The sequence below is a fragment of the Actinorhabdospora filicis genome (assembly GCF_030269765.1).
GTDB classification, from domain to species: Bacteria; Actinomycetota; Actinomycetes; order Mycobacteriales; family Micromonosporaceae; genus Actinorhabdospora; species Actinorhabdospora filicis.
Map to the genome: position 1 here is coordinate 313110 of NZ_BSTX01000004.1, position 55777 is coordinate 368886.

Consider the following 55777-nt stretch of genomic DNA (forward strand, 5'->3'; position numbering starts at 1 on the left):
ATCCTGGTCGACCACGAGCCCCACCCCGCGGTGTGGGTCTCGGCCGCCGTGCACATCGCCGTCGGAGCCGTGATCGCCGCGGCACTGCTGTGAGCGGGGTGGACGAGGCTGCGCCGCCCTCCACGGAGGAAGGGTCGCCGATCGCCGTTGGCAGGCTCGCCCGGGTGGCGCTCCTGCTGGTGGTGTTCATCTGCGCGGCCTGCGGCCTCGTCTACGAACTCGCTCTCGTAGCCCTCGGCAGTTACCTGATCGGGAACACCGCCGCGCAGGCGTCCATCGTCCTGGGGGTCATGGTCTTCGCCATGGGGATCGGGGCGCTGGCCGCCAAACCCCTTCAGCGCCGGGCGGCGGCTTCTTTCGCGGTGATCGAGTTGATCCTCGCGCTGACCGGCGGGCTGTCGGTCCTCGGGCTTTACGCGGCTTTCGCGTGGCTGCACCTGTACACCGTGGCGATGGTCGGGGTGGCGTTGGTCGTCGGGGGGCTCATCGGGGCGGAGATTCCGCTGCTGATGGTGCTGCTCCAGCGGATACGCAAGCAGGACGCGGGGTCGGCGGTGGCGGACCTCTTCGCCGCCGACTACGTGGGGGCGCTGCTCGGTGGGCTTGCTTTTCCGTTCTTGTTGCTGCCGGTGTTCGGGCAGATCAAGGGGGCTCTGGTCGTTGGGGCGGTGAATGCCGTCGCTGGGACGATCCTGGTGTTCACGCTGTTTCGGCGGGATCTTTCGCGGAAGGTCCGGGCGGGGTTGGGGGCGGCTTCGGCTGGTGTCGCTTTGGTCTTGGTGCTCGCGTTCGTTTTCGCCAACACGTTCGAGGCTACGGCGCGGCAGGCGCTGTACCGGGATCCGGTTGTTTACGCGCAGCAGACGCAGTATCAGGACATTGTGATCACCGAGGACTTTTCTTGGACGGGGACGGCGGATTTTCGGCTGTTCTTGAACGGCGATCTCCAGTTCTCCTCCGTGGACGAGTACCGGTATCACGAGACGCTGGTTCACCCGGTTTTGGCGGGGGCGCGTGCCAACGTGCTCGTCTTGGGTGGCGGCGATGGGTTGGCGGTCCGGGAGATCCTCAAGTACCCAGACGTCCAGACTGTGACGCTGGTGGAGCTGGATCCGGCGATGACCGATCTTGCTCGGACTGATCCTCGGATTTCTACTTTGAACGGCCACGCCCTTGACGACCCACGGGTGACGGTGGTCAACGCCGACGCCTTCGCGTGGCTGCGCGAGCAGAGCGCGTCGTGGGACGCGATCGTCGTGGACATGCCCGACCCGGATGAGACGGCGACCGCGAAGCTCTACTCGCAGGAGTTCTACGGGCTCGTCGGGTCGGTGCTGGCGCCGGGTGGGCGTCTTGTGGTTCAGGCGGGGTCGCCTTATTTCGCGCCGAACGCGTATTGGTGTATTGGGGCGACGATGAAGGCTGCGGGGTTGGCGGTTACGCCTTATCACGTGGATGTGCCGGCGTTCGGGGACTGGGGGTACTTCCTGGCGGTGCGGGGGTCGGCGCCTCCGGCGCTGACTTTGGATCCGCCGCCGGGGTTGAGGTATGTGGACCAGGGGTTGCTGGATGCTGCGCGGGGCTTTCCGCGGGATCGGCCGCCGTTGGAGATGCCGGTTTCGACTTTGATGGATCCGGTGATTTTGGAGTATTCGCAGGGGGAGTGGCGGGATTACTGAGGGGGGTCGGCCGTACCCCTCCGGCCCCTCGTGCGGCTCTCTCTTGGGTGGTCCTTCCGTCCCCACGGTGGTCGTTCGGCGTGCTGCCTGCGGATCTTCCGTCGTTCGGCCTTGGCGACGGTGAACGAGGAACCTGGGGGTGTCAAGACGGTAGAGCGTGTCTTGACACCCCCAGAACCCTCGTTCCAATGACCCGTCAGGCCGCACGCCAGAAGATCCAGCTCTCTTCGGGAAAGGTTGGGCCTGGTTTTCGGGCCAGGTCTTGTTGTCGGCTGCGGGTTAGGTCAAGTGCCCTACCCTGCTGCGCATCGCACCCGGGTTGTGACATCGTCCCCGGTTCTCGTCTCGGGCGGGCTTCACCCATCGCTGCCTGCCCGGCCCGGCTCTTGCCTTCGTCTTGCTCTTGCCTTCGTCTTCCGCTTTTCTTTCAGGCGTCTGCTTCTAGGCGCTTGAACTGGTCGTCGGTCAGGTCGATGTTTTGGGCTTCGATGTTGTCCTTCAGGTGTTTCACGTCGCGGGTGCCGGGGATGGGGATGATCGCCGGGGAGCGCTTCAATAGCCAGGCCAGGGCTACCTGTGCTCGTGTGACGTTCAGTTCTTTTGCGATGTCGGCGATCGGTCCTTCTTCTCTGGTTGCGGCGCCGGCGGCTATGGGGAAGAAGGGGATGAAGGCGATTCCGTGCTTCTCCGCGTAGTCGACGACGTCTTCGTGGTCGCGGTGGGAGAGGTTGTACCAGTTCTGGACTGTGGCGATGGGGGTGATGGCTCTTGCCTTTTCGAGTTCTTCCACGCCTACTTCGGACAGTCCGATGTGGGCCGCCTTGCCTTCATCAACCAGTTGTTTCAGCGCGCCGATCTGGTCTTCCAGGGGGACTGTGGGGTCTACGCGGTGGAGTTGGAGGAGGTCCAGGCGTTCGACCTTCAGGCGGCGCAGTGACAGTTCTGCCTGCTGTCGCAGGTATTCGGGGCGGCCCAGTGGGATCCATTCGGCGGGGGAGGGTCTTGCCACGCCGACTTTGGTGGCCAGGACGAGTCCTTCGCGGTAGGGGTGGAGGGCGTCGGCGATGAAGGTTTCGCTGTCGCCCAGGGCGTAGGAGTCGGCGGTGTCGATGAGGTTGACGCCTAGGTCCACCGCGGTGCGCAGGACGGTGGTGGCGTTTTCGGTGTCCGTTGGGGCGGTCCAGATGGGGGCCGCTGCGGGGTTGTGGCCGGGGGCGTCGGTGAGGCGCATGGTGCCGAGGCCGATGCGGTTGACGGGGAGGTGGGAGCCGATGAGGAAGTTCGTTGTCGTCGTTGCCATGGGGGAAGCGTAAGATCTCACATGGATGTGAGATTCAAGCCCGAGTGAGGGAGCGCACATGAAGATCGGCGATCTCGTCGAGGCGACCGGGGTGAGTCATCGACTTCTTCGGTACTACGAGGAGCAGGGGTTGCTCACGCCTGAGCGGTCACCGGGTGGGCATCGGGAGTACTGCGAGGCTTCGGTGCGGACCGTGCGGCGGATTCGGGCGCTGCTGGCGGCGGGGTTGCCGACGGCGGTCATTCGCGATGTGCTGCCGTGTGTGACGGGGGAGTTCGATCTGGACGCCTGCACGCTCGACACGTTGCGGGAGCATTTGTCGGGCATCGACCAGCGGTTGTCTGAGTTGACCGAGATGCGGGTGGCGGTTTCGCAAATTATTGACGGCATCGGTATCGACGGCGTGCGGCCGGTGTTCGCCTCCGTGTGAGTCCGCCCTTGCCGCGTTGTGAGCTCTGTCCTGCGGGTACGGTGACGCCGTGAGTGAGCTGCCGCGGCCGGGGCGTCCGGTGATCATGGGCGTCCTGAACGTCACGCCCGACTCGTTCTCCGACGGCGGGCGGTATGCCACGACGGGGGACGCCGTCGCGCATGCGATGCGGATGGCCGCTGAGGGCGCCGACCTCATCGACGTGGGTGGGGAGTCCACGCGGCCGGGGGCGGGGCGGGTGGACGCCGAGACCGAGATCAAGCGGGTCGTGCCCGTCATCGCCGAGCTGGCGGCGGCGGGCTTGTCGCTGACGGTGGACACCACGCGGGCGGCGGTCGCGGAGGCGGCGGTGGCGGCGGGTGCGCTCGGTGTCAACGATGTGTCGGGTGGGCTGGCCGATCCGGACATGGCGCGGGTGGTGCGGGACGCGGGATGCCCGTGGATCCTGATGCACTGGCGGGGGCATTCGGCCGACATGCAGGAACTCGCGCACTACGACGATGTGGTCACCGAGGTCCGTGACGAGTTGTCGCGGCGGGTCGACGAGGCGCTGGCGGCGGGTGTGGACGCGTCGCGGATCGCCATCGACCCGGGCCTCGGCTTCGCCAAGACCGCCGCGCACAACTGGGCGCTGTCGGCGCGGCTGGACGTGCTGGTCGAGCTGGGTTTCCCGGTGCTGTTCGGCTCCTCGCGCAAGTCCTACCTGGGCCGGTTGCTGGCCGTGGACGGGCATCCGCGGCCGGTCGACGGGCGGGAGGCCGCGACCCTGGCCACGACCGTGCTGGCCGTGGCCTCGGGGGCGTGGGGTGTGCGCGTCCACAATGTCGCCGACAACGCTGACGCGGTGCGTGTGTGGTCGGCGACGGTGGCTCAGCGGTAGGTCGGGACGTACAGGTCCTTGTGGGTGGTGTCGGTCTGGTAGTCGGCCGGTACCGGGTCGGGGCGGCCGAGGAGTTCCACCAGCCACGACACGACCAGGCCCACGATCAGCCCGCCGCCGATGACGACCGACAGGTCCGTGCGCCACTCGTGGGCGACGGTCAGCAGGTACACGCCGAACAGCAGGCCGGTGGCCAGGATCGTGCCGACGAAACCGCCGCGGCGGCCCAGCGCGCTCGTGCCGCCCAGCAGCGCCGCCGCCAGGCCCAGGCCCGCGTAACCCAGGACCGTCAGGCGCGTGCCGCCGCCCGTGGAGGCCCCGGCGGGCAGCGACAGGGCCAGCAGGACGCCCGCGGCGCCCGCGAGGGTGGCCGCGCCGACCGTCCCGAACAGGGTCAGGGTGACCGCGCCGCGGGTGCGCTTGGCGCCGGGCACGTGATCGCGGCAGGCGCCCAGGATCCGGCGGGTGCCGGGCAGCGCGCCCACCACGCCGCCGACCAGCGACAGCGCCAGGGCGACACCGACCACGATGATCGCGCGTCCGCCCAGGTCGAGGCCGAAGTCGGGGACCGCCGCCGGGACCTTCACCAGCGTCACCGCCGCGTACAGGCCGAAACCGACCGCGAGTCCCGCCGCCCAGCCGGGGGCCTTCAGCAGCAGGATCAGCAGCGCCAGAACCAGGCCCGCGCCGATCGCGACGCCGATCGCGATCGCCGCCGCCACCGGCGTCCCGAAGCTCTTGTGGAGCTTGGTGAACAGCGCCAGGCCCGCCCACGCGAAGGCGAACAGGCCCAGGTTCACCGCCCGCACCCGCAGCGTCAGCGCGCTCGCGGTGGCCACCAGCAGCGTCGCGCCGAACGCGAGCAGGATCTGCTGGAGCGACTCACCCCGGAACAGCGACCCGTCGGCCCGGTACGCCCAGAACATCGCGCCACCTGCCGCCAGCAGCAGCACGACCTCTAGGACGACGTGCACGAACAGCCGGTCGTTCGTCTCGGCGCGCTCGCCGACCTCGTCGTAGACGTGCCCGAGCCGCTCACCTAGGTCCGGATTGGGTTCACTCTGCCGATCAAAACCGTAGCTTTGGTCGACCGTGGGCGGCTCCGACTCGCGTGCCGGGGAGAACGGATCGGCGTAATCGGCGCCGTAACCGGCCGGGTCGCCGTGATAGTCGCCGGGCTGGGCGGTCGCCGGAGGGGTGGCATCGGGCGGACCGTACCCGTCGGGGTACCTGCGGCCTCCGTCGTCGTAAGCCATGTCGGCTCTCTCCCAAAAGAATGCGGTGCACGTCTCGGGGGTAAGACGTGGACGAACCGCACGGTACTAGTGGGGGCGTGGCGCGCGACACCCTTTGAAGGGCGGAGAGACCTTAAAAACCGCCTAATGATCGGGGAGTGAGGACGCCGGTGACCTCAGTGATCGGCCGCCGGGGCCCCGTGCGAGTCGTCGTCCTCGTCATCGTCGGGGTTCTTCGGGATGCGGCAGGCCCGCTCCAGCCACAAGGCCGCCGCGACCAGCGCGAGGGCGCCCGCGAAGCTCACCGCGGTGGGGACGAGGTCGTCGGCGGCGGCCTGGAGGCGGCCGCGCTGGGCGATCACGTACACCAGGAACGCCGCGTAGTACCCGGCGAACAGGGCACCGCCCAGGGAGCAGGCCTTGGCGAAGGCGGCGTAGCGGGCCACCGAGAGGGCCTCCACGGGACGCGTGCCGGGGCGTCGCTCGATGCGGGCGCGGGTCGTCTGGGCGGTGATCGCGCAGGCGGCGGCCACGATCAGCAGGGACACGCCGGCGAACCAGGGGGTGCCGGGCATGTCGCCGTAGAAGCGGGTGACCAGCAGGAGCCCGATGGCGGCCGCCGCGAGGGCCGCCACGAAGAGCGTGGCCGGCTTCGTCGGCGGGAGGGTCGGCTTCTTCGGCGCGGACGGCGGCATCGGTGTCACCTATCGCAGGCTCTGGCCCGTCGGGTTGACCTCGCGGGCGTCGGCGGCCAGGGTCGGCCCGGTCAGGAGGCCGCCGATCCGGCCGTGGCCGGGGAGGACCGCCTCCGGTTGGATCGAGGACCAGGGTACGAGCACGAAGGCCCGCAGGTGCGCGCGCGGGTGCGGGAGCGTCAGGCGCTCGTCGTCCGACACGATCGGCGCGCCCGCGTCGTCCCAGGCGGCGATGATGTCGACGTCCAGGACGCGGGGACCGAAACGCCGCCCGGGATCACGGACGCGCCCGGCGGCGTTCTCGATGGCCTGCGCGGCGTCCAGCCACTCCTCGGGCGTGCGCTCACCCGAGGCGAGGACCACGGCGTTGAGGTAGGGCGGCTGGTCCGGGTCGCCCCACGGGGGCGTCGCGAAGACCTCCGAGACCTCCTCGACGGCCTCGCCGAGGGACGCCACCGCGGTCTTGAACGCGGCCAGCGGGTCGCCCAGGTTCCCGCCCAGGCACAGCAGGACGCGCGTCACCGCTCGCGCCTGATCGACACCGCCACGTCGCCGAAGGTCAGCTCGATGGGCGCCTGCGGCTTGTGGACGGTCACCTCGGCCGCCGCGACCCGCGCGTCGGCCAGGCAGGCGTCGGCGAGGCGCTGCGCGAGGGTTTCCAGGAGGTTCACCGGCTCGCCGCCGACGATCGCGGCCAGCTTCCCGGCCAGCTCTCCGTAATGGACGGTGTCGGCGACGTCGTCGGAGGACGCGGCCGGGCGCGTGTCGAGCTCCAAGACCACGTCCACGACGAAGTCCTGGCCCTCGCGGCGCTCGAAGTCGTAGACGCCGTGCGTGCCGCGCACGGTCAGGCCGGTGAGGTGGATGCGGTCGGTCACCCACGTACGGTATCCGGCCTCAGGCGGTCAGGTCGGTCACTCTCTCGTCGGCCACGTCGGCGGCCTCGCGCAGCCGCGCGAACTCCGCGGCGATCCCGTCGAGGGTGTAATGCGCGTTCAGGCCGGACGGGTTCGGCAGCAGCCACGCGCGGGCCGGGCCGATGCCCGCCTCCTGCGGGCCGACGGCGGCCTTGGGACGCCGGAACGCCGTCCGGTAGGCGCCCACGCCCAGCACCGCGATCCAGCGTGGACGCCGCTCCTCGGCCAGCGCGGCCAGGCGCTCGCCGCCCTCGCGGATCTCGGCCTTGGACAGCTCGTCGGCCTTCGCCGAGGGCCGCGCGACCACGTTGGTGATGCCCAGGCCGTACGTCAGGAGCTCGCCCTGCTCGGCCGGGAGCAGCAGGCGGGGCGTGAACCCCGCCTTGAACAACCCCGGCCAGAACCTGTTACCCGGGCGCGCGAAGTGGTGGCCGGTCGCCTCCGACATCAGGCCCGGGTTGATCCCGCAGAACAGCACGTCCAGGCCGTCGGCGATGACGTCCTCAATCACCGGTGGTCGCCGCCGTGTAGATGTCGTCGGCGCTCATCGCACCCAGCTCGCCCTCGCCGTCGGTGACCACCACGTGCCCGGTCCCGCCCTCCAGCAGCGCCGCCAGCGCGTCGTACAGCGTCGCCGACACCGGCAGGCGCGGCGACCCGCCGTCCACCTCGCCCACCGCCCGCAGCCCCTGCCGCGGAATCGGCGTCACCGACAGGCGCTTCACGCCCCGGTCGGCGCCCACGAACTCGGCCACGAACGCGCTCGCCGGACGCGCCAGCAGCTCCGCCGGGGGCGCGAACTGCTCCAGCTTGCCGCCCTCCGACAGCACCGCGATGTGATCGCCCAGGCGCACCGCCTCGTCCACGTCGTGCGTGACCAGCAGGATCGTCTTGCGGACCGTCTCCTGGAGCCGCAGGAACTCCTGCTGGAGCCGCCCGCGCACGATCGGGTCCACCGCCGAGAACGGCTCGTCCATCAGCAGGACCACCGGGTCGGCCGCCAGCGCGCGCGCCACGCCCACCCGCTGCCGCTGCCCGCCCGACAGCTGATGCGGGTACCGCTTGCCGTGCAGGCCCGCGTCGAGCCCCACCAGGTCCAGCAGCTCCTCCACCCGCGCCGAGACGCGCTTACGGTCCCAGCCCAGCAGCTTCGGGACCGTCGCCACGTTCTGCGCCACCGTCTGATGCGGGAACAGGCCCACGTGCTGGATCACGTAGCCGATCTTGCGGCGCAGAGCCACCACGTCGGACTTCGTGACGTCCTGCCCGTCGAGGGAGATCACGCCCGCCGTGGGCGCGATCAGCCGGTTGACCATCCGCAGCACCGTCGACTTGCCCGAACCCGACGGTCCGACCAGGACGGTCAGCGAGCCGGCGGGGACCACCAGGTCCAAACTCGCCACCGCGACACTGCCGCCGGGATATTCCTTGCGCACACCGGCCAGCTCGATCTCCGCTGCGGCGGTAGCGTCCATGTCATGTCCTTCCCAGTCGCGGGGCACGCGCTCGCCGCGAACTCCGACCCGTGGTTCACGTGGTCCTACGTTCGCAACAACGCCGACGCACTAGGCGCGGCGTTCACCGAGCATGTCACGCTCACGGCCCTCACCATGCTGTTCGCGGCCCTCCTGGCGGTACCCCTGGGGGTACTCGCCTACAAGGCCCGCTGGCTGACGGCACCCATCCTCGCATTGTCGGGCGTTCTGTACACGGTGCCTTCCCTGGCCCTGTTCGCGCTACTGGCGCCCTTCCTCGGGCTCACCATGACCACCGTCCTCGTCGGCCTGGTCATGTACGCGCTGCTCATCATCGTGCGCGGCACCCTCACGGGCCTGCGGCAGGTCCCCGAGGAGGTCCGCGACGCCGCGCGCGGCATGGGCTACGGCGGGATGCGCATGCTCACCCGCATCGAACTGCCCCTGGCCATGCCGAGCATCCTCACCGGCCTGCGCATCGCGGCGGTGTCCACGGTGGCGCTGGTGACGGTCGGCGCGGTCCTCGGCAAGGGCGGCCTCGGCGGGCTGATCCTGTCGGGCTTCCGGAACAACCTGTACAAACCGCAGATCCTCACCGCCACGGTGTTGTGCGTCGCACTCGCGCTGGTGTGTGACGTCCTTCTCGCCTGGGCCGGACGCCTTCTGACGCCGTGGACGAAGGGGGCGCGGGCATGAGCGACACCCTCGAACAAGCCTTGAACTGGATCAACGACCCCCTCAACTGGACCAACCCCAACGGCGTCATCGACCGGCTGATCGAGCACCTGTGGCTGTCGGCGCTGGCCGTCCTCCTCGGCTGCCTGATCGCCTGGCCGCTGGGCGTGTGGATGGGCCACAGGGGACGCGGCGGCGGCCTCACCGTCATGGTGTCGAACGTGTCGCGGGCGATCCCGACGCTGGCGCTGCTGAGCCTGCTCCCGCTCACCGCCCTCGGCTTCGGCGCGCCCTCGGTCGTCCCGGCCCTGGCGGTCTTCGCGATCCCGCCGCTGCTGGCCACCGCCTACACCGGCGTGCGCGAATGCGACCCGGCGGCACGGGACGCCGCGCGCGGCATGGGCCTGTCCGGCGCGCAGGTGCTGTGGCGGGTCGAGCTGCCGCTGGCCGTCCCGCAGATGGCCGCGGGTTTCCGGACGGCGTCGGTGCAGGTCGTGGCGACGGCGACGCTGGCGGCGCTGGTCAACGGGGGCGGCCTCGGCGTCATCATTTCGCAGGGTTTCGGGCTGGGCATGTCCGTCGGCGGCGGGCAGATCCTCGCCGGGGGCGTGCTGGTGGCCGGACTCGCGCTGCTCATCGAGGGACTACTCGCCGTGCTTGAGAAGCTGCTCACACCGCGCGCGCTTAACAATCGCGCCTGATTCCGTCACACAATTTATGTAGGGTCTCGGGCATGTCCAAGAAATCCCTCATCGCCGTCCCGGCCATCGGGCTGCTCGCGCTGGCGCTGGCCGCCTGCGGCAAGGCCGGCCAGTCCGGGACCAACGCGCCCGAGGACGTGGCGGGCGCCGGTTGCGCGCCCGTGGCCGGTACCTCTCTCGTCCTGCTGACCGACGACAAGGGCCTGCAGAACGCCGACAACATCATCGCCGCGGTCAACGCCAAGGCCTCCAGCGCGCCCCTGCTCGCCGCGGTCGACAAGGTCGCCGCCGCGCTCGACACCCCCAAGCTCACCGCGCTGAACAAGGCGGTCGACGTCGACCGCAAGACCCCGGCGCAGGCCGCCAAGGAGTTCGCCGAGGCGAACAAGCTCACCGAGGGCCTGTCCGGCGGGTCCGGCGACATCACCGTCGGCTTCGCGACCTTCTCGGAGTCGAACACCATCGCCGAGCTGTACAAGATCGCCCTCGAAGGCGCCGGGTTCAAGGCCAAGACCCAGGACGTCGGCAACCGCGAGCTGTACGCCCCCGCGTTGGAGAAGGGCGACGTCCAGATCGTCCCCGAGTACGCCGCGACCCTCGCCGAGTTCCTCAACGGCAAGGTCAACGGCGCCGGCGCCAAGCCGGTCGCCTCCAGCGACGTGAACGCCACCGTCACCGCCCTCAAGGGCCTGGCGGAGAAGCAGGGCCTGACCGTCGGCGCCGCCTCGGCCGCCGCCGACACCAACGCCTTCGCGGTGACCAAGGAGTTCTCCGAGAAGAACGGCGTGAAGTCGCTGTCCGACTTCGCCGCCAAGTGCTCCGGCAAGGCCTCGGTGCTCGGCGGACCGCCGGAGTGCCCGCAGCGTCCCTTCTGCCAGCTGGGCCTGAAGGACAAGTACGGCATCGAGTTCGGGCAGTTCTCCACCCTGGACATCGGGCCGCTGAGCCAGCAGGCGCTCAAGGCGGGCCAGACCTCGCTGGGCGCGGTGCTGTCCACCGACGGTGGATTGGCCGCCTAGTTCCTCATCGCGAAGGCCCCGGTACGCCGGGGCCTTCGGCGTACCCGGCGGTCTCCACGGCGACCTCGGTGAACGCGCGGACCTTCGCGGTGGCCGCCTCCGTCGCCCACACCGGGCCCCACTCCAGCGGGGGAGCGTCCTCGATGGGGACGTACACGACGTCCGGGCGGGGATAGAAGTCGGCGGCGTGCGCGCCCGCCGGGAACACGCCCAGGCCCGCGCCGACCAGGGTCAGCACCTCCTGGAAGCTGTCGGCGCCCGGGCCCTCGGGCACGTCGGCCTCGTAGGGCAGCGGCGCGCAGCACGCGGTGATCACCGGGTTGCGGGTGAGCTCGCGGGCGTGCACGGAGGAGCGCCGGGCCAGCGGATGCCGGTCGGCGACGGCCAGCACGCGCGGCTCGCTGATCAGGACCGGGCCGGCGGTCATGTCGGGCGCGGCCACCGGGTGATGGCCGAGCAGGACGTCCAGCGCGCCCGTGCGCAGGCCCTCCAGCGCCTCGGCCAGGCGGACCTCGTGCGCGCGGACCACGCCCCCGTGGCGGGACGCGTACAGCGCCGCCGCGCGCTGCGCCAGGCGTCCCACGTGCGCCGACAGGTAGCCCACGTGCACCTCGCCGCCGGTGCCGCGGCCCGCCGCGACCGCCGCGTCCACGGCCGCGTCCATCGCCGCGACGGCCGGGCGGAGGTCCCGCGCCAGGCTCGCGCCGATCGGGGTCAGCCGCACCGGCCGCGAGGCGCGGTGGAACAGCGGGACGCCCACCCGCCGCTCCAGCTGCCGCACGAGCTGGCTGACCCGGGCGGTGGACAGGCGCAGGCGGGCCGCCGTCCGGCCGAAGTGCAGCTCCTCGGCCAAGGTCAGGAAGGTCTCGGTCTCTTGCCGCTCAAGCACATCGTTAAGTGTCGCTTAACTTGTGTGCGGCACTTCGCCGTGGTGGGCGGGGTGTGATCCGGCGAGGCTTGAGGCATGACTCCTGAAGAGCTGACCGACCGGACCGAGATCGCCGACGCCCTGTACCGCTTCGCCTATGGCCAGGACCTCAAGGACTACGCGCTCTTCGCGACCTCCTTCGCGCCCGACGCGGTGGTCGACTTCGACCCCGTCTCGCAGCGCTGGGGCGCGGCCTCGCCGCTCATGGAGGGCCGCGAGGTCATCGTGTCGGCCATCTCCGGCCTGTTCGCCGGGCGCGTGGACACCTCCCACACCATCACCAACGTGCGCGCCACCGTCGACGGCGACACCGCCACCGCGACGGCGCTGGTGGAGGCGCAGCACCTCCTGTCCGCCGACCACTCGGTGCACGCGCTGCTGAAGAACATCTATGACGTGACGCTGGTCCGCGACGGCTCGCGCTGGGTGATCTCCCACCTGCGGCTGTCGAACCTCTGGTACACAGGGGATCCCCGGGCGATTTTCGGGTGATTCCCCCGATGTGGACGGTCGGTGTCCGGGCGATGCTGACCGCGACCCACATGGAGGTTTCATGCGAAAGAGCCTCATCGCGGCCGTGGCGATGGCGGGCGTCCTGCTCGCCGCCGCGCCCGCGTCCGCATCCGCGTCACCCCACCTGTCCCTCCCGGCGCCGACCGGGCCGTTCGCCGTCGGCGTCCACGACGAGCACCTCGTGGACGCCGCCCGGCCCGATCCGTGGCACCCGGAGCAGAGCCGGGAGCTGATGGTCAGCGTCCGCTACCCCACCCTCGCCTCGCACGGGCGGACGCGGCAGTACGCCACGGCCGCCGAGTCCACGCTCGCGCTGACCGCCTACGAGGTCCCGGGGCCCAAGGACGTCCTGACGACCGTGCCGACCAGGTCCCTTGTGGACGCTCCTATCGTCGCGCCGTGGCGGCTGCCCACGGTGCTGCTGTCGCCGGGCTACGGGGCCGGGCGCTGGTCCCTGACGTCCCTCGCCGAGGACCTCGCCTCGCGCGGGTACCTGGTGGTCACCATCGACCACAACTACGAGGCCTTCGGGATCACGTTCCCCGACGGGCACACCACCGACTGCGACTCCTGCCTGGGCGATGACGGGCCGAAAGTGGTGCGCGGGCGGGGCGCCGACGCGTCCTTCGTGCTCGACTCGCTGCTGCCGCGCTGGCCGATCGACCCGGCCCGGATCGCGATGGCCGGGCACTCCATCGGCGGCGCCGCCGCTGCCTACGCCATGGCCCTCGATCCGCGGATCAAGGCCGGGATCAACATGGACGGCTCCTTCCAGATCCCGCCCACAGTGGACCGCGCGTTCCTCATGCTCGGCACCACCGGCGGGCACCCGCGCGGCGCGGGCACCGACTGGGACACCGCCTGGAACGGGCTGGGCGGCTGGCGGCGCTGGCTGACCGTGGACGGCGCCGCGCACATGTCCTTCGGCGACACCGCCGTCCTCGCCGGGCAACTGGGCCTGCCCGATCCCGAGCAGACCATCACCGGCGAGCGCGCCGTCGCGCTCACCCGGGGGCTCGTCGGGGCGTTCCTGGACCGGCACCTGCGCGGGCTGCCCGGTTTCGTCCTCGACCATCCGCCGGCGGGCGTGACCCGCTGGGGCTAAAGGCATCTGGTCAGCCGCGCGATGCCGGTGGGGATGGCCTCCACCGGTATCGCGCCGAAGCCGAGCACGAGTCCATGGTGGACGCCGCCATAGCGCGACAGCGGATGTGCGCGCACGCTGGCGCGCGCGGCGGCGTCCACCGCCTCGTGGTCGTCGCCGTCGACGCGCACGGCCACGTGCAGGCCCGCCGCGCCCGGCATGGGCGTGAAGCCGCGCTCGACGAGGGTGCTCGTGAGCGCGTCGTAGCGCGCCCGGTAGATCTTGGTGGCCTTGCGGACGTGCCGGGCGAGCAGGCCCTCGTCGATGAACGCGGCGAGCGCGGCCTGCGTCCACCAGTCGCCGTGCCAGTCGGCGAGCCGTTTGGCGCAGGCGAGGGCGGGCATGAGCGCGGGTGGCGCGACGAGGAATCCGAGGCGCAGCAAGGGGGACAGCACCTTGGAGAAGGAGCCGACGTAGATGACGCGTCCACTGTGGTCGATGGAGTGCAGCGGGTCGAGGGGCCGCTGCTCGTAGCGGAACTCGGAGTCGTAGTCGTCCTCGACGATGACGGCGTCGTGCTTCGCGGCCCAGGTGAGGAGTTCCTCGCGGCGCCGCAGTGACATGGGGCGTCCCAGCGGGAACTGGTGGGAGGGCGTGACGTAGACCAGCTTCGCCCGGTCCGGGAGGTCTTTTGTGGACAGCCCCTCGTCGTCGACGGGGACCCGCGCGACCTTCGCGCCCAGCGATTCGAACAGCTCCCGCGCGGGCGGGTAGCCGGGGTCCTCGACGGCGACCACCTCGCCGGGGCGGGTCAGCGCCCGCGCGGCCAGGTCCAGGGCCTGCTGCGCGCCCTGGGTGACCAGGACCCCGGCGGGCGTGGCGCGCATCGCGCGGGCGAGGCCGACGTGCCGCGCGATGGCGTCCCGCAGCCCCGGATGCCCTTCGGGCGCGCGGTATCCCGGTGTGTCCACTTTGGTCAGCCGCACCTCGCGGGACAGCAGCCGCCGCCACGCGTCGTAGGGGAACAGCGCGGGATCCGGTACGCCGACGAGGAAGTCGAAGCGGAAGCGCCGCACGTCGGGCTCACCGTCGCTGCGCGCGTCCTCGCGCGGCCTGGCCGGTGCCGAGCGCGGCGTCGTCCGGCCCGCCACGAACGTCCCCGCGCCGACCCGCGCGCTCAGCCAGCCCTCGGCGGCGAGCCGCTCGTAGGCGACGGTGACGGTGTTGCGGCCGATGCCGAGGTCGGCGGCCAGCTCCCGCGAGGCCGGGAGCCGCTCGCCCTCGCGCAACCGGCCGTCCAGGACCGCCTGCTTGAGCGCCCGGTACAGCCGCGCGGCCAGGTCGCCGGGACCGGTCAGCGAGAGCTCCATTGGCTCCTCCAGATGCATGAGAATTGGCCCTTACGGCAAGCCAATCACGGTCGTAAGTTCATCACATGACCGAGATCGACATGTGGTTCGACCCCAAGTGCCCCTGGGCCTGGAACGCCTCCCGCTGGCTGCTGGAGAGCGAGACCGTCCGCGACGTCCACGTGAACTTCCACGTGATGAGCCTGCACATCCTGAACGAGAAACGCGACGTGGACGAGTGGTACCGCGGCTGGCTCGGCGACACCCTCGGCCCCGCCCGCCTGGCCATCGCGGTGGAGAAGAAGTACGGCAACCCCGCCCTGCGCGACTTCTACACCGAGATCGGCACCCGCATCCACCGCGGCAAGGAGACCATCGGCCCCGAGCTCTACGCCGACGTCCTCGCCGACCTCGGCCACGACCCCGCCCTCGCCCTGGCCGCCGACTCCGACGAGCACGACACCGCCCTGCTGGCCAGCCACCACGCCGGGCTCGACCTCGTCGGCGAGGACCTCGGCACACCCACCATCCACCTCCCCGGCCCCGACGGCGAGCCGGTGGCGTTCTTCGGGCCGGTGATCACCCCGATCCCCAAGGGCGAGGAGGCCGGGGTCGTGCTGGACGGGGTCATGGCGCTGGCGCGGTCGAAGGGGTTCTACGAGCTGAAGCGCGGGAACCGGCCGCGGCCGGACACGGCGTGAGGTGATCTTGACGGTGCGGGCGAGGAGTTGGACCATGATCGGGCCCGCCTTCTCGCCCGTGAGGTGTCCATGCCCGCAGTGCCCGATGACGTTCGTGTGCCCACGAGCCGTGCCCGAGCCGTGTTCCGTGAGACCGGCCGGGTCATGCGGAAGATGGGCTGGCAGTGCCCGATCGTGGCAGCCCCCAGCGCGATCGTCAGCGGCGTGCGACTCGGGCTGGTGGCGGGTGTGCTCGCCGCGCTCGGGGGTGCGCTCGGTTGGCTGACCACTTGCGTGCTCGCGGGGTTCGCCACCGCTCGTCGAGCGGAACGGGGAGTCGGCCGGTGACGCGCCTGCGGGCGGGGGTGGCGAGTGTGAAAGACCTGCTCGCGGGCTTCTGGTGGATGATCGCCGGCGCGACGGGCGGGGGTTTCTTCTACGGCCTGTACGTGGGCGAGTACCGGCTCGTGTCCGGCCTGGTGGGCGCGGCGGCGGTGGGGGCCGGGGTGGCGGCGTTGTTCGTGGCGGCGGGTTTCGCAGCCGGGCTGCGGGAGCCGGGTTCGGCCCGCGTCGATGCGGGCGAGAGGCCGTGATGTCGCCGGTGAGGGCCGGGCTCGCGGGAGCGCGGGCCACCATCCGCCACCTCTGGTGGCTCCCTCCGTTGGCCGTGGTCACGGTCACCGCGGCGGCGATCTCGGTCGTCATGGACGGCTTCGCGCTTCAGCTGCTGATCGGCGTCTCGGCCGGTGTGCTCGGCTACCTCTGGCTCGCCGTCGCGGGGTTCATCGGCGGCCTGCGCAACCCCTCACCACCCGAAACTCCGACATGTGCCCCATCCCACCCCCGCGAGGGTGCTAACTAGAGCTACCGTTTCACTCGTGCCACGCGATCCGAAGATCACCCGTAACGCCGCCAGCCGTCTCGGTCCTGCTCGCAGGGACGAGGACGTGCGGGCCGTGCGGCGGGACAAGCTGGACGTCGTCGTGATCGGCGGGGGCGTCACGGGGGCAGGGGCGGCGCTGGACGCGGCGAGCCGGGGGCTCTCGGTCGCGCTGGTCGAGGCGCGGGACCTGGCGGCGGGGACGTCCTCGCGCAGCAGCAAGCTCATTCACGGGGGCTTGCGGTACCTGGAGCAGTTCGAGTTCGGGCTGGTGCACGAGGCGCTGACCGAGCGGGGGCTTCTGTACACGCGGCTGGCGCCTCATCTGGTGCGGCCGGTGCCGTTCCTGGTGCCGCTCGAAGCGCCGGTGTGGCAGCGGGCGTACTACGGGGCCGGTGTCGCGCTGTACGACACCCTCGCCACGGCCTTCGGGCATGGGCGGGGGATGCCGTGGCATCGGCACCTGAGCAAGCGGGCGGTGCGGCGTCTCTTCCCCTCGCTGAAGCAGGACGGCATGCACGGCGCCATCCGGTACTTCGACGGGCAGGTGGACGACGCGCGGTTCGTCCTGAGCCTCGCGCGGACGGCCGCGGGGTACGGCGCGCACGTGCTCACGTCCACGCGGGTCGTGGACCTCATCCGCGACGCGCGCGAGGTGGTGGGCGTGCGGGTCAAGGACATGGAGTCCGGTGAGGAGTACGAGATCCACGCGCGGACCGTCATCGCGGCCACGGGTGTGTGGAGCGACGACGTCAGCCAGATGTTCACCGACCGGCCGGGGCTGCGGGTGCGGGCCAGCAAGGGCATTCACCTGCTCGTGCCGCGCAGCGCGATCAACGGGGACGCGGGGCTGATCCTGCGCACCGAGAAGTCGGTGCTGTTCGTCATCCCGTGGGGCGGGCACTGGATCATCGGGACCACCGACACCGACTGGACGCTCGACCGGGCGCATCCGGCCGCCTCGGCCGCCGACATCGAGTACCTGCTGGACCACGTGAACGCCGTCCTCGACCGGCCGCTGAGGCCCTCCGACATCGAGGGCGTGTACGCGGGGCTGCGGCCGCTGCTGTCCGGCGAGGACGACCAGACGTCCAAACTGTCGCGCGAGCACGCCGTCGTGGAGCCGATGCTGGGCCTGATGCTGGTCGCCGGCGGCAAGTTCACCACCTACCGGGTGATGGCCTCCGACGTGGTCGACCTGGCCTCGAAGCGGCTCGGGGAGGTGCGGCCCTCGCGGACGCAGGACGTGCTGCTCGCGGGCGCCGACGGCTTCCACGCGGCGTGGGCCGACCGCTCCGGCATCGCCCGCAGGCACGGGACGACCGTCGGCGTGGTCGAGCACCTGCTGGAACGCTACGGGTCGCTGGCGCTGGAGGTCCTCGCGCTCATCGAGGAGCGGCCGGACCTGGGCGCGCAGCTCATCGGCGCGCCCGAGTACCTGGCCGCCGAGGTCGTGTACGCCGCCCGCGCCGAGGCCGCGCTGCACATCGACGACGTCCTCGCCCGCCGCACGCGCATCTCCATCGAGACACCGCACCGGGGGACCGAGACCGTCGAGCAGGTCGCCGCGCTCATGGGCGGCGAACTCGGCTGGGACGACGCGACGCGGCAGCGCGAGATCGGGCACTACCTCGCCCGCGTCGCCGCCGAACGCGACTCCCAGACCCAGCCCGACGACACCACCGCCGACGCGGCCAGGCTCGGCGCGCTGGACGTGCGGATCGCGCACCCGTAGCCCTGCGGGCGGGGCCGCCGTGGATGCGGCGGGCGGGTTTGTGGCGGGGGTTGGGTGAGGGTTTCGGCTTAGCCCGCCATGAACACCGTGGCCGGAGCCTGTGGCGGGGTTGAGGTGAGTGCTCCGGCTGAGCCCGCCGCCGGCGCCGTGCGTGACGCCCACCGCGAGGACCGCCGCGCCACCCCGCGCGCACCCACCCCGTCGCCACCCCGCCCCCACCCCGCCATGATCGCTGAGGCAGCGGGTGGTCACGGCGAGCTACCCTCCACACAAGACAGTGGGGAGGGGCCATGCCCATGCCGCTCGACGCCGCCGCTCGCGCGCAGGGACTGCACCGGGTCGTCGAAGTGCGCGCCGGGGGACGGACGTCCACGGGCTACGCCGTCACTCCCGACCTGGTCCTGACCGCCGCGCACGCCCTGCCCGACGAGGGCGGCGGGGTGCGCGTGCGCACCGTCGACGGCCGGGCCGCCGACGCCGAGATCGTCTGGGAGGGCCCGGCGGGGGTGGACGCCGCGCTGCTGCGCGTCGCCGACGCGCCCTGGGCGGAGGACCCGGCGGTGCGCTACACGCGCTGGGGCTCGCCCGGCGGGGACGACGTCCCGGTCGTCGCGCGGGGTTTTCCGCGCGCGGCGAAGATCGGCGACGTCCGCGACGTGGAGACCATGCGCGGCACCGTCGACTACGGCACCGGCGTGCGGCACGGCCGCTACGGGGTGAACGTGCGCACGCCCCGGCTGGACACCTCCGACGAGCCGTTATGGCGCGGCATGTCCGGCGCGGCCCTGCTGGCCGAGCCGGGCGGGCAGGTCCTCGGCGTCACCGTCTACGACCAGTCGGCCTTCCAAGGCACGCGGCTGCTGGTGGTGCCCGCCGCCGTGCTGGTCCGCGATCCGGAGTTCGCCGAGCTCACCGGCGCCGGGCGCGATCACGACGAGACGGTCGTGCGGCGCGACGTGCCCACCGTCGACCGGCTGCTCGTCCCGCCCGTCGAGCCGCTGCCCGAACGCGCCTCCGACTGGCAGCTGCTGCTGTCGAAGTACGCCGTGGTGCCCTTCTGCGGCCGCGACGAGGTCCTCGACGAGCTGCGCGCCTGGTGCGCCGGGCCCGCGCGCTTCGACGTCGCCGTCATCACCGGCGACGGCGGCGCCGGCAAGACCCGCCTCGCCGGGCACCTGTGCGGCGAGATGACCGCCGCGGGCTGGGACGCCGGGATCCTCGCCGAATCGGCCCTCCAGGACGCCTACGGCGCCGCGCCCTACCCCGAGATCACCCGGCCCGTCCTGCTCGTCGTGGACTACCCCGAGCCGCTCGCCGCGGGCGTCGCCGCCCTCATCCGCGCCATGATGACCCGCCGCCACGGCGCGCCCGTGCGGCTCCTGCTCGTCGCGCGCGCCAACGCCGCCGCCGACGGCCTGCGCGACGCGCCCTGGTGGACCGAGGTCACCGGGCTCGCCGAGGGCTACGCCGCCGAACCGCCCGTGGTCGCGCTGAACGTGCACCACCTCACCGACGCCGAACGCGCCGAGCACTGGACCGCCGCCGTCACCGCCTTCGGCGGCGTGGACGCCGAACCCGTCCCGCTCACCGGCGAGGAGTTCGCCCACCCCCTGCGCGTGCACATCGCCGCGCTGCTCGCCTCGCGCGGGGAGAGCGTCGAACGCGGCGTGCTGCGCCAGTTCCTGGCCCGCGAGACCAGGGTGTGGACGCGGTCCCTCCCGGCGGGCTTCGACCCCGTCCTCGCCCGCCAGGCCGTCGCCCTCGTCGCCCTCACCACCCCCGAACGCGACGGCCTGCGCGAATGCCTCGCGCTGCTGCCCGACGCCGATCCGGCCGCCCGCCGGGTCCTGGCGCGCTGGCTGCCGACGGTGTTCCCCGGCGACGGCGACCGCCTCGTCTTCGGGCCCGACCGGCTCACCGAGGAACTCCTCGGCTCCACCGAGGACCTGCCGCTGCTGGTGGCCGGCATGTACGAGCGGAACGGGACGGGCGTCCTGGACGCCTTCGACGCGCTCATCCTGGCCGCCGACCGTCCCAACGTCCGCCGCGCCCTCGGCGGGATGCTCTCCGGGCACCTGCCCGAGCTGGCCGAGGCCGCCCTCGCCGGGAACGGGCCGGAGGCCTCCGCGCTGGAGACGGTCCTGCGGCTGCTGGCCGATGAGACCGAGATCCGCGTCGACGGCCTGCGCTACGACACCGGCCCGTTCTGGGCGCACTGGAGCCTGCGCGGGGCCCTCGCCATGCTCGTGGCGATCCGGATGCGCCACTACAAGGAGCCGGGCCTGCTGGGCACGCTCACCGACCTGGCCGCCTACCAGCTGGCCTTCTCGCGCACCGCCGAGGCCTTCGACACCACCGCCGAGGCCGTCGGGCTGCTGGCGGAACAGCCCGAGGTCACCGAGGCGCAGGCGCGGCTGTACTCGGCGATGGCCGTCATCGACACCACCAACGGGTTCGGCGACAACGCCGTCCTCCAGATCGACCGGGCCGTGGAGCTGCACGGGGCGGCCCTCGAACACGTCACCGGCGACGAGCTGGCGCGCCTGCTCAGCCACGCCGACGGCGACCTCGTCAACAGCGCGATCATCCACGCCAACGCCGGCGACTACGCCGGTGCCGCCCGGGCCCTCTCGCAGGCCGTCGGAGGCGAGGACCCCTACGGGCTCACCGCCGCCCTCGTCGCCGTCACCGAGCTGGCGCCCACCGGCGACCCCGCCGGGTTCGGGCACCACTCCTGCTTCTTCCACGTCGGCCACAGCGGGCGGCTCGACTACCGCTCCGACGTCACCGCGTGGGGCGTGCGGCTGGCCGCGCACGTCCCCGACTCCGCCGAGCCCGGCTGGGCCGCAGCCATGCACCGCCTGGCGGTGGCCGTGCACGCCGCCTCCGGCGCGGCCGACGCGGTCCGGGTCGCCGAACGCGTCGCGACCTCCTCGCCGGAGGCCGCCGAGTTCCTGATCCGCGTCCTCGTCGAGGCCCAGGACCACGCCGGCGTCGTCGCCGTCATCGACCGGCTGCGCGCCTTCACCGGCGACCTCCCCGAACGCCGCGCGTACTTCCTGGCCTCCGAAGGCATCGCCGACTACTACGTCGGCCAGTACGCCGAGGCCGTGGAGGTCCTCACCCGCGCCGCCGAGGCCCACCGCGCGCTCGGGCCGAGCATGAGCATGGTGGAGACCCTGCGGCACCTCGCCTGGGCCCTGCACGCCTGCGACGACCACACCGCCGAGCTGCGGGTGGCCGAGGAGCTCACCGGCGTCCTGCGCGGACTCGCCGAGCGGCACCCGCACCTGCGCGCCGACCTGCTGAACGCGCTGCGCAACCTCGCCGAGCTGCGCGGCCTGCTGGACATGGAGATCGCCGACGTCCTCGACGAGGCGCTGCTGATGCGCTCGCGCCTGGGCGAGTCCTTCGGCGAGGACGCCTTCGACCTGGACCTCCTCAGCGCCGGGTACCACGCCTTCCGCGACCCCCTGGCGTCCCTGGCGCTCACCGAGGACGTCGCCGCGCGCGCCCGGGCGCGCATGAACGCCGTCTACCCGCCCGAACCCGCGCGCGTCGCCGAGTACCTGACCGCCCTCCAGTCGCAGCTCGTCGCCAAACTCACCACCGGCCGTGCCCGGGACGCCGTCGCGCTGGTCGTCCAGGGCTTCGAACTCGTCGAACGCCACCTCGACGACCACCCCAGCCGCGCGCACCTGGCGGTCTCGCTGAAGTCGCAGTACGGGCGCGCGCTGACCATGCTCGGCGAACGCGAGCGGGCGGTGGAGGTGCTGGAGAAGGCCGCCGCCGAACTGGAGGAGGCGCCGCCGGCCTTCTGGACCGACACCAACATCGTCGCCGTCCACTCCACCCTCGGGCTGGTCTACGGGCAGATCGGCGAGCACGCCCGGGCCGTGGAGTGCCTGGACCGGGCGGTGGCGTCGCTGCGGGCGCTGCCGGAGTCGGCCTCGCGGTCCCTCAAGCTCGGCGAGTGCCTCCAGCTCCAGGCGAGCCTGGCGGCCATGACCGGCCGCCGCGACGACACCGAGGCGATGCTGGACGAGGCCGACGCGCTGCTGATGGGCCTGGGCGGCATCGCCGGGGTCCTGCTCGGGTTCAGCCTCCAGACCCGGGCGTGGCTGCGGTTCGTCGACGACGATCTGGACGGCGCGATCGAGGCGATCTTCGCGTCCCTGCGGCTGACCGAGCCCTACGCCGATGACGGGCCCGAACCCGGTATCCACGCCAGCATCCAGGAGTACGGCGCCTACCTGCTGGCCATCGCCGGGCGCGAGGAGGAGGCGGCCGCGCTGGCCGTCACCGGCACCGACAAGATCGAGAGCCTGCTGGAGCGGGGGGTGGCGCTGTCCCCGCGCCTGTACGGGCGGCACGTGATGGGCTGCCTCGTGCGGGTCCTGGCCGCCGCCGATGACGCCGACGCCGAGGCGGTCGCGCACTGGAGCGAACGCGCCTTCCACGCCCTGCGCTGCGGCCCCCGAGCCGACCTGCCGCCGCTGCTGGACCTGATCCTGGGCGCCTTCGGCGAGCAGCTGCCCGAGGACGCCGAGGCCCCGCTGGAGCGGCTGCTGGTGGAGGAGGCGCGGATCCTGCTGGCGGAGGCCGGTGACATCCTGCCCGCCGACGTCGTGGAGCTCTTCCGGCTGATGACCGAGGGCGGCGATCCCGACGAGGTCGCCGCCGCATTCGACCGGCACCTCGACATCGCCGAGGACCGGACCTTCTAGAGGGCGGTCTCCTCGACCACCAGCGCCAGGATGTCCTCGAAGGCCTGGTTGGGGGCCCTGCCGCAGTCATCGGTCGAGGTGACAGTGTCGCCCACGGTGATGCCGAACATGAACATGTCGGCGCAGTTGCCGTTCTCGCCGGTCTTGCCGGGCGGGGCGGTCAGCCCGTCCGACTTGGCCAGCGTCTGCAATTGCTGGAGCTTGGCGGTGGCGAGTTTGCCCGTCTCGGTCTTGCCGGCGCGGGAGTCGGTGAAGGTCCACGAGCCGTCCTCGGCGATGACGACCTTCTGCTCCAGCCCGGCGAAACCACCGGTCTTGGTGACGATGATCTGCAACGCGTACCCCGGTTTCACCCTGCTCCCGTCATCGGGAGACGCCGACGAGGCGGGCGGCTGGGCCGTGGCCGGAGCGGACGGGGTGGAGGAGGGCCCGCCCGCGCCGGTGTCGGCACCGGGCGAGGCGCAGGCCGCGAGCGCGGCGGTGAGGGCCGCGGCCACGGCGAGGCATCGTAGAACCCGCATGGCCTTAGGACGCGCGCGGCGGGCGGGCGGTTCCCACCGTCCGGACCCCAGGTGGACGGCCGTGGGTGGGGCGGGGTGGTGTCCAGGGCATGGAGCCACCCGGGGCCCGGCGTGGGGTGGTTCCCACCGTCCGGACCCCAGGTGGACGGCCGTGGGTGGGGCCGGGCAGCATCCAGGGCATGGATCACCGTGCCATCGACGACAGCACCACCGAGGACCGCACCATCGAGGACCGCACCATCGACGGCGCCGCCCTCCTCGCCGAGCTCGCCGCCGCGCTGCCCCAGGGCGCCGTCGTCACCGACCCCGACATCCTCGCCGCGCACGTCCGCGACCACGCCGACCTGTGCGAGGCGGGCGCGCCGCTGGCGCTGGTCCGGCCCCGCGACACCGCCCAGGTCGCCGCCGTCATGCGCGCCGCCCACGCCCACGGCGTCCCCGTGGTGCCGCAGGGCGCGCGCACCGGGCTCGCGGGCGCGGCCAACGCCGTCGACGGGTGCCTCCTGCTGTCCCTGGCGGGCATGAACGCGATCCTGGAGCTGGACCCCGTCAACCGGCTCGCCGTCGTCCAGCCCGGCGTGATCAACGCCGACGTCTCGCGCGCGGCCCAGGAGCACGGCCTGCGGTACGTGCCCGACCCCGGCTCGTGGGAGTCGTCCACCATCGGCGGCAACGTCGCCACCAACGCCGGTGGCATGCGCTGCGTCAAATACGGCGTGACCAGCGAGTACGTGCTGGCCCTTGAGGTCGTGCTCGCCGACGGGCGGGTCATGCGCTGCGGACGCCGCACCGCCAAGGGCGTGGCCGGATACGACCTGGTCCGGCTGTTCACCGGCTCGGAGGGCACCCTCGGCGTCATCACCGAGATCACCCTCAAGCTCTCCCCGATCCCGGCGGGCGCGCTGACCCTGGTCGCGGCGTTCCCCTCGACGACCGCCGCGGGCGAGGCCGTCACCGCGATCACCGCCGCCGGGCTCGTGCCCAGCCTGCTGGAGCTCATCGACAACGTGCACCTGCGCGCCATCGAGGACCTCGCCCCGCAGGGCCTGCCGGTGGACGCCGCCGCGCTGCTGCTGGCCGGTTCCGACTCCGGCGAGCTGGACGGGATCGCCGCGATCTGCGAGTCCAGCGGCGCCACCGAGGTCTTCGCGGCCACCGACGCCACCGAGGCCGACATGCTCATGACCTCCCGGCGGCTGGCCTACACCGCGATGGAGAAGCTGGGCGCGGTCATCGTCGACGACATCGCCGTCCCGCGCTCCCGGCTGGCCGAGGCCCTCGACGGGGTCGCCGCGATCGCGGCGAAGCACGAGGTGCTGATCGGCGTCATCGCCCACGCCGGGGACGGCAACCTGCACCCGAACATCGTCGTCGACCGCGAGGATCCGTCCAGTGTGGAGCGCGGCCGGGCGGCCTTCGACGAGATCATGGCGATGTGCCTGGAGATGGGCGGGACGTCCACCGGCGAGCACGGCGTCGGGCTCCTCAAGAGAGAGTGGCTGGCCCGCGAGGTCGACGAGGTCAACATGTCCGTCCAGCGCGCGCTGAAGGACGCCCTGGATCCCACCGGCGTCCTCAATCCCGGCAAGGTCCTCTGAGGAGGGAGTCCTCTAGGGACGGTCCCGCTAAAGGGTTCGTGGGCCGTCGCACGCGCCGGATACCTTGCGGGCATGGAATCACTCGTCATCCACCGCACCCTCCGCGTGCCCCGGCCCGAGGGCGAGCCGGGCGAGGGCGTGGTCGCGGCCGCGCGGCTGGACGCCGTCCTGCTCCGCAGCGGCTTCACCATGTCCGGCGACCTGCTGCGTCACCTGGCCGGGCTGCGCCCGCGGGACGTGGACGCGCTGGGCACGCGGCTGCTGCCGGTGGTGGCCGCCCTCATCGGCGCCGAGCATGCGCACAACCCGTACTTCCCGCGCTTCCCCGCCGACGTGCCCGAGACGATCGAGTTCTGGGTGGACTGCCTGCGCGACGCCCTGAAGTACCCGGTGCAGCGGGAGCTGATCGTGTCCCGGTTGCTCGACGAGGGCCGGGTCAACCTGCTCGACCTGCCCAAGTACGGGACCTACCAGCACACCTACGAGGAGATGCTGGAAGCCCACGACGAGTTCACCGCCACCGGCAAGGAGCGGCTCACCGTCCTGCACCTGGGCGCCTCCCTCGACGAGGAGCTGTCCACTCTGTACGGACAGCTCGCCGGTTCCGCCGTCCCGCTGGGGCCCGAGGACTGGGACACGCTGGCCGCGCTGGCCGCCGTCCGGCTCGACACCGAGGTGGACGTGCCGGTCCGCGAGTCGCGGGCGGCGGTCAACCTCGCCCGGCTGCGGGCGGGCCGCGCGCCGATGGCCGACTCCATCGTGGACGTGCTGCGCCTGGCCAACGCCGCCGGTGGCGGCCGCGGTGACCTGACGCGGCCGGTGCGGTTCCGTTTCGGGCGACCCGAGCGGCGGGTCCTGCTGACCGCGCTGCACGAGATCGTGCGCGCCAATCCCGCGCACCTGGCCGACGTGGCCCGCCACCGCGAGCAGTGGAAGCGACTGGGCGAGAAGCTGCACCCGCACGAGCACCCCCGCCTGACCGGCGCCGCCGAGGTCTTCGCCGTCGCCCGCGGCGACGCGCGAGTGTCCACACTGGCCGGACGGGTGGAGCTCGCGCTCGGCGCGGGCGACGTGCCCGGCGCCGTCAAGCTGCTCAAGGCGTCCCCCGGCATGCTGCTGCGGTCCGCCGACCGGCTGGCGCGACTGGGTTCGGCGGACCTGGCCGCCGCGATCGCCGAGGTCGCGCCGAGGGTGTCCGGGCGCGTCCTGCTGTCGCTGCGCGAGCACCTCGCCAACCGGGACGCCCCGGAGGCCCTGCGCATCTTCGTCAACCGCGCCGGGAAGGCGTGGGTGTCGCCCGACGCGCGCGAACCGCTGGATCCCGCGCTGGCCGGCGAGATCGGCGCCGTCCTGGAGGCCGAGATCGCCTCCCGGCTGCCCGCCGCGTCCTCGGTCACCGTCGCCGCCGACGCGACCGGGCTGACGATCCCGCTGTCGCTGCGCGACGTCGTCCCCGGCTTCGGCGTGCTGCCGCGCGGATCGGAGACGGCGGTGGAGGGCCCGGTGCTGCGGCTGTTCACGCACTGGCGGCAGACGATGCACAACACCGACTTCGACCTGTCGGTGGAGATGCTCGACGAGGACTTCGGGCAGGCCGGCCAGGTGTCCTACACCTCGCTCCAGGACGTCGGCGGCGTCCACTCCGGCGACCTGACCTCGGCGCCCCAGGGAGCCACCGAGTTCATCGACATCACCCTCGACCAGCTCGTCGCGCCCTACCTGCTGCCCGAGGTGCACATCTACTCCGGGGAGGGCTTCGGCGAGGTCGCCACGTCCTACTTCGGTTACATGGAGCGCTCCCCGGAGCAGGCCGGGCTGCCCTTCGAGCCCTCGACCGTGCGGGTCCGCTCCGACCTGCGCGACAGCGGGCGCACCGCGCTGCCGCTGGTGGTCTACAAGGGAGAGAACGGCTGGACCGCGCGCTGGATCAACCTGTTCCTGCGCGGGCACGCCAGCCTCAACTCGGTGGAGACGGCCTACCTGACCACCTCGGCGCTGGTGCGCGGGGCGATGGCCCGGCGGTACCTGCGGGTGGGATGGCTGGCGCGGCTGTGGCCGGTGACCGAGGGCGCCCCGGCCGTCCACATCGGACTGACGCGGCCGGAGGGACTGCCGGAGGAGACGGTGGTCTACACGCCGGACCGGCTGGGCGAGCTGGTGCCGGAGTAGCGCGGGACAGGTATGATCCCGGTGAGGCCATGGGATGGCTTCCTTCTCAAAACCTTATTTGTCCAGTCATCCCGCTCTCCTCACCAGAGGCCATGTACCGGCTTCCTTCCCTTGGTTGAAAGGAAGTGCCCTCGGGCGTCCTTTTGGAGTCAGCCGGTACGCTCTCCTCGCGAGGCCATGGAGTCGCTTCCTTCCTTCGGAGCTACGGACTCGTGTCATCAGCGCGGCCGCTCTCCCGGGGGCTCGCGGTGAGGCCATGGCGCGGCTTCCTTCCAGACGGGCCCGTCTCGGGCCTCGGTCCCGTAGCCGTGCCGCTTTCCTCGCCCGCCCCGCCGCAACGGATCGTTCGCGCGCGGGCGCCCGCGTTCGCCGTACGTACCCATCGCCGTCTGGACAGGGTCTCGACCCTTGGACCCGACCAGGGGCTCTGCCCCTGGACCCCGGGCCTCTCTCGGGAGGCGTCTCCTCCTCTGGTCGGCTGTTGCGACGCTGAACGAGGAACCTGGGGGTGTCAAGACGGAAGAGCTGTCTTGACACCCCCAGAACCCTCGTTCCAAACCACGTCGGCCGACCGACGGAGGATCCGTCTCACCTGTCCCGGGGCGAGCTCTCAGCCGCGTCGTGGTCGTGCCGGTCTCTCGGCCCGCGGCTCTGGCCGTCCGTCCCCGAACGGGCCGGGCGCGGCTCGTCTCGCGGCCGGAGTCGTGTGGAGCGGGATTCACCGGCCATCGGCGCGCACGATTGGCCCGCTCCCAGTGGCGTCGGCGCGTCTAGCATTCGCCCATGATCACCGTCGCCCCACTTCAGGCCGCCGACCGGCCCGCCTGGCAGGCCCTCTTCGAGGGCTACATCGCCTTCTACGAGCGCGCCGAATCCCCCTCCTTCTACGAACACAAGTGGGCCGAGTTCCAGGACGGCACCCGTATCCACGCCCTGGGCGCCTTCGAGGACGGCGTCCTGCTCGGCATCACCCACTTCTTCGCCCACCCCAGCACCTCCGGGCCCGACGTCTGCTACCTCCAGGACCTGTTCACCGCCCCGGCCGCCCGCGGGCGCGGGGTCGGCCGGGCGCTGATCGCGGCCGTGGAGGAGTGGGCGCGCGAGCGGGGCTGCGGTCGCCTGTACTGGCAGACGAAAGAGGACAACGCCACCGCCCGCCTCCTGTATGACAAGGTGGCGACGTTGTCCCCGTTCGTCCGCTACGTGGTCGAACTCGGCTGAGGAGCCCCATCCGATGAGCGCACGCAGGATCATGCCCGTCCTCAAGACCGACGAGGTCCCCGCGAACCTCGACTTCTACGGGCTGCTGGGCCTGGAGAAGGTCATGGACCACGGGTGGATCGCCACCCTCGCCTCGCCGTCGAACCCGACCGCGCAGATCAGCTTCACCACCGGCGACCTGACCGGCCCGGTGACACCGGAGGTGAGCATCGAGGTGGACGACGTCGACGCCGCGCACGCGGCGATGGTCGCGGCCGGCGCCGAGATCGTCCACCCGCTCCAGGACGAGGAGTGGGGCGTGCGCCGGTTCTTCGTGCGCGACCCGTCCGGGCGGGTGGTGAACGTGGTGGGCCACCGCTAGGGGCGGCGGAAGTCCATCACCCAGTTCCGCTCCCAGGTCGCGCCGCCGTCACCGGAGTACGCCTGCTCCCAGCGGGGCGTCCCGGTGTCGACGCGCGACCAGATGTAGCGGACCTTCACCAGGCGGCCCTCGTGCTCCTCCTCGCCCTCGAAGACGCCCACACCGTCGGCGAAGCGGCCGGTGACGGGCGGGAAGAGGCGGCCGGTGGCGTTGTTCGACCAGTACAGCGACCACAGCCCGGTCGCCGGGTCGAACAGCCGCAGCGTGCAGCCGCGCGAGCCGTCGGCGAAGACGATCTCGTCGAAGTTGGCGCCGCCCTCGAAGACCGTGTGGCAGTGGGCCGTGGCGTCCAGCTCGCGCCACTCCTCCTCGCCGCCCGCCAAGCGGTGGACGAGGAGGCGGTTGGCGACGATCCAGTCGCCGGTCAGGAACTCGAAGTCGCTCATGAGGGCCAGTCTGTGACCCATACCTGACAGGTTATGGCAGCTATGACGGACTAGGCTTCGGGACATGCGCGCCAGCCGACTGCTGTCCCTGCTCCTCCTGCTGCAGAACCGGGGCCGGATGAGCGCGCCCGCGCTCGCCGCCGAGCTGGAGGTCTCGGTCCGCACCGTCTACCGCGACGTGAACGCGCTGGCCGCCGCCGGGGTCCCCATCTACGGCGAGCACGGTCCCCTGGGCGGCTACCAGCTGCTGGACGGGTACCGGACGCGGCTGACCGGCCTCACCGAGCAGGAGGCGGAGGCGCTGTTCCTGTCCGGCGCGGGCAACACCGCCCAGGACCTGGGCCTGGGGGCGAACCTGGCGGCGGCGGAGCTGAAGCTGACCGCCGCGCTGCCCACCAGCTACCGGGAGGCCTCCTCGCGCATCCGGGAGCGCTTCCACCTCGATCCGCGCGGCTGGTTCCGCGATCCCGACGTGGTTCCGCACCTGACGACGGTGGCCGACGCGGTGTGGCGGGCGAAGCGGGTGCGGGTCCGCTACCGCCGCTGGGATCCGACACCGGCGACGGTCTCGCGGACGCTGGATCCGCTGGGGCTGGTGCTCAAGGGCGGCACCTGGTACTTCGTGGCGGCCAAGGGCCCGGGGACGCGGACCTACCGGGTCGCCTCGATCGTGTCGGTGAAGGTCCTCGACGAGGACGCCGCCCGCCCGGCCGATTTCGACCTCGCCGGGCACTGGGAGCGGGGCGTGGCCGAGTACGAGGCGCGGCTGACGCGGGAGTCGGCGACGGTGGCGTTCTCCCCGCGCGGGCTGCGGGACCTGGAGGACCTGCTGCCGGGCGTCCCGGGGCGCATGGCGATGGAGTCGGCCGGTGAGCCCGACGCCGACGGCTGGCGGATCGCCACCGTCCCGGTGGAGTCGGTGCGGCAGGCGATGCGGGAGCTGTTCCGCTTCGGGCGCGACGCGAAGGTCCTCGGCCCGCCGGAGCTGCTGGAGGTCATGCGCGCGGAGACGGCGGCGCTGGCGGAGCTGTATCGAACGTGACCGGCGCGCCGAAGGCCGCCCGCCGCGAGGCGCGGCGCAGCACCGCCAGGACGCCCGGCCCGGCCAGCAGGATCGCGATGAGGTTGGTCAGCGCGCGGCCGGTGTCCCAGCCGGCGCTGGAGGTGGTGATGGTGAACAGCACGAAGGTGTGCAGGTTCTCCCAGGGGGTGGCGGTGGCGTCGAAGGACAGCTGCGTGCCCACGCCCGCGGTGAAGGGCCAGAACCACATGTTCATCAGGAAACCGAAGACGTAGGCGGCCACCACGCCGTAGACGGCGAGCATGGCGATCTCGGCCTTTCCCGTGACGCGCTTGGGAAGCAGCCCGGCGCCCAGCCCGATCCAGGCCGAGGAGACCATCTGGAACGGCAGCCACGGGCCGACCCCGGCGGTCAGCAGGGCCGAGGCGAACAGCGAGGTGGCGCCCATGGCGAAACCGAAGCCGGGGCCGAAGACGCGTCCGGCCAGCACCAGCAGGAAGAAGACCGTCTCGATCCCGGCGGTCCCGGCGCCCAGGGGACGCAGGCCCGCGTTGACCGCCGACAGCACGCCCAGCAGCGCCAGCGCCTTCGGGTCGATGCCGCCGGAGGACAGCTCGGCCAGCACGACGGCCAGGATGACCGGCATCGCGATGATGAACAGCATCGGCGCGTCGGCGGAGTGCGCGGCCGACTCCGGCGCCGGTGGCGCGAACAGCGGCCAGAAGAACATCGCCAGCCCGGCCAGGGTGGCCAGGCTCAGCACGATCGAGGTCCGGGTGGTCAGCGAGATGACCGGAAAGCGGCTCATGGGTTCAGCGCCTCCGCGACCTGCTCCACCGTCAGCCACGGCGAAGGCGCCAGGATCTTGGCGACCTGCGGCGCGAAGGCCGGGGACGCCACCACGACCTCGGCGGTCGGGCCGTCGGCGACGATCTCGCCCTCGGCCATGACGACCACCCGGTCGGCGGCACCGGCCACGAACTCCACGTCGTGGGTGGCCACGACCACCGCGCGGCCCTCGGCGGCCAGGCGGCGCACGACGGCGGTGAAGCGCTCCTTGGCCTGGTAGTCCAGGCCGCGCGTGGGCTCGTCCAGCAGGACCACGCCCGGCGCGGCGCCCAGCTGGACGGCCAGGACCAGCGCGAGCCGCTGCCCCTCGGACAGGTCGCGCGGATGCCGGTCGCCGGGGACGCCGGGCGCCAGATCGTCCAGCAGCGCGCGGCAGGTCCCTTGCACCACACCGGATTCGGCGTCGCCCTGGCGGCACTCGGCGTCCACCGTGTCCAGGTACAGCAGGTCGCTGGCGGTCTGCGGGACGAGCCCGACCAGTGCGCGTGCTCTGGCCGCCGAGACCTTCGCCGGGTCGGTCCCGGCGACGTCGACGGCACCCGAGTGGCGTTTCCCGGAGCCCTGGAGCGCCCACAGCAGTGAGGACTTCCCCGAGCCGTTGCGGCCCATCAGCGCCGTCACCTGACCGGCGGGCAGTACCAGGTCCACCTCGCGCACCGCGACGGTCTTGCCGTAGGCGACGGTGACGGCCTTCGCGGCCAGCTTCGGCTCACCGTCCATCGTGGACGGCGGCGGTGGCGTGCGGCCGTCGAGGCGCTCGCGCAGGGACGCCGCCCGGCGGCGGGCGTCGCGCACCGACAGCGGCGGCGGCGTCCAGCCCGCCAGCCGGGCCAGCCGCACCACCGGCGGGGCGATGTCGCTGTCGGCGATCATCGCGGCCGGTTCGCCGTCGTGGACGCGGCCCTCGCCGTCCAGGTGCAGCAACCGGTCGGCGTACTGGAGGACCCGCTCGACCCGGTGCTCGGCGACCAGGACGGTGGTGCCCAGGTCGTGGACCAGCCGGATGATCGCGGCCAGCACGTCCTCGGCGGCCGTCGGGTCCAGCGCCGAGGTCGGCTCGTCCAGGACGAGGACCTTCGGATGCGCCGTCAGCACCGAACCGATCGCCACCCGCTGCTGCTGCCCGCCCGACAGTGTCCGCAGTGGACGGCGGCGCAGCTCGGCCACGCCCAGCAGGTCCAGGGTCTCCTCGACGCGCTTGCGCATCACCGCCGGGGGCAGCGCCAGCTGCTCCATCCCGTAGGCGAGCTCCTCCTCCACGGTGTCGGTGACGAAACCCGCCAGCGGGTCCTGGCCCACCACGCCCACCAGGCCCGCGAACTCCTGCGGCGCGAAGGCGGCGGTGTCGCGGCCGTCGACGGTGACCCGCCCGTGCAGGTGGCCGCCGGTGAAGCGGGGCACCAGGCCGTTGACCGCGCCCAGCAGCGTGGACTTCCCCGCGCCGGTGCGGCCGGTGACCAGGCACAGCTCGCCCTCGCCGACGCTCAGCTCGACCTCGCGCAGGACGGGCCGCTTCGCGCCGGCGTGGAAGAAGGTGACGTTCTCGAAGCGGATCAAGAGACTGACTCCGGCGGAGGGGCGAGCCACGCGGGCAGGACCGCGACGGCCACCGCGAGCGCGGGCAGCCAGCCGACCTCGGGCCAGGCGAGGGGACTCAGGGAGGGGTACAGGTCGGCGGGGTCGACCGAGGCGGTCAGGTACATCAGCGCCGCCGAGGCCACCCCGCAGGCGGCGACGGTGATCTCGGCGGCGCGCCAGCGGTCGGGGCGGTAGCGGGAGCGGCTGACGCGGCGTCCGCCGATGAGGAAACCGGCGATGGACAGCGCGAGCCCGGCCAGCAGCATCGGGACGCCCATGTAGCGCGGGGTGGAGGCGTCCATGACGCCGTAGAGCCCGGCGCACACGCCCAGCAGGCCGGTGATGACGAGGGACCCGGTGAGCAGCCGGGTGCGGGCGGGGATCTCGCCGGTGCGGCCGTAGCCGCGCGAGGCCATCGCCGAGGCCAGCGCGAGTGAGCGGTTGAGGGCGTCCTCCAGCACCGGGATGAGGATCCCGCGCAGTGCCTTCAGGCCCTTCTGGCCGCCCGCGCGCAGCCTGCGGGCCCGCCGGACGCGCAGGACCGACTCGACGAGCTGGGGTGCCACGGTGAGCGCGACGACCACGGCCGTGCCGATCTCGTAGAGGGCCCCGGGCAGCGACTTGAGCATCCGCTTGGGGTTGGCCAGCGCGTTGGCCGCGCCGACGCAGATGACCATCGCGGCCAGCCGCAGCCCGTCGTAGAAGCCGCTCAGGAGCTGCTCGGCGGCCACCGCGCCGAACAGGCGGATGCCCTGCGCCCACTCCGGCAGCGGGATCTCGGGCAGCGTGAACAGGATCGTGTCGCCCTGGCCGCCGCCGAAGACGATCCGGAAGACCACGCGCATGGTGATGATGACCGCGCCCAGGTACAGGTACATCCGGAACGCCAGGGCCCAGGGCGCGTCGCTGCGGCGGCGGGCGACGACGTAGCCGCAGGCCACCAGGATCATCAGCAGCAGCACCGGATTGGTGGTCCGGGACGCCGCGGTGGCCAGCCCGAACGCCCACAGCCACCACGCGCCCGGGTGCAGGGCGCGCGGCAGCGAGCGGGTCCAGGACGCGACCGTCACGTCTGTTTCTTCTTGCGGCGGATGCCGATCACCGCTCCGGAGACCCCGAGGACGATGACGGCGCCCAGCGCGATGAACGTCCCGGCGGGGACGCCCGAGGGCTTCTCGGCGTTCCGCGCCAGCTCTTCGCCGCCGGTCCAGCCGGGCGCCTCGGAGGGCAGGTCGGACGGCCCGGGCGCGGCCTCCCCGGAGGAGGCCACAGTGGACGGTGAAGCGGAGGCCGACGGGGACGCCCCCGGCTCACCGGGTTTCGCGGGCTCGCCGGGCTTCTGCGGGTCCGGGTCACCGCCGCCGGGGTTCCCGTTGTCGCCGCCGTCGTCACCGCCGCCGTTGTCGGGAGGCGCGGGACGGCTCGGCCCGACGCGCGGCGGCGGGCTGGTGTCGGCGGTCTTGTCCTTGGAGAACGACCAGCCCTCGAAGCTGCCCTTCGGGGGCTTGCGCGCCATCACGCCCCACTGGCTGTAGGTCCACGAGCCGTTGTTGGGGGAGTGCCAGTAGGACCAGTACGCGGTCGCCGGGGGCGTGTTGATGCACGCCTCGTCGGCCGCGCCGGGCTTGCCCTCGATACGGCAGATGAACGCCTCACCCCAGCGCTGCACGCCGGTGATCTGGAAACCGGCGTTCTTCAGCGCGGTCAGCCCGCTGGCCTGGTCCCCGGGCGCGCACCGGACGATCGTGGACCCGCCGAGCTCCTGGAAGTCCACGATCACGGTGACGCCGTCGGCGTCCGGGCAGAACCCGGGCGTCCCGGCGCCGGTGGTGGCCTGCGCGGGCGCGGCGATGAGGATCCCGGCGGCCGCGGCGACCGCCAGGATTCCCGCGCGCAGGCGCCGCATCATCGCCTCGCCCGCCGCCGGGCCAGGACCACGAACGCCACACCGAAGACCAGCAGCAGCGCCGCCGCGCCGCCGAACAGCGGCAGGCTCGCGCCGGTGGTCGGCAGGTTCCCGCCCGGCTTGGTGCCCGGGACGCCCGGGCTCGCCGTCGACGACTGCGACGAGGAGGCCGGGGAGCTGGGGGACGCGCTGGTGGAGGTGGACGGCGAGGCCGAGGACGACGACGGGTCCGAGGGCTGCGGGCCGGGACCGGAGTCCTTGCCGAGCTCGCCCAGGGAGACGGTGGTCAGGCCGAGGACGGCCTGCGCGGTGGCGCGGCGGAACTGGTCGCGCGACATCGGGAAGCCGTTGTCCACGGCGTCCTTGCGGGCCTCCTCGCTGTAGGCGATGGCGCCCGCGTCGCCCTTGGCCGAGCCGCCGTTGGCGGCGGTCAGCTGCATGGTCTTCACCCACGCGGCGGCCTTGGCGGAGGCGTCGGCGCTGCCGGTGGCCAGCAGCGCCTGCCCGGCCAGGCCGGTGGAGTTGGTGTTCTGCACGTCGGCGGTCCAGCCGGAGCCGGCGAAGGAGCCATTGGGCTTCTGCTGCGTCTTCAGCCACTCGGCGCCCTTGAGGGCGGCGGCCTTCGCGCCGGTCTTGCCGTTGGCGTCGGCGGCCAGCAGCGACTGCACGGCCATCGAGGTGGAGTCGGGGTCGAGGGTGGCGTTGCCCTGCCCGTCGCAGTCGTCGAGGACGCTCTGCTCGGCGTTGTGGAAGGGGTAGAGGCGGAAGCCGCCGGCCGCGCACTGCTGGTCGATGAGGAAGTCGACCGCCGCCTGCGGGACGCCGCTCTTCGTGCGCGACAGCGCCAGGACCGCCAGGGACTGGTCGAAGGCGTTGCCGCCCTCCTTGTCGGCGGTCATCTTGTCCCGGAACCGGCCGTTCTCCAGGCCCGTGGTCCGCATGAGCCCGCGCAGCTCGGACTCGATGTCGAACTTGCCGTACTTCGCGGGGTCCTCACCGGCGATGACGGCCGCGTAGGCGACCTTCGCGGTGGCCCCGGCCACGCGCTGGCCCTTGTCCGACCACAGGTCGAGGGTGAAGTACTCGTCGGCGCGCGCCTTGAGGGCGCCGGTGATCTTGGCGGCGGTGGCGTCATCGGCGCCGGTGGCCTTGAGCGCCATCAGCGCGTCGATGGTCAGGCCCCAGTCGGCCGTGCCGAAGTCGGTGTTGAGGACGCCCTCGGCGCCGACCTCGTGGGCCAGCCAGGAACCGGCGGACTGGGCGGGCGATGGGTCGGCCGTGGCGGTGACCGCCGACAGTCCGATGAGGACGGTCGCGGCGGCACCGAGGGCGGCGGCGGTCTTGGCGACGCCGGTCATGGGGCACCTTCCCGGTCGCGCCGCGAAACCCGGCCGAGACACGTCCCCGGGCGCGAAGGTTCGCGCGCACGGGGATGGACGCTCGGCGAACCGGGCTTCCACACCGCAGACCATGACAGTGAGAAGCGAAGCACGCGGATCAGACGGTCCGGCTCGCGGCGAGGCCGCTCACGGTTGCAGGTCAGCGCCGGATTCGCACCGGCTTCTCCTGGTTCGCGCGTCGGCCGGGCGGGGCGCCCGGCGTGGCGGAGTCTACTGGCCGGTGAGCGGCCGTCGCCAGGGGTCGCGGCGCGGTGATCTGGGCCACGGCCGGTGATCGAGGGTGTGACCACTGTGGACGGAACGGATGCGGAGGCGATCGGCCCCGGAGGGCACCCGGGTCGGCCCTCCCGGCATCCCCGGCCCGGCTTGACACCGGTTGTGCCGCCGCGCATCCTGTGCGTGCACCAACCCCTTGGACGGTCGTGGGGGAAGCCGGTCGAATTCCGGCGCTGACCCGCAACGGTGGGCCGCGACAGCGGCGAGCCCGAATGCCCACACCGCATCCTTTCGCCCATTCCCGTCGTGGTCCGCGGGGCGGCGACCGGTCGTCCGCGCCCGGTTGCGGTTCCGCATACCGGAAAGGCGCCATCCGTCATGTCCACACGCCTGCTCACGCGAGCCGCCGCCCTCGGTGCCGCCCTCGCGGTGCTCGTGGCCGCGCCCGCCGTCGCCTCCCACCCCACCTCCGACCGGGGTGACGCCGCCTCCGGCTGGCTCGCCCGCCAGATGACCGGCGGCGATCACTTCGAGACCGTCTTCGACGGCACCGCCTACCCCGACCAGGGCCTCACCATCGACGCCGTGTTCGCCTTCGCCGCCACCGGTGAGGCCGGCGACTACGCCGCCCGCGCGCTGACCTGGCTCGCCAAGCCCGAGATCAGCTCCGGCTACATCGGCGACGGGACCACCGAGTCCTACGCCGGGGCCACCGCCAAGCTCGCCCTCGCCGTCCAGGTTCGCGGCCAGAACCCGAAGAACTTCGCCGGGCTGGACCTGATCGCGCGCCTGCGCGCGCTGGAGACGCCCACCGGGCGCTTCAGCGACAAGTCCCAGTGGGGCGACTACTCCAACGCCTTCACCCAGTCCCTGGCGCTGCTGACCCTCGACCGCACCCACAACGGCCCCTCGGCCGCCTCGGTGTCGTTCCTGGCCGGTACGCGCTGCGCCGACGGCGGTTACCCGCTGCTGTTCGCGCAGCCCACCTGCACGTCCGATGTGGACTCCACCGCGATGGCCGTCCAGGCCCTCATCGCCGTGGGCCGCTGGCAGGACGCCGCGCCCGGCCTGAACTGGCTGGTCTCGGTCCAGGGCGCCGACGGCGGTTTCGCCGCCTACGGCGTGGAGAACGCCAACTCGACCGGGCTGGCCGCGCAGGCCCTGTACGCCGGTGGCCGCTGGACCGCGGCGACCAAGGGCCGCGACTTCCTGCGCTCCCTCCAGATCGACTGCTCGGGCCCGCTCGCGCAGCGCGGCGCGGTCAACTACAAGGCCGGGGCCTTCGACCCCACCACGGCCAACCGCGCCACCGCCCAGGCGATCCTCGGCCTGGCCGACGAGAGCCTCGGGCACCTGTCCGCCGCCGGTTCCCGTACCGGCGACCCCCTTCTCCGCTGCCACTGATCCCGTGGCCGCCGCGAAGAACCCCGTTATAGAAGCCCCTACCGATGAAGGACGTCATGACCGCAACCCGTAACCGCCTCGTCTCGCTGCTGGCGGTGGTGCTGGCCGCCTTCGGCGCCGTCACCATCGTCGCCTCGCCCGCCCAGGCCGCGGGCTGCACCGGCACCTCCGGTGTCACCGTCGTCGTCGACTTCACCGCCTTCGGCGGGACCGTGGAGCGCCGCTGCGCGCTCGGCGACCCCGCGTCCGGCCTGGCCGCGCTGGAGTCCTCGGGCTTCCTGATCACCGGCACCCAGCGCTGGGGCAAGGCGTTCATCTGCCGCATCGACGGCCTGCCGACCGCCGCCAATGAGCCGTGTGTGAACACGCCCCCGGCCTCGGCGTACTGGTCGTACTGGCACGCCCAGCCCGGCGGCAGCTGGAGCTACAGCACCCTCGGCGCCACCTCCTACAACCCCGCGCCGGGCTCGGTGGAGGGCTGGTCCTTCGGTTCCGGCGCCCAGCCGACCGTCGCGCCCTAGTCCCCTTGGCCGGGACGGGCTTCGGCTCGTCCCGGCTCGCCAAGATCGCCTAGAGTCGGGGCATGTCCACCGACCGCCTGTCCTCCTTCGGCGCCGACCTCGCCGCGATCCACCACCGCCTGCGCGCCGACCTGCGGGCCCTCCAGTCGGGCGCGGCCGTGGGGAGGGATCTCAAAACCCACTGCCTGACCTTCTGCTCCGCGCTCACCGCGCACCACACCGGTGAGGACGGCGGGGCCTTCGTCGCCCTGGCCCGCGAGTTCCCCGAGCTGGCGCCCACCATCGCCAAGCTCGAAGAGGACCACCGGATGATCGCCGGGATCCAGGAGCGCATCGTGGCCCTCGTGGAGGGCGGCGGCGACTACGCGGGCGAACTGGACGGGCTCGCCGCGATCATGGAGTCGCACTTCCGCTACGAGGAGCGCACCATCACCGAGGCGCTCAATGAGCTGCGCGAGGGGACCACCGAGGGGCTGCTGGGACTGCCCGCCGAGCCGCTCGCGTAACTACTCCTCTTGCTGAACTACTCCTCTTGCTGAACTACTCTGCGAGCTTCGCCCGTGCGCGGGCGACGTAGGCGTCCACCTGCGCGCGGTCGTAGCCGCGCAGCAGCACCATGAACTCCGGCTCGGGCACCGGCCCGGCCGGGACCTCCCCGGACAGCATCCGCTCGACCGACCTCACCCACGTGTCGACGGCCGTGCGGTCGTAGCCGCGCATCCCGAGGGTGAAGCCGGGGCCGGTGGGCTTGGCGCGTTCGAAGAAGGGCACCGCCCCATTTTGCCCGCTGGGGGCCCGAGCGCATAAGCCGTGTTCACTTTTAGGCAATATTCGCACCGCTTCTATGCGTTGATGAGGCTTGCCTCAAAGACGGGACTTTCGTCCGCTTCTTTGCGAAGAATCGAGTGACGGCACCGCGACGTTCGGTGCCGGAATCCATCGAAATCGAAGGAGCCACAAGCTCGATGAAGACGATGAAGAGGATCCTGCTCGTCCTGGCCGCGTCCACCGCGGCGGTGCTGGCCCTGGGGGCGTCGGCGCAGGCCGGGACGGTCACCGAGGGCTTCGAGAACGGGCTCGGGAACTGGGTGCCCGCCGATGACGGCATCGACCCCGACGCCGCGATCACCACGTCCACCGACAAGGCGTACGAGGGCGCGTACAGCCTCGCGATTCACCTGGGCGGGATGCAGGACGACGGGACGGCCTGGGTGTCGGCCCCCGTGTCGGCCGCGCCAGGCTCCACCGTCCGCGTCGACCTGAGCTTTCAGCTCTGGAGCGACGAGGACTCCTGGGCCAACGGCTGGCCGGTCGTCGCCCACGCGGGCGTGACCGCCCCGGCGGCCGAGGAGGACTTCACCATCATCGGCCGCACCGAGAAGTGGGTGGGCTGGAAGGAGTTCGCCTACACCGCCGACGTCACCGTCGGCGCGGACGGCACGGCCTGGGTGTCCTTCGGGACGAGCGTGACCTGGGAGACGCCCAAGACGCTCCACTTCGACGCGGTGACGGTCACCACGACCGGGCTGTGAGCGCGCGATCCTGAGCGGGCCCTCGTCCGGACCGGGCGGGGGCCCTTGTGCGAGGGCAAGAAAAAGCGGGACGAGGTCTCCAGAGCCTCGTCCCGCTGGTAGCACCCCTTCTCGGTGGTGACGCCCCCTCAGACATCGCCGCGAAGAATGGTGCGCCGGGGAGGACCGTGCCCGTTGGTCCATCCCCGGCGCGTGCCCCCGGAGTTCGTTCCGCGCCGATCGGTCGGGTGCCCAAGCCTGATCGATCAGCTTGTCGGCTTGACCGGAACAACTATCACTATGACCCCGGGGGCTGAGTTAAGGCTTGGGGCACTCTGGGAACTTCCTGTGAGTCTGTGAGGCTTCTCAGACTCGGCGCGGACGCTCCCCTCATGCCGGCTTACGTGCCCGGGCGACGGCCGAAGGTGTGCACCGTCGTGTCCATTTTAAGCGTTTCGTAGAACTTCACGGCATCTTCGTGCAGGAGATTCACACAACCGTGGGACCCGAAGGAGTCGTGGATGTACGTGGTCGTCTCGTGGAAGCCCATGCCGTCGGTGAAGTGCTGCCAGTAGGGCAGCCACACCTTGTACGGCTTCGACCAGGCCTTCTCCGAACGCCAGTCGATCTTGAACTTCCCGGCCGGGGTCTGGTAACCGCCGCCCATGCCGGTGCGGGTGATCGTCGGCGGGACGATGACCTCGCCGTCCTTCATGATCCAGGTGGTCTGGTGGGTCAGGTCGATGCAGGCGACCAGGCCCTTCGAGCCGTCGCACTTGTCCAGGTCGGTCTCGGCGAGCCGCCGGGCGACCTTCTCGGTCAGCGGACCGGCGCTGCCCTGGGCGGGGTCGATGCCGTAGCGCTTCTGGAACTTCTTGATGGCCGCGCAGTCGGCCTTGCTCTGCTCGCCGTCGGCGACGATGTCGCCCCAGCCGCCGAGCTGGATCAGGAGGTCCTCGACCTCCTTCTGCTTCTCCCCGACCGGGCAGCCGTGCTTCTCCTCCTTCTTCTCCTCCTTCTCCGGCGGAGCGGGCGACTCCGAGACCGGAGGAGCGGAGGACGCCGAGGCGCCGTCGGTGGGCCCGACGCGCGGCTCCGGCGGTCCGGAGGACTGCCCGGGCTGGACCGCCCCGGCAGGCTTGTCGTCACCGGCGAACGCATAGGTCCCGCCGGCGATGATCCCCACCGCCGCGATCACCGCGGCGGTGATGAGCACGGGGCGTCGTACTCGCATCGCCACTTCCCCTCCCAGAAATTTGTGCGCCCGCTCACCCGGGCGCGTGAAGACCTTGATATCCACTGAGACGCGCGGGGAACAGGCCCAAGTTGCGCCTGTTTCGCAATCGATATGTACCGCCCGTCGCGCGGGTGCGAATCCCCGGTTCGTGCCGCACCCGGGAATCACTCATGCGTACCCGATGATCAGGGGTTTCGCCAAGCGCGGAGGCCTTGCCGGCGCGCGGGGAGATGTCACACTGGAAGATCTGTCCGCCGCGGGGAAACGAGGTAGTGCGCGTGAGCACGGGCCCACTCATCGTCCAGTCCGACAAGACCCTCCTCCTTGAGGTCGGCCACCCCGGCGCGGGTGCCGCCCGGGTGGCGATCGCGCCGTTCACCGAGCTGGAGCGTGCGCCCGAGCACGTCCACACCTACCGGATCACGCCGCTGGCGCTGTGGAACGCGCGCGCCGCCGGGCATGACGCCGAGGCGGTGGTGGACGCGCTGATCACCCACTCGCGGTTCCCGGTCCCACATTCGCTGCTGGTCGACGTCGCCGAGACGATGGACCGGTACGGGCGCCTCCAGCTGCTCAATCACCCGGGTTACGGCCTCGTCCTGCACGGGCTGGACCGGGCGGTGCTGGTCGAGGTCGCCAAGTCGAAGAAGCTGGCGGGGATGCTGGGCGCGTTCCACGACGCCGACACCGTCGCGGTGCACCCTTCGGAGCGGGGACGGCTGAAGCAGGCGCTGCTGAAGCTGGGCTGGCCGTGCGAGGACCTCGCCGGTTACGTCGACGGCGAGGCGCACCCGATCGAGCTGCGCGAGGACGGCTGGCAGCTGCGGCCCTACCAGAAGGAGGCGGTGGAGTCGTTCTGGGCGGGCGGCTCCGGCGTCATCGTGCTGCCCTGCGGCGCGGGCAAGACCCTCGTCGGCGCGGGCGTGATGGCGCAGGCGAAGGCGACCACGCTGATCCTGGTCACCAACACCGTCTCGGTGCACCAGTGGCGGCGCGAGCTGCTGGCCCGCACCACCCTCACCGAGGACGAGATCGGCGAGTACTCCGGTGAGCGCAAGGAGATCCGCGCGGTCACCATCGCCACCTACCAGGTCATGACGGCCCGCTCGAAGGGCGCGTTCCGGCACCTGGACCTGTTCGGCGCGCGCGACTGGGGCCTGGTCCTCTACGACGAGGTGCACCTGCTCCCGGCGCCGATCTTCCGCTTCACCGCCGATCTCCAGGCCCGCCGGCGGCTGGGGCTGACCGCGACGCTGGTGCGCGAGGACGGCCGGGAGGGCGACGTGTTCTCCCTCATCGGCCCCAAGCGCTACGACGCGCCGTGGAAGGACATCGAGAACCAGGGCTGGATCGCCCCCGCCGACTGCACCGAGATCCGGGTGACCCTCACCGACGCCGAGCGGATGGGCTACGCGACGTCCGACCCCGCCGACCGGTACCGGGTGGCGGCCACCGCCCGCACGAAACTGCCGATCGTGAAGGCCGTGGTCGACAAGCACAAGGGGGAGCAGGTCCTGGTGATCGGCGCCTACCTGGAGCAGCTCCACCAGATCGCCGAGTACCTCGACGCGCCCCTCATCGAGGGCCAGACCTCCACGAAGAAGCGCGAGGAGCTGTACGAGGCGTTTCGCACCGGTGAAGTCTCGACGCTGGTGGTGAGCCGGGTGGCGAACTTCTCCATCGACCTGCCGGAGGCGGCGGTGGCGATCCAGATGTCGGGCACCTTCGGTTCCCGCCAGGAGGAGGCGCAGCGTCTGGGCCGGGTGCTGCGGCCCAAGGCCGACGGACGCCAGGCGCACTTCTACTCGGTGGTCTCCCGCGACACCGTCGACACCGAGTACGCCGCGCACCGCCAGCGGTTCCTGTCGGAGCAGGGTTACGCCTATACGATCGTCGACGGGGACGACGTCCTGCGTCCCCTCGACTGAGAGGGGCGCGCGTGCTCACCCCGGCACAACTCGACGGCTACCTCGACCGGATCGGCTTCCACGGCACCGCCGCGGCCGACCTGGAGACCCTGAACGCGCTGCACCGCGCGCATCTGGGCGCGATCCCCTACGAGAACCTCGACGTCCACTTGCGACGGAAGCTGTCCCTGGACGCCGACGACCTGTACGCCAAGATGGTCGTCGACCGGCGCGGCGGCTACTGCTTCGAGCAGAACGCGCTGTTCTGGTACGTCCTGCGCGCCTTCGGTTTCACCGTCGCGCCCATCGACGGGCAGGCCTCGCGTGAGCTCGCCGGGCACTCGCCCGTCCCCACGCACATGCCGCTGATCGCCACCGTCGAGGGCCGCCGGTACCTGGTGGACGTCGGCGTCGGCGACGGCTTCCACGAGCCGCTGCCCCTCGAAGTGGGCGAGTACGCCGACGGGATCTGGACGCACCGGATGACCGTGCTCGGCGACGGGATCTGGCGCTGCGTACCGGATCCCAACGGCGCGCTGATCTCCTTCGACTTCTGGCCCGAGGAGCCGCGCACCATCGACGACTACCGCGCGCCGTGCCACCTGCGCGCCACCGACCCCGGCTCCCCGCACCTGCGGGTCATGGCCGTCCAGATGCCCGCCGAGCGCGTCAAGACCACCCTGCGGGGAGCGCAGCTGACCTTCGCCGGTCCCGACGAGCCGGACGGCAAGCGGCGCGTGGTGCTGGAGACGCGCGAGGACTTCGCCGCCGCCCTCGACGTCCACTTCGGACTGCGGCTGGCCGTGGACGAGCTGGACGTGCTGTGGCCGGCCGCGCGCGCCCAGTACCTGGCCTGGCTGAAGGAGAACGGCGGCTGATGCTCACCCCCGCGCAGCTGGCGGCCTACCTGGACCGCGTCGGCCACAGTGGACCCGTCGCCGCCGATGAGGCGACCCTCGTCGCGATCCACCACGCGCACGTCACGACCATCCCCTACGAGAACCTGGACATCCAGCTCGGCCGCCCTCTCTCGCTGGCGCCCGAGGCCCTGGTCGCCAAGCTCGTCACCGCCCGCCGGGGCGGCTTCTGCTACGAACAGAACGGGCTGCTCGCGCTGGCCCTGCGCACCATCGGCTTCGAGGTCACCATGGTCGCGGGCGCCGTCGAGCGCGCCGTCCGCGGCGACGACGCCTGGTCCAACCACATGCCGCTGCTGGCCGATGTGGACGGACGCCGGTGGCTGGTGGACGTCGGGCTCGGCGACGGCTTCCTCGACCCGCTGCCCCTCGAAGAGGGCGAGCACGCCGACGGCCTCTGGAAGCACTCGCTGACCCGGATCGAGGGCGGCCTCTGGCGCTGCTTCCCCGATCCGCGCGGCTCGGTGCCGTCCTTCGACTTCGGCGAGGAGCCGTGCGAACTGGCCGACTTCGCCGGGGCGTGCGTGCGGCAGTCGACCTCGCCGGATTCGTCGTTCGTGAAGACCCTCGTCGTCCAGCGGCCCCTCGACCACGCCAAGACCACGATCCGGGGCGCGGCCTACGCCGAGAGCGGCCCGGACGGCAAGACCGGGCCGGAACTGCTGGCCACGGCCGGGGAGTGGGCGCTGACGCTGTCGCGGCGCTTCGGGCTGGACCTCCCGGCGTCCGAAGTGGAGGTCCTGTACCCGAAGGCGCGCGAGCAGTACGAGCGGTGGCGGGCGGAGAAGGCGATCGTGGCGGTGGAGGGTCCCTAGACCAGCTCCCGCTTCAGGATCTTCCCCGAGGCCGTCATCGGCAGTGACTCGCGGAACTCCACCGTCCGGGGGTACTTGAAGGCGGCCATGCGCTCCTTCGCCCAGGCGATCAGTTCCTCCTCGGTGACCTCCGTTCCCGGCTTGCGGACGACGACGGCCTTGATCTCCTCGCCGTGCCGCTCGTGCGGGACGCCGACGACGGCCACCAGGCTCACGCCGGGGTGCCGGGCGAGGGTCTCCTCGATCTCGCGGGGGTAGACGTTGAATCCGGCGCGGATGATGAGGTCCTTGATGCGGTCGACGATGTAGTAGTAGCCGTCGGCGTCGCGGCGGGCCACGTCGCCGGTGCGGAACCAGCCCTCGGCGGACAGCACCTCGGCGGTCTCTTTAGGACGGTCGAGGTAGCCGGTCATCACGTTGTGGCCGGACACGCACAGCTCGCCGGGCTCGTCGACGCCCGCCTCGCCGCCGTCCTCGGTGATGATCTTCGCGCGGACGCCCCAGACGGGCAGGCCGATCGAGCCGACCTTGCGGGGGCGGTCCACGCGGTTGAAGGTGGCGATGGGGCTGGTCTCGGACAGCCCGTAGCCCTCCAGGATCGGCACCGAGAAGCGCTCCTCGAAGGCGCGCAGGATCTCCACGGTCAGCGGCGCGCCGCCCGACACGCAGACCCGCAGGTTCTCCGCGACGCCCGCGATGTGGGTGTCGTCGGGGTGGTTGAGCAGGGCCCAGTACATGGTCGGGACGGCCGCCAGCATGCTCACCGACTCCGCGCGCATCAGGGCGAGGGCGCCGCCGGGATCGAAGCGGGGCATGAGGACCAGCGTCGCGCCGGTGAGGAAGCCGTGGTTCATGTTGACCGTCTGCCCGAAGGAGTGGAACAGCGGCAGCGCCACCAGGTGCCGCTCGTGCGGGCCGGACTCGAAGAGCCGCACGCCGACCTGCGCGTTCTGGGTCATGTTGCTGTGGCTGAGTTCGGCGCCCTTGGGGCGTCCCGTGGTGCCGCTGGTGTAGAGGACGACGGCGGTGTCGGTCTCGGCGCGCGGGACCGACGGGAACGCGTCCGGCACACCGGCGACGGCCGCGCCGAGCGTCGTCGCGCCCTCCACAGGGGACGGTGCGGCCGGGTCGAGGGTGATGAGCAGGAACTCCCGGCACTGCGGCGAGGAGCTGAAGGCGGCGAACCCGTTGCGGCCCATCGGAAGTTCCGGCGTGCCCTCGAAGCACAGGTAGGCGGCGGCCTTGGCGTCGGCGAGGTGGTAGGCGATCTCGTCGGCGGTGAGCAGCACGTTCAGCGGGACGACCGCCGCGCCGGTCTTGAGGATCCCGTAGTAGGCGGGCGGGAAGTGGTGCATGTTCGGGCACGTGAGCGCCACCCGGTCGCCGGGCCCGATGCCCCGCGCGGCCAGGGCGTGCGCGACGCGGCTCGCGGCGGCGTCCACCTGCGCGTAGGTCATCCGCGCCGGGCCGCACACGACGGCTTCGCGGTCGGGCAGCTCCCGGGCGGAGTCTTCGAGCAGGACGGCGAGATTCAGCACGGTGACCTCCGGGAGTCGTGGGTGGGGCCATCGTGCCAGCCCGGCGCGGAAAACTGTGTGCGCCGTCACAACGATCTGGTGACAATGAAGGTGGAAGGGGGGCCGCCATGCATGCGAAAGCGGCGCACACCCGACAGGCCACTCCGCTCGCCGACCCCAAGAGACCCGTCGATTCCCGCCGGGAGCACCCCCTGCTGGGGCTCCAGCGCGCCGCGGGCAACATCGCCGTCAGCCGCCTGGTCGAATCGGCCACCAAGGGCAAAACAGCCCTCCGTTCTCCGCGTTTCTCCGGTGTCGCCCGCCTGGAGGCCTGCGCCGCCGGGCGCGACCGCCTGCGCCAGGGCGACCGGGGCGACGCCGTCAAACGCGTCCAGCAGGCCCTGACCGACCTGAACCGCGGCTATGACCTGGGCGAACCCGACGGCGCGTTCGGGGGGAAGACCGCTGCCGTCGTCCGCAGGTTCAAGGCCGACGAGAAGCTGGGGGCCACCACCGCCGGGGACGTCGGGCCCGGGACGATGAAGCGCCTCGACGAGCTGTTCGCGGCGACGGGCCCGACGCCGCTGCCCGGGCCGGTACCCACCACCGCGCCCCCGACGAAGCTGCCGACGACCGATCTGCGCGGCACCCTCCGGCTGGTGAAACTGGAGCAGCCGCGTCCGCTGCTCGGCGGGTTCCGCGGCGAATTCGGGCTGGAGGCCGACATCGATCCCGGTCCCCGGCAGCGTTTCGCCGAGTACCGCCAGTTCATCAAGGGCACCATGGTCGCCGGACCGACGGCGAAAACGATGCGCGACACGAAGCTGGGCGCCGGTGCGGGCGATCTGATGTCCCCGACCGTCTTCAAGGAGGACACCGACGGCAACCCGGTCGGCGGCTACGGCCATCGGGGCCGGATTCTCCCGTTCCTAGACGAGTACAGCAAACCCGACCGCGCCACCGGGACCCACTACCGCAACGAGGACCTCCCCGGTTTCCCCGGGCCGATCGTCACCGCGCACTGCGAGATCGACCTGGTGTTCCAGGGCATGCTCGTGGACACCCGCGCGGATCACCCCGGTGAGCCCGAGACGCCGATCGCCGGTACCGCGCAGACGTGGACGGTGAAGGGCGCGTTCCACCCGACGCCGTGAGGTGGTGGGGGACCGGTCCGCTGAGTGGACCGGTCCCTCGCGCTGTCGCCCTGAGCGTGTGAACGTGGCGCGAGGGGGTGCGGGATGCGAGCGCATGAGACGTGGCGGGGCGAGGCGAACAGCGCGGGTGGTGCGGGTGGTGTTCGCGAGCATCCGCTGCTGGCGTTGCAACGGCAGGCGGGGAACGCGGCGGTGGGGAGGCTGCTGTCGTCGCCGAGGTTCGCGGGGGTGGCGAAGCTGGAGGCGTGCGCGGCCGACCGGGACCGGCTCGCCGAGGGGGACCGGGGTGACCCCGTGACCCGGGTGCAGCAGGGATTGGCGGACCTCGGGCGCGGCTACGACCTCGGGCGCAAGGGCGCCGACGGGGTGTACGGGCCGAAGACGGCCGGGGCGATCCGGCGGTTCAAGGCCGACGAGAGCCTGGGGTCGACGGCACACGGGGACATGAAGGCCAAGACGATCCGCGCGCTCGACCGGCTCTACGCGACCGCGACGGGGAAGAAACCCGGAGCCACCACCGAGCCGCGAGGTTCGGTCCGGCTGGTCAGGCACGATCCACTGCGCTTCATCGACAAGTCATTCCAGGGTTTCCAGTCGGTCGTGGCCGACATCGCTCCCGGTCCCCGTGCGCGCTTCGCCGAGTACCGCCAGTTCGTCAAGGGCGCCACGTTCGCCGGTCCGACACCCGACCGGATGACCAACCAGTCGTTCCAGGCGGGGAACCATGAGCCGCTCTCGCCCACCGATTTCAAGGAGGACACCGACGGGAACCCGCTCGGGGGCTACGGCCATCGTGACCGGACACTGCCCGGCATCCTCGACGAGTACAGCAAGCCGGACCGTGCGACCGGGACTCACTACCGGAACGAGGACTCCCCGGGCTTCTTTGGACCGGTGGAATCGGTGCACATGCTGGTCGACCTGGATTTCATGGCCATGCTGGTCGACACGCACAAGGATCACCCGGGCCGGCCGGAGACCCCGATACCCGGCACCACCATCTCCTGGCCGGTGAAGGGTTCCTGGCCCCCGCCGTAGACGCGAAACGGCGGCGCGCCCAGCCACGGCGCGCCGCCGCCCCTCCCAGGAGAGAGGGTCCTACGCGGTGACGGTCTTGGTGACCGTCCCCGTGGCTCCCTTGTCGTCGGTGACCGTGAGGGTCACCCGGAACGTGCCGTGCGCGTTGTACCAGTGCGTCGGCTGGGCGCCGGTGCCCGTGGTGCCGTCGCCGAAGGCCCACGAGTACGACACGACGCGCCCATCGGCGTCCGACGAACCCGTGCCGTTGAAGAAGCACACGCCGACGCCCGCGAAGCACTGCGCGGTGAACGACGCGGTGGGCGGTGTGTTGCCGCCCGAGCCGGTGACGGTCAGCGAGAACGAGGCCGTGTGGTCGGCCTTGTCGCCGTCGCCGGTGACGGTCACCGTGTAGGTCCCCGCCGGAGTGCCCGTGGTCGTGGTGATCGACAGGGCCGAGGACCCACCGGTGCTCACCGAGGCCGGGTCGAAGGACGCCTGGGCGCCCTGCGGGAGGCCGGACGCGGTCAGCCGGATCGTCTGGGCCGCGCCCGTGGTGAGCGTGGTCTTGACGGTGGTGCTCGCGCTCTGCCCGGGCGCGACCGAGGCCGAGGACGGGTCGAGCGCGATGGAGAAGTCGTCGGTGGGCGGGGTGCCGCCGCCGATGAAGCCCACGTAGAGCAGCTTGTTCGGGGAGCCCGAACCGAGGTTGGTCACCTTCGCCACGGCGTTGTTCACCAGCGCGTCGCGGACCTGCGACGGCGTCGCCGAGGGGTTCGCCGACAGGTACAGCGCGGCGGCGCCCACGACGTGGGGGGTGGCCATCGAGGTGCCGTTCATCGACGTCGAGGTGCTCGACGTGTAGGCCGACACGATGCCGGTGCCGGGGGCGAAGATGTCCAGGCAGGTGCCGTAGTTGGAGCCGTTGACGCCGTTCCAGTCATTGGGCAGCGCGCGGCTGTCGGTCTTGGTGGTCGCGCCGACGGTGATCAGCTGCGAGACGCGGCCGGGGGTGGAGGTGCAGGCGTCCTTGTTGTCGTTGCCCGCCGCGGCACCGAAGACCACGCCCGCCTCGGTGACCTTGCGCGCGGCGTCGTCGACGGCGGTGTCGCCACCGGCGAAGCCGACCGAGAAGTTCAGCACCGCCGGGAGCTTCTTGTTCTTGACCACCCAGTCGAAGGCGCCCAGGGTCTGCTCGGAGGTGCCGCTGCCGCTGTTGTTCAGGACGCGCAGGGCGACGCCCTTGGCCTTCTTGGCCACGCCGTAGGTCTTGCCGAGGACCGTGCCGGCGGTGTGGGTGCCGTGCCCGTGACCGTCCTGCGGGTCGGCGTCGTTGTCGACGAAGTCGTAGCCGGCGGTGACCCGGCCCTCGAAGTCGGCGTGGGACATCTTCACGCCGGTGTCGACGAGGTAGGCGGTGACGCCCTCACCGGCGTTGGCGTAGGTGTAGGACGACGACAGCGGGAGGTCCTGCTGGTCGATGCGGTCCAGGCCCCAGCTCGGCGGGTTCTGCTGCGTGTCGAGCAGGTGCCCGATGTGGACGGGGGTGACGTACTTGACGGCCGGGTCGGCGGCCAGCCGCCGCGCGGCCGTGGCGTCCATGCCCACCGAGTAGCCGTGCAGGACGGAGCTGTAGGTGATGCCGAGGGTGCCGCCGTACTCGGCGATCAGGCCGTCTCTCGCCGACGAGATCGAGCCGGTGAGCGAGTCGTTCAGGGCCACGATGTAGCGGCCCGGGACGGTCTCGCCGCCGGTGTCGAGGATGGTGCCCTCGGCCTGCGCCGGGGCGGCCAGGGCGAGCGCGGACAGGGCTGCGGCCGTGCCGACGGCCAGGGCGAGGAAGCTTCGCCTTAAGTTCATGATGCCGGATCCAATCTGGGCCCATAGGGGTGTGGGCCGAGATCACGATCCCGTCGCCCCGGGGCGTGATCAATCCGGTGGGCCATCCGTAGGGGTACGGGGAAAACCCGTCGCGGTGAGCGCGGCGCGGGTGGTCCGCAGCTTGCGGACCGCCGAGGCCACGTGCTGCTCGACGGTCCTGGGGGACAGGTAGAGGGCGGCGGCGATCTCCCGGTTGGTGCGCCCGGCGGCGGCCAGTTCGGCGACTTCCCGCTCCCTGGGGGAGAGCCGGTCGCCGTATCCGGGACGCCCGCCGCGCGGCACGTGCCCGGCCGCGCGGAGTGTCTTGCGGCAGCGGGCGGCGTCCCAGACCGCGCCCAGCGCGGTGAACTCGGCCTCGGCGGTGGCGTGGTCCCCGGCGGCCTCGGCGACCAGCGCGGCCTCGTAGGGGCGGGGCAGGTCCAGGTAGCGGCGGCGGGCCTCGTCGAGTTCGCCCCGGCACCAGGCGAGGGCGGCGTGGGCGAGGGGCGCGTCGGCGTGGGCGATGCCGGCGGCGAAGGCGCCGGTGGCGTCGACGGGGGAGAAGGGCAGCAGTTCGGCTCCCCACACCCAGTTGCCCTTGGCGCGCAGGCGGTCCACGGCCTCTTTCGCCAGGCGGGAGGGGTCTTCGCCGCGTGCGGCGAGGAGCCGCAGCCCGGCTCCGGCGGTGGCGGCGGCGACCGGTACCGCCGCGTCGTCGGCCCAGCCGAGGGCGGCGTCCTTGAGGCGGGCGGCCGATGCGTCGAAGTCGCCGCGGGCCAGGGCGAGCAGGCCCAGGACGAGGTGGGCCTCACCGGCGACGGGACGCATCCCGGCCGCCGCGTGCGCGAAGGCCGTCGCGCGGGCGGTCAGCCCGTCCCAGCGCCCGAGCGCCCAGTCCAGCCGCAGGGAGGTGCCCTCGGCGGAGTTGGCGTCGAAGGGCGCGCCGGTGCTGGCGGCCAGCCGCGCGCCCTCGGCGAGGTGCCCGGCGGCGTCGGCGTAGCGGCCCAGCCAGACCGCGCCGTCGGCGAGGTTGCAGTGCCCGCGGGCGATCAGCCGCCGTTCGCGCGCGCTGCCGGTGGGTATGGACGCCAGGGCCTCGGGCGCGCCCGGCGCGCCGGTGGCCATGAGCATGGTGGCGTGGTTGCTCATCGCCGCCGCCCACGCGATCGGGTCGCCGGAGGCCTTCGCGCGGGCCAGGCCGCGCGCGAGGTGCTTCCGGTCGTCGTCCAGGGAGGTGCCGGGGAAGTAGGCGAAACCCAGCAGCGACAGCGCCCGCGAGGCGGTGCTCGTCGGCCCGTCGTGCTCGGCGACGGCGGCGCGCACGTGGGCGCGGGCCTCCTCGATGCGCCCGAGGTGGTTGAACAGGGCCGCGCCCAGGTCGATGTGCAGGACCGCGCGCGCCTCGGGCCGGGTGGCGTGGGCGAGGGCCTCGCGCAGCAGCGCGAGGGTGGTGTCGGAGTGCAGGGAGGCGCCCGCGTTGTCGCCGAGGAGGGTGACCATGCGCTCGCGGACCTCCTCCGGCAGCGGCTCGGTGAGGGCGTCGTGGAGCAGCGCGATCGCCTCGGGGGTGCGGCCGTCTGCGAAGGCGCGCGCGGCGGCGGTCTCGGCGTGCCCGGCCCACGCGGGGTCCCCGATCGCGCGGGCGTGCCGGGCCAGGGCCGCCGGGTCGGTGAGGACGGCCAGGGCGCGGCGGTGCATGGCGTCGCGCACCGGGACCGGCACGAGCCGGTAGGCGGCCTCGGCGGCCAGCGGGAAGCGGTGGCCGAGGGCGGTGCCGTGCGCGGTGAGCAGCGCGGACGCCCGCTCGGCGGCGCGCGCGAGGTCCACCGGCCCGGCCACGGCCGCCAGGACGGCGGGCGCGGCGGGTTCCCGCAGGACCGCCGCCGCCCGGGCGAGGGCGAGCGCGTGGCCCTTGAGCGCGGCCATGCGCCCGGCGACCAGCGCGTCCAGCGTCGGCGACGCGCCGGTGGCCAGGACCTCGGCGAGCACCCCGGCGACCCCGCCGCAGTCGGCGACGGTCTTGGCGTGCGCGCCGGGCGGCTCGACGGGCCCGACGGTCACGTGCGCCGCGCCCCACGCGACGGGCCGTCGCAGCGGGAGTCCCGCCACGGGCAGCTCCTCGGGCCGGTAGGTGACCACCACGCCCACCCTGCGGGCGGCGATGATCGCGCGCAGCCGGGCGGCGGCCCGGGCGTCGAGCCACTGGGCGTCCTCGACGACGAGGGGATCGTGGAGGGGCAGCGTGGTGGGGACGCCCGCCGCGCACGCCACGCGCGGGACGTCGCCGAGCCAGTCGGCCAGCAGCGCGGTCTTGCCGGTCCCGGCCTCACCGGCCAGGAACACCGTCCAGGGCGGCGAGGCGGCGGCCTCCCGCAGCGCGGCGAGGAGACCCTCGCGGTGGATGTGTGGTAACGCGGCCATGGGGTGAGGCTATGCAGTTCAGGGGCGCCGCGCACGCCCCGGGTGCCGCACCACGCCCGAGGCGCGTTCCCACGACATGCGCAGCAGGGTCCGGGCGATCTCCAGCTCCTCGGCGTCGCGCGGGGCGTAGAGCATGACGATGTTGTCGAAGAAGTCATCGCGGGCGGTGATCGGGTGCGCCTCGATCCAGCCCAGGCGGGTCAGGAAGTTGATGATCTGCGGGTCGAGCATCAGGTGCATGAAGCCGGTGCGGTGGACGTGGCCGAACTCGTCGAGGCCGGGCATGAGGAAGGCGTCGGCGGGTCCTTTCGGCTCGCGCAGCCGCAGGGCCAGGGAGCCGGGCTCGGAGACCTGGCTGGGGCCGGTGAACACGCCGGGCAGGGCGGTGGCGTAGTCGACCAGACCCTGCCGGATGTCCGGCGGGGAGAACTGGTCGAGCTGGTCGTGCGGGATCATGGCGCCGGTGGTCTTCGGGCGGTCCCCGGCGCGCGCGAGGATGTCGATGAGCTCCATGGTTTCTCCTCCATACCAACGTACTCATGGTGCGTTGCAGCCGTTTCGAGTCTGGAGGAGACTGTCCGCATGACACAAGACGGCACATTGACCGCCCAAACGCACACCGGTGTGCGTGGGCCGCAGGACTGCGAAGTCCGCGACGTCCTGGACCGCATCGGCGACAAGTGGAGCGTGCTGATCATGGCCCGGCTCGGCGGCGGGCCGCTGCGTTACTCCGAGCTGCGGCGGGTCGTGGACGGCATCTCCCAGCGGATGCTCACGGTGACCCTGCGCGGCCTGGAACGCGACGGCCTCATCACCCGCACCGTCATCCCGACCACCCCGCCGCGCGTGGACTACGCGCTCACCGAGGTCGGCGAGACCCTCGCCGGCGAGGTCGCCTCGCTGATCCGCTGGGCCGAGGCGAACCGCCCGTACGTCGCCGCCAGCCGCGCCGCCTTCGACGCCACCACCCCCTGAGGGAATGACGGGCGGACGGTTAGAGTTGCCCACCCGTGTAAGGACCGATCCCTGCTGGAAAGGCATACCGTGGCGCGCATCGGCACCTCTGAGCTCGACGTCTTCCCCCTGTCGCTCGGCGGCAACGTGTTCGGCTGGACGGCCGACAAGGAGACCTCCTTCGCCATCCTGGACGCCTACGTGGCGGCCGGGGGCAACTTCATCGACACCGCCGACGTCTACTCCTCGTGGGTGGAGGGCAACTCCGGCGGCGAGTCGGAGACCATCATCGGCGAGTGGATGGAGGCGCGCGGCAACCGCGACGACCTCGTCATCGCCACCAAGGTCTCCAACCACCCCCTGCGGCAGGGCCTGGGCGCGGCCAACATCGCCGCCGCGGCCGAGGACTCCCTCCGCCGCCTGCGGACCGACCGCATCGACCTCTACTACACCCACTTCGACAAGCCCGAGACGCCCGTCGCCGAGACCCTCGGCGCCTACGACGTCCTGGTCAAGGCGGGCAAGGTCCGCCACATCGCCGCCTCCAACATGAGCCCGGAGCGGCTGACGGAATCCCTGGACACCTCGGCACGCGAGGGCCTGGCGTCCTACGTGGCCGTCCAGCCGCACTACAACCTGGTCTCCCGCGACACCTACGAGGGACCGATCGCCGACATCGCCGCCGCCCGCGGCCTGTCCGCCATTCCCTACTACGGCCTGGCCTCGGGCTTCCTGACCGGCAAGTACCGCCCCGGGACCACGGTGGACAGCGCCCGCGCCGGTGGCGCGGGCAAGCACCTGGACACCCCGCGCGGCCTGGCCGTGCTCAAGGCCCTCGACGAGGTCGCCGAGGGCCACGGAGCCGAACTCGCCACGGTCGCGCTGGCCTGGCTGGCGGCCAAGCCGACGGTGGCCGCGCCGATCGCCTCGGCCCGCACCGTCGGGCAGCTGCCCGCGCTGGTGGCCCTGGCCGACCTCAAGCTCACCGACGAGGACGTCGCCAAGCTGGACGCCGCCTCGGCCTGACCGCGTGGCGGCCCCGTGCCCCTCACCGAGGTGAGGGGCACGGGGCCGTGGGAACCCGGCCGGCATCCGGGATTCCCGAACCGGTCCCAGTGGACCGGCGTATGTCGCGGTGACTCATTCCCGGGTGCCGGCGAGGTCCCCTTCACCGAGCGCACCGGCGGTCCTCACAGGACCGGCGCCCGCCAGCCCAGCAGCGCCCCCATGCGCTTCTCCATCGACGACTTCGGCGCGCTGCGCAGGGCCAGCCGTGCCGCCCAGCCCGGCAGCGCGGTGAACAGCCGGCACAGCCGCAGCGAGTCGGCCGCCACGCCCTGAACGCGCGCCCGCCGCGCGTCGTCGTAGCTCCACAGCCCCGCCACGCCGTCCCGGCGCAGGCACGCCGCGAGGGTGACCGCGTCCTCCATCGCCTGCCCGGCGCCCTGCCCCAGGTCGGGCGTCATCGCGTGCGCGGCGTCGCCCAGCAGCGCCACCCGGCCGGTGCCGTCCACGAACGAGGCCAGCGGCGGCAGGTGGTGGATGTCGTGCCGGATCAGCGACGCGGGATCGGCGGCGGCCAGGATCTCCCCGATCGGCGCGTGCCAGCCCGCGTACCGCTGTGCCAGGTCGTTCTCGTGGCCGCCGGCGGGCACGGCCAGGTCGGCGAAGGCGTAGACCTTGCCGCCGGGCAGGCGCGTGTACCCGAACCGGGCCTTGTCGCCCCAGCTCTCGCCGCTGATCGGCAGGTCCGGCAGGTCGGAGATCATCCGCCAGGCCGAGGCGCCCGAGTAGACCGGCGCGGGCGCGTCCCACAGCGCGGTGCGCACCCGGCTCCAGATGCCGTCGGCGGCGATGAGGACGTCGGCGCGCTCGGTGCCGTGCGCGGTGTCGACCTCGACGCCGTCCCGGTTCGCCCGCACGGCGCCGACCTCGCTGTTCAGCCGCAGCGCGCCCGCCGGGAGGGCCGCCTCCAGCGCCTCGGACAGCAGCGCGCGGTGCAGGACGTAGAGGTCGCCGTGGTGGTTGGCGTCGGGGATGAGGACCTTGCCGTGGTGGTCGCGGATCGCGCTGTTGACCTGCGGGGTGCCCGCCGCGCGGACCGCGTCGCCGACGCCGACGGCGTCCAGGGCGGCGAAGGCGTTCGGCCACAGGCTGATGCCCGAGCCGATCGGCTCCAGCCGCGAGGTCCGCTCCAGCACGGTCGTCTCGATGCCCGCCTTGTTCAAGGCGACGCCCGCCGTCAGGCCGCCGATTCCCCCGCCGATCACCAGTGCGCGCATCCCGCTTCTCCCTCTACATCTGTAGTGACTCGCGAGTGGTACTCTACGGCTGTAGAGGTGGCGGGGACAATG

General features: G+C 72.3%; 53 protein-coding genes and 1 riboswitch (1 of these 54 running past the window's edge). Of the genes, 30 read left to right on the forward strand and 23 right to left on the reverse strand.

The window, feature by feature from the left end; translation table 11 throughout:
* Both QSK10_RS26420 and QSK10_RS26425 read left to right on the forward strand, forming a co-directional pair.
* A protein-coding gene (locus tag QSK10_RS26420; RefSeq protein ID WP_285665772.1) for a DUF350 domain-containing protein crosses the window boundary here: on the forward strand, positions 1-93 show its 3' end. Its footprint begins 333 nt before the window's first position; the window shows 93 of its 426 coding nt (coding positions 334-426); the start codon falls outside the window, past its left edge; its stop codon occupies positions 91-93.
* A 5-nt stretch (positions 94-98) separates the two neighbouring features.
* Positions 99-1679, forward strand: coding sequence for a polyamine aminopropyltransferase (locus tag QSK10_RS26425; protein WP_285665774.1), 1581 nt, complete (start codon positions 99-101; stop codon positions 1677-1679).
* Positions 1680-2106: 427 nt separating this feature from the next.
* Here QSK10_RS26425 and QSK10_RS26430 read toward each other — a convergent pair whose 3' ends face one another.
* Entirely contained in the window at positions 2107-2979 is an 873-nt protein-coding gene (locus tag QSK10_RS26430; RefSeq protein ID WP_285665775.1) for an aldo/keto reductase, read from the reverse strand.
* 58 nt (positions 2980-3037) lie between these two features.
* Here QSK10_RS26430 and QSK10_RS26435 point away from each other — a divergent pair, with 58 nt between their 5' ends.
* Both QSK10_RS26435 and folP read left to right on the forward strand, forming a co-directional pair.
* Positions 3038-3409 (forward strand): MerR family transcriptional regulator, encoded by a 372-nt coding sequence (locus QSK10_RS26435; RefSeq protein WP_285665777.1) that lies wholly within the window; start codon positions 3038-3040, stop codon positions 3407-3409.
* A 49-nt stretch (positions 3410-3458) separates the two neighbouring features.
* Positions 3459-4289: a dihydropteroate synthase gene (gene folP / locus QSK10_RS26440; protein ID WP_285665778.1), complete on the forward strand. Its 831-nt coding sequence runs from the start codon at positions 3459-3461 to the stop codon at positions 4287-4289.
* Here folP and QSK10_RS26445 read toward each other — a convergent pair.
* The 6 genes from QSK10_RS26445 to QSK10_RS26470 form a co-directional block, all read right to left on the reverse strand.
* Positions 4280-5545, reverse strand: coding sequence for a hypothetical protein (locus QSK10_RS26445; RefSeq protein ID WP_285665779.1), 1266 nt, complete (start codon positions 5543-5545; stop codon positions 4280-4282). The genes folP and QSK10_RS26445 overlap by 10 nt on opposite strands.
* A gap of 155 nt (positions 5546-5700) precedes the next feature.
* Positions 5701-6219: a DUF3180 domain-containing protein gene (locus tag QSK10_RS26450; RefSeq protein WP_285665780.1), complete on the reverse strand. Its 519-nt coding sequence runs from the start codon at positions 6217-6219 to the stop codon at positions 5701-5703.
* 9 nt (positions 6220-6228) lie between these two features.
* The gene (gene folK / locus QSK10_RS26455) at positions 6229-6741 is read right to left on the reverse strand and encodes a 2-amino-4-hydroxy-6-hydroxymethyldihydropteridine diphosphokinase (RefSeq protein WP_285665782.1); all 513 of its coding nucleotides are present in this window, start codon (positions 6739-6741) and stop codon (positions 6229-6231) included.
* Positions 6738-7097, reverse strand: coding sequence for a dihydroneopterin aldolase (folB, locus tag QSK10_RS26460; protein ID WP_285665783.1), 360 nt, complete (start codon positions 7095-7097; stop codon positions 6738-6740). Before folB ends, folK begins: the two co-directional genes overlap by 4 nt.
* Positions 7098-7116: 19 nt before the next feature.
* Complete coding sequence (gene mug, locus QSK10_RS26465) at positions 7117-7647, reverse strand: G/U mismatch-specific DNA glycosylase (protein WP_285665785.1); 531 nt, start codon at positions 7645-7647, stop codon at positions 7117-7119.
* Positions 7640-8611 carry an ABC transporter ATP-binding protein gene (locus QSK10_RS26470; protein ID WP_285665787.1) on the reverse strand — a complete coding sequence of 324 codons (972 nt, stop codon included), beginning with the start codon at positions 8609-8611 and terminating at the stop codon, positions 7640-7642. The genes mug and QSK10_RS26470 overlap by 8 nt, the downstream gene beginning before the upstream one ends.
* 3 nt (positions 8612-8614) lie before the next feature.
* Here QSK10_RS26470 and QSK10_RS26475 point away from each other — a divergent pair, with 3 nt between their 5' ends.
* Genes QSK10_RS26475 through QSK10_RS26485 form a run of 3 tightly spaced genes read left to right on the forward strand, consistent with a single transcriptional unit; the run spans position 8615 to position 11006 of the window.
* Positions 8615-9307, forward strand: coding sequence for an ABC transporter permease (locus QSK10_RS26475; protein WP_285665789.1), 693 nt, complete (start codon positions 8615-8617; stop codon positions 9305-9307).
* Positions 9304-9987, forward strand: a complete 684-nt coding sequence (locus QSK10_RS26480) for an ABC transporter permease (protein WP_285665791.1) — start codon at positions 9304-9306, stop codon at positions 9985-9987. The genes QSK10_RS26475 and QSK10_RS26480 overlap by 4 nt, the downstream gene beginning before the upstream one ends.
* Positions 9988-10019: 32 nt before the next feature.
* Positions 10020-11006 carry a glycine betaine ABC transporter substrate-binding protein gene (locus tag QSK10_RS26485; protein ID WP_285665792.1) on the forward strand — a complete coding sequence of 329 codons (987 nt, stop codon included), beginning with the start codon at positions 10020-10022 and terminating at the stop codon, positions 11004-11006.
* Between the two features lie 4 nt (positions 11007-11010).
* Here QSK10_RS26485 and QSK10_RS26490 read toward each other — a convergent pair whose 3' ends face one another.
* Entirely contained in the window at positions 11011-11895 is an 885-nt protein-coding gene (locus QSK10_RS26490; protein ID WP_285665794.1) for a LysR family transcriptional regulator, read from the reverse strand.
* Positions 11896-11970: 75 nt separating this feature from the next.
* Here QSK10_RS26490 and QSK10_RS26495 point away from each other — a divergent pair, with 75 nt between their 5' ends.
* Positions 11971-12426 (forward strand): nuclear transport factor 2 family protein, encoded by a 456-nt coding sequence (locus QSK10_RS26495; protein ID WP_285665795.1) that lies wholly within the window; start codon positions 11971-11973, stop codon positions 12424-12426.
* A 61-nt stretch (positions 12427-12487) separates the two neighbouring features.
* Positions 12488-13552 carry an alpha/beta hydrolase family protein gene (locus QSK10_RS26500; RefSeq protein ID WP_285665796.1) on the forward strand — a complete coding sequence of 355 codons (1065 nt, stop codon included), beginning with the start codon at positions 12488-12490 and terminating at the stop codon, positions 13550-13552.
* On the opposite strand, the gene pdxR is transcribed toward QSK10_RS26500, so the two are convergent.
* A complete protein-coding gene (pdxR, locus tag QSK10_RS26505; protein ID WP_285665798.1) occupies positions 13549-14901 on the reverse strand; it encodes a MocR-like pyridoxine biosynthesis transcription factor PdxR in 1353 nt (450 codons plus the stop codon). The genes QSK10_RS26500 and pdxR overlap by 4 nt on opposite strands.
* Positions 14902-14966: 65 nt before the next feature.
* On the opposite strand from pdxR, the gene QSK10_RS26510 reads away from it, so the two are divergent.
* The 5 genes from QSK10_RS26510 to QSK10_RS26530 all read left to right on the forward strand — a co-directional run bounded on the left by QSK10_RS26510 (position 14967) and on the right by QSK10_RS26530 (position 22902).
* A complete protein-coding gene (locus tag QSK10_RS26510) occupies positions 14967-15581 on the forward strand; it encodes a mycothiol-dependent nitroreductase Rv2466c family protein (RefSeq protein ID WP_285665801.1) in 615 nt (204 codons plus the stop codon).
* 353 nt (positions 15582-15934) lie between these two features.
* A complete protein-coding gene (locus QSK10_RS26515) occupies positions 15935-16153 on the forward strand; it encodes a hypothetical protein (protein ID WP_285665803.1) in 219 nt (72 codons plus the stop codon).
* A 74-nt stretch (positions 16154-16227) separates the two neighbouring features.
* Positions 16228-16422 carry a hypothetical protein gene (locus QSK10_RS26520; protein ID WP_285665805.1) on the forward strand — a complete coding sequence of 65 codons (195 nt, stop codon included), beginning with the start codon at positions 16228-16230 and terminating at the stop codon, positions 16420-16422.
* A 34-nt stretch (positions 16423-16456) separates the two neighbouring features.
* Positions 16457-18175, forward strand: a complete 1719-nt coding sequence (locus QSK10_RS26525) for a glycerol-3-phosphate dehydrogenase/oxidase (RefSeq protein WP_285666440.1) — start codon at positions 16457-16459, stop codon at positions 18173-18175.
* Between the two features lie 290 nt (positions 18176-18465).
* Positions 18466-22902, forward strand: a complete 4437-nt coding sequence (locus tag QSK10_RS26530) for a S1 family peptidase (protein WP_285665807.1) — start codon at positions 18466-18468, stop codon at positions 22900-22902.
* On the opposite strand, the gene QSK10_RS26535 is transcribed toward QSK10_RS26530, so the two are convergent.
* The gene (locus tag QSK10_RS26535; protein ID WP_285665809.1) at positions 22899-23399 is read right to left on the reverse strand and encodes a hypothetical protein; all 501 of its coding nucleotides are present in this window, start codon (positions 23397-23399) and stop codon (positions 22899-22901) included. The two genes, QSK10_RS26530 and QSK10_RS26535, sit on opposite strands and share 4 nt — an antisense overlap.
* Positions 23400-23662: 263 nt before the next feature.
* On the opposite strand from QSK10_RS26535, the gene QSK10_RS26540 reads away from it, so the two are divergent.
* From QSK10_RS26540 to QSK10_RS26555, 4 genes are all read left to right on the forward strand, one after another.
* Positions 23663-25021 (forward strand): FAD-binding oxidoreductase, encoded by a 1359-nt coding sequence (locus QSK10_RS26540; protein WP_432705375.1) that lies wholly within the window; start codon positions 23663-23665, stop codon positions 25019-25021.
* 72 nt (positions 25022-25093) lie between these two features.
* Entirely contained in the window at positions 25094-27190 is a 2097-nt protein-coding gene (locus QSK10_RS26545; RefSeq protein ID WP_285665813.1) for a TerD family protein, read from the forward strand.
* A 783-nt stretch (positions 27191-27973) separates the two neighbouring features.
* On the forward strand, positions 27974-28411 hold the full coding sequence (locus QSK10_RS26550) for a GNAT family N-acetyltransferase (protein ID WP_285665815.1): 438 nt from the start codon (positions 27974-27976) through the stop codon (positions 28409-28411).
* Positions 28412-28424: 13 nt separating this feature from the next.
* Positions 28425-28772, forward strand: a complete 348-nt coding sequence (locus tag QSK10_RS26555; protein ID WP_285665816.1) for a DUF6894 family protein — start codon at positions 28425-28427, stop codon at positions 28770-28772.
* On the opposite strand, the gene QSK10_RS26560 is transcribed toward QSK10_RS26555, so the two are convergent.
* Positions 28769-29239: a hypothetical protein gene (locus QSK10_RS26560; protein ID WP_285665818.1), complete on the reverse strand. Its 471-nt coding sequence runs from the start codon at positions 29237-29239 to the stop codon at positions 28769-28771. The genes QSK10_RS26555 and QSK10_RS26560 overlap by 4 nt on opposite strands.
* Before the next feature lie 43 nt (positions 29240-29282).
* Here QSK10_RS26560 and QSK10_RS26565 point away from each other — a divergent pair, with 43 nt between their 5' ends.
* The gene (locus QSK10_RS26565; protein WP_285665820.1) at positions 29283-30260 is read left to right on the forward strand and encodes a helix-turn-helix transcriptional regulator; all 978 of its coding nucleotides are present in this window, start codon (positions 29283-29285) and stop codon (positions 30258-30260) included.
* Here QSK10_RS26565 and QSK10_RS26570 read toward each other — a convergent pair.
* From QSK10_RS26570 to QSK10_RS26590, 5 genes are read right to left on the reverse strand one after another with little or no spacing between them, the layout of a single operon-like run.
* A complete protein-coding gene (locus tag QSK10_RS26570; RefSeq protein ID WP_285665821.1) occupies positions 30214-31047 on the reverse strand; it encodes an ECF transporter S component in 834 nt (277 codons plus the stop codon). The two genes, QSK10_RS26565 and QSK10_RS26570, sit on opposite strands and share 47 nt — an antisense overlap.
* Complete coding sequence (locus QSK10_RS26575) at positions 31044-32645, reverse strand: ABC transporter ATP-binding protein (protein ID WP_285665823.1); 1602 nt, start codon at positions 32643-32645, stop codon at positions 31044-31046. The genes QSK10_RS26570 and QSK10_RS26575 overlap by 4 nt, the downstream gene beginning before the upstream one ends.
* Positions 32642-33736 carry a CbiQ family ECF transporter T component gene (locus QSK10_RS26580; protein ID WP_285665825.1) on the reverse strand — a complete coding sequence of 365 codons (1095 nt, stop codon included), beginning with the start codon at positions 33734-33736 and terminating at the stop codon, positions 32642-32644. The genes QSK10_RS26575 and QSK10_RS26580 overlap by 4 nt, the downstream gene beginning before the upstream one ends.
* The gene (locus tag QSK10_RS26585; RefSeq protein WP_285665829.1) at positions 33733-34575 is read right to left on the reverse strand and encodes a hypothetical protein; all 843 of its coding nucleotides are present in this window, start codon (positions 34573-34575) and stop codon (positions 33733-33735) included. The genes QSK10_RS26580 and QSK10_RS26585 overlap by 4 nt, the downstream gene beginning before the upstream one ends.
* Positions 34572-35930, reverse strand: a complete 1359-nt coding sequence (locus QSK10_RS26590) for a prenyltransferase/squalene oxidase repeat-containing protein (RefSeq protein ID WP_285665831.1) — start codon at positions 35928-35930, stop codon at positions 34572-34574. Before QSK10_RS26590 ends, QSK10_RS26585 begins: the two co-directional genes overlap by 4 nt.
* A 430-nt stretch (positions 35931-36360) precedes the next feature.
* A riboswitch (cobalamin riboswitch) is annotated at positions 36361-36481 on the forward strand.
* 85 nt (positions 36482-36566) lie between these two features.
* On the opposite strand from QSK10_RS26590, the gene QSK10_RS26595 reads away from it, so the two are divergent.
* From QSK10_RS26595 to QSK10_RS26605, 3 genes are all read left to right on the forward strand, one after another.
* Complete coding sequence (locus QSK10_RS26595; RefSeq protein WP_285665832.1) at positions 36567-37592, forward strand: prenyltransferase/squalene oxidase repeat-containing protein; 1026 nt, start codon at positions 36567-36569, stop codon at positions 37590-37592.
* 56 nt (positions 37593-37648) lie between these two features.
* Complete coding sequence (locus QSK10_RS26600; protein WP_285665834.1) at positions 37649-38113, forward strand: hypothetical protein; 465 nt, start codon at positions 37649-37651, stop codon at positions 38111-38113.
* Between the two features lie 62 nt (positions 38114-38175).
* The gene (locus QSK10_RS26605; RefSeq protein ID WP_285665835.1) at positions 38176-38619 is read left to right on the forward strand and encodes a hemerythrin domain-containing protein; all 444 of its coding nucleotides are present in this window, start codon (positions 38176-38178) and stop codon (positions 38617-38619) included.
* A 34-nt stretch (positions 38620-38653) separates the two neighbouring features.
* Here the strand turns inward: QSK10_RS26605 and QSK10_RS26610 are convergent, their stop codons facing one another.
* Positions 38654-38884, reverse strand: a complete 231-nt coding sequence (locus tag QSK10_RS26610; RefSeq protein ID WP_285665836.1) for a hypothetical protein — start codon at positions 38882-38884, stop codon at positions 38654-38656.
* Positions 38885-39078: 194 nt separating this feature from the next.
* Here QSK10_RS26610 and QSK10_RS26615 point away from each other — a divergent pair, with 194 nt between their 5' ends.
* Positions 39079-39645, forward strand: a complete 567-nt coding sequence (locus QSK10_RS26615) for a hypothetical protein (protein ID WP_285665837.1) — start codon at positions 39079-39081, stop codon at positions 39643-39645.
* 379 nt (positions 39646-40024) lie between these two features.
* Here the strand turns inward: QSK10_RS26615 and QSK10_RS26620 are convergent, their stop codons facing one another.
* Entirely contained in the window at positions 40025-40858 is an 834-nt protein-coding gene (locus QSK10_RS26620; protein ID WP_285665838.1) for a L,D-transpeptidase family protein, read from the reverse strand.
* 281 nt (positions 40859-41139) lie between these two features.
* Here QSK10_RS26620 and QSK10_RS26625 point away from each other — a divergent pair, with 281 nt between their 5' ends.
* Genes QSK10_RS26625 through QSK10_RS26635 form a run of 3 tightly spaced genes read left to right on the forward strand, consistent with a single transcriptional unit; the run spans position 41140 to position 44500 of the window.
* The gene (locus QSK10_RS26625; protein ID WP_285665839.1) at positions 41140-42789 is read left to right on the forward strand and encodes a DNA repair helicase XPB; all 1650 of its coding nucleotides are present in this window, start codon (positions 41140-41142) and stop codon (positions 42787-42789) included.
* Positions 42790-42800: 11 nt separating this feature from the next.
* Positions 42801-43646 (forward strand): arylamine N-acetyltransferase family protein, encoded by an 846-nt coding sequence (locus QSK10_RS26630; RefSeq protein ID WP_285665840.1) that lies wholly within the window; start codon positions 42801-42803, stop codon positions 43644-43646.
* The gene (locus tag QSK10_RS26635; RefSeq protein WP_285665842.1) at positions 43646-44500 is read left to right on the forward strand and encodes an arylamine N-acetyltransferase family protein; all 855 of its coding nucleotides are present in this window, start codon (positions 43646-43648) and stop codon (positions 44498-44500) included. The genes QSK10_RS26630 and QSK10_RS26635 overlap by 1 nt, the downstream gene beginning before the upstream one ends.
* Here the strand turns inward: QSK10_RS26635 and QSK10_RS26640 are convergent.
* Positions 44497-46038: a long-chain-fatty-acid--CoA ligase gene (locus QSK10_RS26640; RefSeq protein ID WP_285665843.1), complete on the reverse strand. Its 1542-nt coding sequence runs from the start codon at positions 46036-46038 to the stop codon at positions 44497-44499. The two genes, QSK10_RS26635 and QSK10_RS26640, sit on opposite strands and share 4 nt — an antisense overlap.
* Before the next feature lie 107 nt (positions 46039-46145).
* Between QSK10_RS26640 and QSK10_RS26645 the strand changes: the two genes are divergently transcribed.
* Positions 46146-47171: a peptidoglycan-binding domain-containing protein gene (locus QSK10_RS26645; RefSeq protein WP_285665844.1), complete on the forward strand. Its 1026-nt coding sequence runs from the start codon at positions 46146-46148 to the stop codon at positions 47169-47171.
* Positions 47172-47255: 84 nt separating this feature from the next.
* A complete protein-coding gene (locus QSK10_RS26650) occupies positions 47256-48209 on the forward strand; it encodes a peptidoglycan-binding domain-containing protein (protein WP_285665845.1) in 954 nt (317 codons plus the stop codon).
* A 60-nt stretch (positions 48210-48269) separates the two neighbouring features.
* Here QSK10_RS26650 and QSK10_RS26655 read toward each other — a convergent pair whose 3' ends face one another.
* The 3 genes from QSK10_RS26655 to QSK10_RS26665 form a co-directional block, all read right to left on the reverse strand.
* On the reverse strand, positions 48270-50048 hold the full coding sequence (locus QSK10_RS26655) for a S8 family serine peptidase (protein ID WP_285665846.1): 1779 nt from the start codon (positions 50046-50048) through the stop codon (positions 48270-48272).
* 69 nt (positions 50049-50117) lie between these two features.
* Positions 50118-52469 (reverse strand): helix-turn-helix domain-containing protein, encoded by a 2352-nt coding sequence (locus QSK10_RS26660; protein ID WP_285665847.1) that lies wholly within the window; start codon positions 52467-52469, stop codon positions 50118-50120.
* A gap of 18 nt (positions 52470-52487) precedes the next feature.
* The gene (locus QSK10_RS26665) at positions 52488-52982 is read right to left on the reverse strand and encodes a luciferase domain-containing protein (protein WP_285665848.1); all 495 of its coding nucleotides are present in this window, start codon (positions 52980-52982) and stop codon (positions 52488-52490) included.
* A gap of 69 nt (positions 52983-53051) precedes the next feature.
* Here QSK10_RS26665 and QSK10_RS26670 point away from each other — a divergent pair, with 69 nt between their 5' ends.
* Positions 53052-53444, forward strand: a complete 393-nt coding sequence (locus QSK10_RS26670; protein ID WP_285665849.1) for a winged helix-turn-helix transcriptional regulator — start codon at positions 53052-53054, stop codon at positions 53442-53444.
* Positions 53445-53513: 69 nt separating this feature from the next.
* Entirely contained in the window at positions 53514-54449 is a 936-nt protein-coding gene (locus QSK10_RS26675) for an aldo/keto reductase (RefSeq protein ID WP_285665850.1), read from the forward strand.
* A gap of 164 nt (positions 54450-54613) precedes the next feature.
* On the opposite strand, the gene QSK10_RS26680 is transcribed toward QSK10_RS26675, so the two are convergent.
* The gene (locus QSK10_RS26680; RefSeq protein WP_285665851.1) at positions 54614-55705 is read right to left on the reverse strand and encodes an FAD-dependent monooxygenase; all 1092 of its coding nucleotides are present in this window, start codon (positions 55703-55705) and stop codon (positions 54614-54616) included.
* Between the last annotated feature and the right edge of the window lie 72 nt (positions 55706-55777).

Coding starts and splice junctions, on each gene's coding strand:
- QSK10_RS26430 (WP_285665775.1), bottom strand. CDS start 2,979: ATGGCAACGACGACAACGAACTTCCTCATCGGCTCCCACCTCCCCGTC.
- QSK10_RS26435 (WP_285665777.1), top strand. CDS start 3,038: ATGAAGATCGGCGATCTCGTCGAGGCGACCGGGGTGAGTCATCGACTT.
- QSK10_RS26445 (WP_285665779.1), bottom strand. CDS start 5,545: ATGGCTTACGACGACGGAGGCCGCAGGTACCCCGACGGGTACGGTCCG.
- QSK10_RS26450 (WP_285665780.1), bottom strand. CDS start 6,219: ATGCCGCCGTCCGCGCCGAAGAAGCCGACCCTCCCGCCGACGAAGCCG.
- QSK10_RS26470 (WP_285665787.1), bottom strand. CDS start 8,611: ATGGACGCTACCGCCGCAGCGGAGATCGAGCTGGCCGGTGTGCGCAAG.
- QSK10_RS26475 (WP_285665789.1), top strand. CDS start 8,615: ATGTCCTTCCCAGTCGCGGGGCACGCGCTCGCCGCGAACTCCGACCCG.
- QSK10_RS26480 (WP_285665791.1), top strand. CDS start 9,304: ATGAGCGACACCCTCGAACAAGCCTTGAACTGGATCAACGACCCCCTC.
- QSK10_RS26485 (WP_285665792.1), top strand. CDS start 10,020: ATGTCCAAGAAATCCCTCATCGCCGTCCCGGCCATCGGGCTGCTCGCG.
- QSK10_RS26495 (WP_285665795.1), top strand. CDS start 11,971: ATGACTCCTGAAGAGCTGACCGACCGGACCGAGATCGCCGACGCCCTG.
- QSK10_RS26500 (WP_285665796.1), top strand. CDS start 12,488: ATGCGAAAGAGCCTCATCGCGGCCGTGGCGATGGCGGGCGTCCTGCTC.
- pdxR (WP_285665798.1), bottom strand. CDS start 14,901: ATGGAGCTCTCGCTGACCGGTCCCGGCGACCTGGCCGCGCGGCTGTAC.
- QSK10_RS26510 (WP_285665801.1), top strand. CDS start 14,967: ATGACCGAGATCGACATGTGGTTCGACCCCAAGTGCCCCTGGGCCTGG.
- QSK10_RS26530 (WP_285665807.1), top strand. CDS start 18,466: ATGCCCATGCCGCTCGACGCCGCCGCTCGCGCGCAGGGACTGCACCGG.
- QSK10_RS26545 (WP_285665813.1), top strand. CDS start 25,094: ATGGAATCACTCGTCATCCACCGCACCCTCCGCGTGCCCCGGCCCGAG.
- QSK10_RS26550 (WP_285665815.1), top strand. CDS start 27,974: ATGATCACCGTCGCCCCACTTCAGGCCGCCGACCGGCCCGCCTGGCAG.
- QSK10_RS26555 (WP_285665816.1), top strand. CDS start 28,425: ATGAGCGCACGCAGGATCATGCCCGTCCTCAAGACCGACGAGGTCCCC.
- QSK10_RS26560 (WP_285665818.1), bottom strand. CDS start 29,239: ATGGGTCACAGACTGGCCCTCATGAGCGACTTCGAGTTCCTGACCGGC.
- QSK10_RS26565 (WP_285665820.1), top strand. CDS start 29,283: ATGCGCGCCAGCCGACTGCTGTCCCTGCTCCTCCTGCTGCAGAACCGG.
- QSK10_RS26570 (WP_285665821.1), bottom strand. CDS start 31,047: ATGAGCCGCTTTCCGGTCATCTCGCTGACCACCCGGACCTCGATCGTG.
- QSK10_RS26585 (WP_285665829.1), bottom strand. CDS start 34,575: ATGATGCGGCGCCTGCGCGCGGGAATCCTGGCGGTCGCCGCGGCCGCC.
- QSK10_RS26590 (WP_285665831.1), bottom strand. CDS start 35,930: ATGACCGGCGTCGCCAAGACCGCCGCCGCCCTCGGTGCCGCCGCGACC.
- QSK10_RS26595 (WP_285665832.1), top strand. CDS start 36,567: ATGTCCACACGCCTGCTCACGCGAGCCGCCGCCCTCGGTGCCGCCCTC.
- QSK10_RS26600 (WP_285665834.1), top strand. CDS start 37,649: ATGACCGCAACCCGTAACCGCCTCGTCTCGCTGCTGGCGGTGGTGCTG.
- QSK10_RS26605 (WP_285665835.1), top strand. CDS start 38,176: ATGTCCACCGACCGCCTGTCCTCCTTCGGCGCCGACCTCGCCGCGATC.
- QSK10_RS26615 (WP_285665837.1), top strand. CDS start 39,079: ATGAAGACGATGAAGAGGATCCTGCTCGTCCTGGCCGCGTCCACCGCG.
- QSK10_RS26620 (WP_285665838.1), bottom strand. CDS start 40,858: ATGCGAGTACGACGCCCCGTGCTCATCACCGCCGCGGTGATCGCGGCG.
- QSK10_RS26635 (WP_285665842.1), top strand. CDS start 43,646: ATGCTCACCCCCGCGCAGCTGGCGGCCTACCTGGACCGCGTCGGCCAC.
- QSK10_RS26645 (WP_285665844.1), top strand. CDS start 46,146: ATGCATGCGAAAGCGGCGCACACCCGACAGGCCACTCCGCTCGCCGAC.
- QSK10_RS26650 (WP_285665845.1), top strand. CDS start 47,256: ATGCGAGCGCATGAGACGTGGCGGGGCGAGGCGAACAGCGCGGGTGGT.
- QSK10_RS26655 (WP_285665846.1), bottom strand. CDS start 50,048: ATGAACTTAAGGCGAAGCTTCCTCGCCCTGGCCGTCGGCACGGCCGCA.
- QSK10_RS26660 (WP_285665847.1), bottom strand. CDS start 52,469: ATGGCCGCGTTACCACACATCCACCGCGAGGGTCTCCTCGCCGCGCTG.
- QSK10_RS26665 (WP_285665848.1), bottom strand. CDS start 52,982: ATGGAGCTCATCGACATCCTCGCGCGCGCCGGGGACCGCCCGAAGACC.
- QSK10_RS26670 (WP_285665849.1), top strand. CDS start 53,052: ATGACACAAGACGGCACATTGACCGCCCAAACGCACACCGGTGTGCGT.
- QSK10_RS26680 (WP_285665851.1), bottom strand. CDS start 55,705: ATGCGCGCACTGGTGATCGGCGGGGGAATCGGCGGCCTGACGGCGGGC.